The organism is Oceanospirillum beijerinckii DSM 7166, from assembly GCF_000422425.1.
In the GTDB taxonomy this organism is placed as follows: Bacteria; Pseudomonadota; Gammaproteobacteria; order Pseudomonadales; family Halomonadaceae; genus Oceanospirillum; species Oceanospirillum beijerinckii.
The window spans coordinates 1-56,628 of record NZ_AULT01000045.1; the positions used below are offsets into that span (position 1 = coordinate 1).

51 protein-coding genes are annotated in these 56,628 nt (G+C 47.8%); 42 read left to right on the forward strand and 9 right to left on the reverse strand.

Annotated features, from left to right (window positions below; translation table 11 throughout):
• From H579_RS25630 to H579_RS0113625, 3 genes are all read left to right on the forward strand, one after another.
• On the forward strand, positions 1-328 hold a 328-nt coding region (locus H579_RS25630; protein WP_036566310.1), incomplete at its 5' end, for an RNA-guided endonuclease InsQ/TnpB family protein.
• A 784-nt stretch (positions 329-1,112) separates the two neighbouring features.
• Positions 1,113-6,068 (forward strand): response regulator, encoded by a 4,956-nt coding sequence (locus H579_RS27945; protein ID WP_051227629.1) that lies wholly within the window; start codon positions 1,113-1,115, stop codon positions 6,066-6,068.
• Between the two features lie 227 nt (positions 6,069-6,295).
• A complete protein-coding gene (locus H579_RS0113625; protein ID WP_084624127.1) occupies positions 6,296-7,378 on the forward strand; it encodes an HD domain-containing phosphohydrolase in 1,083 nt (360 codons plus the stop codon).
• 140 nt (positions 7,379-7,518) lie between these two features.
• Here H579_RS0113625 and H579_RS0113630 read toward each other — a convergent pair whose 3' ends face one another.
• Together H579_RS0113630 and H579_RS0113635 are read right to left on the reverse strand one after the other, a co-directional pair.
• Complete coding sequence (locus H579_RS0113630; RefSeq protein ID WP_051227630.1) at positions 7,519-8,475, reverse strand: carbon-nitrogen hydrolase; 957 nt, start codon at positions 8,473-8,475, stop codon at positions 7,519-7,521.
• On the reverse strand, positions 8,472-9,557 hold the full coding sequence (locus H579_RS0113635) for an agmatine deiminase family protein (protein WP_036566311.1): 1,086 nt from the start codon (positions 9,555-9,557) through the stop codon (positions 8,472-8,474). The genes H579_RS0113630 and H579_RS0113635 overlap by 4 nt, the downstream gene beginning before the upstream one ends.
• A 454-nt stretch (positions 9,558-10,011) precedes the next feature.
• On the opposite strand from H579_RS0113635, the gene H579_RS0113645 reads away from it, so the two are divergent.
• The 3 genes from H579_RS0113645 (at position 10,012) to H579_RS0113655 (ending at position 13,098) form a co-directional block, all read left to right on the forward strand.
• Positions 10,012-11,253, forward strand: coding sequence for a lipoprotein-releasing ABC transporter permease subunit (locus H579_RS0113645; protein ID WP_028301150.1), 1,242 nt, complete (start codon positions 10,012-10,014; stop codon positions 11,251-11,253).
• Positions 11,246-12,028: a lipoprotein-releasing ABC transporter ATP-binding protein LolD gene (gene lolD / locus H579_RS0113650; RefSeq protein WP_281167055.1), complete on the forward strand. Its 783-nt coding sequence runs from the start codon at positions 11,246-11,248 to the stop codon at positions 12,026-12,028. The genes H579_RS0113645 and lolD overlap by 8 nt, the downstream gene beginning before the upstream one ends.
• A 65-nt stretch (positions 12,029-12,093) precedes the next feature.
• The gene (locus H579_RS0113655; RefSeq protein WP_084624129.1) at positions 12,094-13,098 is read left to right on the forward strand and encodes a phospholipase A; all 1,005 of its coding nucleotides are present in this window, start codon (positions 12,094-12,096) and stop codon (positions 13,096-13,098) included.
• Between the two features lie 100 nt (positions 13,099-13,198).
• Here the strand turns inward: H579_RS0113655 and H579_RS0113660 are convergent, their stop codons facing one another.
• Positions 13,199-13,744 carry a DUF2062 domain-containing protein gene (locus tag H579_RS0113660; RefSeq protein ID WP_028301153.1) on the reverse strand — a complete coding sequence of 182 codons (546 nt, stop codon included), beginning with the start codon at positions 13,742-13,744 and terminating at the stop codon, positions 13,199-13,201.
• A gap of 98 nt (positions 13,745-13,842) precedes the next feature.
• Between H579_RS0113660 and H579_RS0113665 the strand changes: the two genes are divergently transcribed.
• From H579_RS0113665 to H579_RS0113710, 10 genes are all read left to right on the forward strand, one after another.
• Positions 13,843-16,401 (forward strand): DNA internalization-related competence protein ComEC/Rec2, encoded by a 2,559-nt coding sequence (locus H579_RS0113665; RefSeq protein ID WP_028301154.1) that lies wholly within the window; start codon positions 13,843-13,845, stop codon positions 16,399-16,401.
• Positions 16,402-16,618: 217 nt separating this feature from the next.
• On the forward strand, positions 16,619-17,275 hold the full coding sequence (locus tag H579_RS25640) for a MotA/TolQ/ExbB proton channel family protein (RefSeq protein WP_425411351.1): 657 nt from the start codon (positions 16,619-16,621) through the stop codon (positions 17,273-17,275).
• Positions 17,272-17,673: an ExbD/TolR family protein gene (locus H579_RS0113675; RefSeq protein WP_028301155.1), complete on the forward strand. Its 402-nt coding sequence runs from the start codon at positions 17,272-17,274 to the stop codon at positions 17,671-17,673. Before H579_RS25640 ends, H579_RS0113675 begins: the two co-directional genes overlap by 4 nt.
• Positions 17,674-17,702: 29 nt before the next feature.
• On the forward strand, positions 17,703-19,469 hold the full coding sequence (msbA, locus tag H579_RS0113680) for a lipid A export permease/ATP-binding protein MsbA (protein WP_036566312.1): 1,767 nt from the start codon (positions 17,703-17,705) through the stop codon (positions 19,467-19,469).
• Positions 19,466-20,521: a tetraacyldisaccharide 4'-kinase gene (lpxK, locus tag H579_RS0113685; RefSeq protein WP_028301157.1), complete on the forward strand. Its 1,056-nt coding sequence runs from the start codon at positions 19,466-19,468 to the stop codon at positions 20,519-20,521. The genes msbA and lpxK overlap by 4 nt, the downstream gene beginning before the upstream one ends.
• Positions 20,521-20,706, forward strand: a complete 186-nt coding sequence (locus tag H579_RS0113690; protein WP_028301158.1) for a Trm112 family protein — start codon at positions 20,521-20,523, stop codon at positions 20,704-20,706. The genes lpxK and H579_RS0113690 overlap by 1 nt, the downstream gene beginning before the upstream one ends.
• A 24-nt stretch (positions 20,707-20,730) precedes the next feature.
• Positions 20,731-21,495: a 3-deoxy-manno-octulosonate cytidylyltransferase gene (gene kdsB / locus H579_RS0113695; RefSeq protein ID WP_028301159.1), complete on the forward strand. Its 765-nt coding sequence runs from the start codon at positions 20,731-20,733 to the stop codon at positions 21,493-21,495.
• Complete coding sequence (locus H579_RS0113700) at positions 21,488-21,964, forward strand: low molecular weight protein-tyrosine-phosphatase (protein WP_028301160.1); 477 nt, start codon at positions 21,488-21,490, stop codon at positions 21,962-21,964. Before kdsB ends, H579_RS0113700 begins: the two co-directional genes overlap by 8 nt.
• Positions 21,961-23,118: a UDP-N-acetylmuramate dehydrogenase gene (gene murB / locus H579_RS0113705; RefSeq protein WP_084624130.1), complete on the forward strand. Its 1,158-nt coding sequence runs from the start codon at positions 21,961-21,963 to the stop codon at positions 23,116-23,118. The genes H579_RS0113700 and murB overlap by 4 nt, the downstream gene beginning before the upstream one ends.
• Positions 23,119-23,368: 250 nt before the next feature.
• Complete coding sequence (locus H579_RS0113710) at positions 23,369-23,644, forward strand: hypothetical protein (protein WP_028301162.1); 276 nt, start codon at positions 23,369-23,371, stop codon at positions 23,642-23,644.
• Positions 23,645-23,775: 131 nt separating this feature from the next.
• On the opposite strand, the gene rne is transcribed toward H579_RS0113710, so the two are convergent.
• On the reverse strand, positions 23,776-27,072 hold the full coding sequence (gene rne / locus H579_RS25645; protein WP_084624131.1) for a ribonuclease E: 3,297 nt from the start codon (positions 27,070-27,072) through the stop codon (positions 23,776-23,778).
• A 593-nt stretch (positions 27,073-27,665) separates the two neighbouring features.
• On the opposite strand from rne, the gene rluC reads away from it, so the two are divergent.
• From rluC to sppA, 3 genes are all read left to right on the forward strand, one after another.
• The gene (gene rluC, locus H579_RS0113720; protein WP_028301163.1) at positions 27,666-28,619 is read left to right on the forward strand and encodes a 23S rRNA pseudouridine(955/2504/2580) synthase RluC; all 954 of its coding nucleotides are present in this window, start codon (positions 27,666-27,668) and stop codon (positions 28,617-28,619) included.
• Positions 28,620-28,622: 3 nt separating this feature from the next.
• Positions 28,623-29,276, forward strand: a complete 654-nt coding sequence (locus tag H579_RS0113725) for an HAD-IA family hydrolase (RefSeq protein ID WP_028301164.1) — start codon at positions 28,623-28,625, stop codon at positions 29,274-29,276.
• A gap of 84 nt (positions 29,277-29,360) precedes the next feature.
• Positions 29,361-30,404 carry a signal peptide peptidase SppA gene (sppA, locus tag H579_RS0113730; protein WP_084624132.1) on the forward strand — a complete coding sequence of 348 codons (1,044 nt, stop codon included), beginning with the start codon at positions 29,361-29,363 and terminating at the stop codon, positions 30,402-30,404.
• A 109-nt stretch (positions 30,405-30,513) separates the two neighbouring features.
• On the opposite strand, the gene H579_RS0113735 is transcribed toward sppA, so the two are convergent.
• Positions 30,514-31,095, reverse strand: coding sequence for a Maf family protein (locus H579_RS0113735; protein WP_028301166.1), 582 nt, complete (start codon positions 31,093-31,095; stop codon positions 30,514-30,516).
• A 101-nt stretch (positions 31,096-31,196) separates the two neighbouring features.
• Here H579_RS0113735 and H579_RS0113740 point away from each other — a divergent pair, with 101 nt between their 5' ends.
• From H579_RS0113740 to H579_RS0113800, 13 genes are all read left to right on the forward strand, one after another.
• Positions 31,197-31,727 carry a YceD family protein gene (locus H579_RS0113740; protein ID WP_028301167.1) on the forward strand — a complete coding sequence of 177 codons (531 nt, stop codon included), beginning with the start codon at positions 31,197-31,199 and terminating at the stop codon, positions 31,725-31,727.
• A 34-nt stretch (positions 31,728-31,761) separates the two neighbouring features.
• Positions 31,762-31,941 carry a 50S ribosomal protein L32 gene (gene rpmF, locus H579_RS0113745; protein ID WP_028301168.1) on the forward strand — a complete coding sequence of 60 codons (180 nt, stop codon included), beginning with the start codon at positions 31,762-31,764 and terminating at the stop codon, positions 31,939-31,941.
• A gap of 12 nt (positions 31,942-31,953) precedes the next feature.
• Positions 31,954-32,949, forward strand: a complete 996-nt coding sequence (gene plsX, locus H579_RS0113750) for a phosphate acyltransferase PlsX (RefSeq protein ID WP_028301169.1) — start codon at positions 31,954-31,956, stop codon at positions 32,947-32,949.
• 190 nt (positions 32,950-33,139) lie between these two features.
• Positions 33,140-34,084 carry an ACP S-malonyltransferase gene (gene fabD / locus H579_RS0113755; protein ID WP_028301170.1) on the forward strand — a complete coding sequence of 315 codons (945 nt, stop codon included), beginning with the start codon at positions 33,140-33,142 and terminating at the stop codon, positions 34,082-34,084.
• Positions 34,085-34,109: 25 nt separating this feature from the next.
• A complete protein-coding gene (gene fabG, locus H579_RS0113760) occupies positions 34,110-34,853 on the forward strand; it encodes a 3-oxoacyl-ACP reductase FabG (RefSeq protein WP_028301171.1) in 744 nt (247 codons plus the stop codon).
• A gap of 109 nt (positions 34,854-34,962) precedes the next feature.
• On the forward strand, positions 34,963-35,196 hold the full coding sequence (gene acpP / locus H579_RS0113765) for an acyl carrier protein (protein WP_028301172.1): 234 nt from the start codon (positions 34,963-34,965) through the stop codon (positions 35,194-35,196).
• Between the two features lie 200 nt (positions 35,197-35,396).
• Positions 35,397-36,638, forward strand: coding sequence for a beta-ketoacyl-ACP synthase II (gene fabF / locus H579_RS0113770; RefSeq protein ID WP_028301173.1), 1,242 nt, complete (start codon positions 35,397-35,399; stop codon positions 36,636-36,638).
• A 144-nt stretch (positions 36,639-36,782) separates the two neighbouring features.
• A complete protein-coding gene (pabC, locus tag H579_RS0113775; protein WP_028301174.1) occupies positions 36,783-37,634 on the forward strand; it encodes an aminodeoxychorismate lyase in 852 nt (283 codons plus the stop codon).
• 9 nt (positions 37,635-37,643) lie between these two features.
• The gene (mltG, locus tag H579_RS0113780; protein ID WP_036566313.1) at positions 37,644-38,714 is read left to right on the forward strand and encodes an endolytic transglycosylase MltG; all 1,071 of its coding nucleotides are present in this window, start codon (positions 37,644-37,646) and stop codon (positions 38,712-38,714) included.
• A gap of 70 nt (positions 38,715-38,784) precedes the next feature.
• The gene (tmk, locus tag H579_RS25650) at positions 38,785-39,480 is read left to right on the forward strand and encodes a dTMP kinase (RefSeq protein ID WP_245583276.1); all 696 of its coding nucleotides are present in this window, start codon (positions 38,785-38,787) and stop codon (positions 39,478-39,480) included.
• Positions 39,481-39,483: 3 nt separating this feature from the next.
• Entirely contained in the window at positions 39,484-40,482 is a 999-nt protein-coding gene (locus H579_RS0113790; protein ID WP_028301176.1) for a DNA polymerase III subunit delta', read from the forward strand.
• 62 nt (positions 40,483-40,544) lie between these two features.
• Positions 40,545-40,886: a PilZ domain-containing protein gene (locus H579_RS0113795; protein WP_028301177.1), complete on the forward strand. Its 342-nt coding sequence runs from the start codon at positions 40,545-40,547 to the stop codon at positions 40,884-40,886.
• 217 nt (positions 40,887-41,103) lie between these two features.
• The gene (locus H579_RS0113800; RefSeq protein WP_036566314.1) at positions 41,104-41,895 is read left to right on the forward strand and encodes a TatD family hydrolase; all 792 of its coding nucleotides are present in this window, start codon (positions 41,104-41,106) and stop codon (positions 41,893-41,895) included.
• Between the two features lie 189 nt (positions 41,896-42,084).
• On the opposite strand, the gene H579_RS25655 is transcribed toward H579_RS0113800, so the two are convergent.
• Positions 42,085-43,035: a YiiX/YebB-like N1pC/P60 family cysteine hydrolase gene (locus tag H579_RS25655; protein WP_084624133.1), complete on the reverse strand. Its 951-nt coding sequence runs from the start codon at positions 43,033-43,035 to the stop codon at positions 42,085-42,087.
• Between the two features lie 253 nt (positions 43,036-43,288).
• Here H579_RS25655 and H579_RS0113810 point away from each other — a divergent pair, with 253 nt between their 5' ends.
• The 8 genes from H579_RS0113810 to H579_RS0113845 all read left to right on the forward strand — a co-directional run bounded on the left by H579_RS0113810 (position 43,289) and on the right by H579_RS0113845 (position 51,810).
• Positions 43,289-43,567: a hypothetical protein gene (locus H579_RS0113810; RefSeq protein ID WP_028301179.1), complete on the forward strand. Its 279-nt coding sequence runs from the start codon at positions 43,289-43,291 to the stop codon at positions 43,565-43,567.
• 321 nt (positions 43,568-43,888) lie between these two features.
• A complete protein-coding gene (locus H579_RS0113815; RefSeq protein WP_028301180.1) occupies positions 43,889-44,539 on the forward strand; it encodes a TetR/AcrR family transcriptional regulator in 651 nt (216 codons plus the stop codon).
• A gap of 301 nt (positions 44,540-44,840) precedes the next feature.
• Positions 44,841-45,740, forward strand: coding sequence for a radical SAM protein (locus tag H579_RS0113820; protein ID WP_028301181.1), 900 nt, complete (start codon positions 44,841-44,843; stop codon positions 45,738-45,740).
• A 128-nt stretch (positions 45,741-45,868) separates the two neighbouring features.
• On the forward strand, positions 45,869-46,213 hold the full coding sequence (locus H579_RS0113825; RefSeq protein ID WP_036566315.1) for a histone-like nucleoid-structuring protein, MvaT/MvaU family: 345 nt from the start codon (positions 45,869-45,871) through the stop codon (positions 46,211-46,213).
• Positions 46,214-46,393: 180 nt separating this feature from the next.
• Positions 46,394-46,957, forward strand: coding sequence for a DUF1285 domain-containing protein (locus H579_RS0113830; protein WP_028301183.1), 564 nt, complete (start codon positions 46,394-46,396; stop codon positions 46,955-46,957).
• Positions 46,958-47,097: 140 nt separating this feature from the next.
• On the forward strand, positions 47,098-49,332 hold the full coding sequence (locus H579_RS0113835; protein ID WP_028301184.1) for an ATP-dependent helicase: 2,235 nt from the start codon (positions 47,098-47,100) through the stop codon (positions 49,330-49,332).
• A 120-nt stretch (positions 49,333-49,452) separates the two neighbouring features.
• The gene (locus H579_RS0113840; protein WP_028301185.1) at positions 49,453-50,076 is read left to right on the forward strand and encodes an acyl carrier protein phosphodiesterase; all 624 of its coding nucleotides are present in this window, start codon (positions 49,453-49,455) and stop codon (positions 50,074-50,076) included.
• A 51-nt stretch (positions 50,077-50,127) separates the two neighbouring features.
• The gene (locus H579_RS0113845) at positions 50,128-51,810 is read left to right on the forward strand and encodes a sensor histidine kinase (protein ID WP_028301186.1); all 1,683 of its coding nucleotides are present in this window, start codon (positions 50,128-50,130) and stop codon (positions 51,808-51,810) included.
• A 268-nt stretch (positions 51,811-52,078) separates the two neighbouring features.
• Here the strand turns inward: H579_RS0113845 and H579_RS0113850 are convergent, their stop codons facing one another.
• Positions 52,079-53,716 (reverse strand): electron transfer flavoprotein-ubiquinone oxidoreductase, encoded by a 1,638-nt coding sequence (locus H579_RS0113850; protein ID WP_211224720.1) that lies wholly within the window; start codon positions 53,714-53,716, stop codon positions 52,079-52,081.
• Positions 53,717-54,216: 500 nt separating this feature from the next.
• On the opposite strand from H579_RS0113850, the gene H579_RS0113855 reads away from it, so the two are divergent.
• Both H579_RS0113855 and H579_RS0113860 read left to right on the forward strand, forming a co-directional pair.
• Positions 54,217-54,966: an electron transfer flavoprotein subunit beta/FixA family protein gene (locus tag H579_RS0113855; protein WP_028301188.1), complete on the forward strand. Its 750-nt coding sequence runs from the start codon at positions 54,217-54,219 to the stop codon at positions 54,964-54,966.
• Between the two features lies 1 nt (position 54,967).
• The gene (locus H579_RS0113860; protein ID WP_028301189.1) at positions 54,968-55,897 is read left to right on the forward strand and encodes an electron transfer flavoprotein subunit alpha/FixB family protein; all 930 of its coding nucleotides are present in this window, start codon (positions 54,968-54,970) and stop codon (positions 55,895-55,897) included.
• A 98-nt stretch (positions 55,898-55,995) separates the two neighbouring features.
• Here H579_RS0113860 and H579_RS25660 read toward each other — a convergent pair whose 3' ends face one another.
• Both H579_RS25660 and H579_RS0113870 read right to left on the reverse strand, forming a co-directional pair.
• Complete coding sequence (locus H579_RS25660) at positions 55,996-56,310, reverse strand: ABC transporter permease (RefSeq protein ID WP_084624135.1); 315 nt, start codon at positions 56,308-56,310, stop codon at positions 55,996-55,998.
• 25 nt (positions 56,311-56,335) lie between these two features.
• Positions 56,336-56,628, reverse strand: a 293-nt coding sequence (locus H579_RS0113870) for a transposase (RefSeq protein ID WP_028301190.1), incomplete at its 5' end; no start/stop codon positions are given.

Genomic DNA, 56,628 nt, shown 5'->3' on the forward strand with positions numbered 1-56,628 from the left:
ATCCTCCTCATTAGCCAAAACCAAGATGGCGAAGTCTGTGCTGGATGCAGGTTGGGCCATGCTGAAAACGATGCTGGATTATAAATGCGCTCACGCAGGTATTGTTTTCAAAGAAGTTGATGAGTCGTACACCACCCAAACCTGTTCGAGTTGTGGCAGTTTGCCCGATTCGAGGCCGAAAGGTATCGCAGGACTTGGAACAAGAGAGTGGATCTGCAGTGCGTGTGGTGTCACGCACGACCGCGATGTGAATGCGGCCAGGAACATTCTTGCGGTCGGACATGGCCGTCTAGCTGTAGGAATCCCCCGCTATAATCAGCTTGCCTGATTTAGCGGAGGGAGGATGTCAAGCTTGATCATTACAGGTATCGAGTCAGATCCATTTGGTTTTGATTCAACGTCTGTCCAGGTGAGCTACCTGCTTGATTTTTGGAGTTCTAAGTAGGCATACGGCACTTTTCCCTGCATAAAACTCTTATTTTCCGGCCGCTTCGGCCGGAAAATATCGGAATATTTATGTTCGGGTACTTACATAGGCCATATCAAGGCATTTTCCACTGTGAGAGCTATTAAATCCAGTGATTACATTATTATAAATAAGAATTACATATTTAAGCTTATTTCTTCTTTGCCTGTTCTATACTGAATATTACCCCCACATAGAAAATAGAATAACTATCTGACCTATAAAGGTTTTTGATAAGGTCAATCTATTTCTGCTTTTAGATGTTATTCCAAACCATGATCAGGAGTGCTTGCTTACCAGTACAATGATGATCAGAGTTTGTCGATAAAGTCGTTACACAACGACTTTCTAGCATAAAACTATATGTTTTTGGTCGTTTTAGTCGGCAAATAAAGGAAAACTAAGCGCTCTCAAAAAATTGATCTTTATCAAATGGCTTCATGCTTTAGCCATCGCCCAGAAAATATCGAAGTACTTTTGTGTCGGTGGTCGGTGGTCGGTGGTCGGTGGTCGGTGTGTAGGTATGTAGGTGTGAATGTTTAAGTACCCGAACATAAATATTCCGATATTTTCCGGCCGAAGCGGCCGGAAAATAAGGGTTTTATGTAGGGAAAAGTACTGTATGCCTACTTAGTGTGGGGTGGTGATGTTACTCAGTAAAACCTTCTTTGAAAACAAGAGCCGAGTGCTCTTATTTTGTCTAGTTGCCACTATGATGAGTTCGCTGTGGCTTTACTGGCTGGAATCCCGTGCACAGCAGCAATGGCTGCAGAATCTTGATCGTGACCTGACCCATTTTAGTCAACAGCAAGAGAAGCGCTTTAACAAGGCCATACAAGACCTTAGGGCTGATGTTTTATCCCTATCTGAATCAGCGGTGATGGGCCCGATCAAAGCTATACAATATCAACTCGATAGATCCGGACAAGTATCTCCTCCTAATCTACAGCTGTTACAAGATCACTTTGTAAGTCTGGCAAAAGAGAACCCGGAATACTGGCAGGTTCGATTGATTTCAGCTTTTGGCAAAGGTAAAGAGCTGGTCAGGGTTGAGAACAGAGGTCAGAGGGTTGAGGTCATTGCCAATGATTACCTTCAGGCAAAGGGGCATAGAACATATGTTAAATCAACGCTTCAGTTTGCCCAGGGGGAGGTCTATCTTTCACCGATAAATCTGAATAAAGAGCATGGCTCTGTTGAATACCCTTTTCGCCCCACATTAAGAGCGGCGACACCGCTTTACTCTGATGAAGGCCGTGTTATTGCAGTAGTAGTAATCAATCTTGATCTTAAACCTTTACTTGATTCCGTTGATGAGAGTATTCAGTACTATAACCTGCGTTACAGGGGCCAGTTTTATCTGGCGAATGTCGATGGTGATTGGCTTATTCATCCCGATATCAACCAAACTTTTTCTTTTGATAGGGGGATGCCTTATTCTCAAAAGAGAGAGTTCGGTTATCTGGATCATTCATTTTTACCCACTGATAACGTTGGGGCTTTCCTTGCAAGAGAACGGGTTCATCATCAGGCATCTATCGTGTGGCGAAGTTCATTTCGACTCGCACAGGATATGCCGGGGAAAGAGTTAACTCTAACATATGTCTTGCCTGAGTGGCATTTGGAGCAGGAAACCAAACTATTATTGCCAAGCTCAGATCTGGTAATATTTTTAATAATACTCGCTTCAATAACCTTCGTCTTGTTATTGATTGTGCTGAGAGATAATATCTTTAATAAACTTAATGTTGAAATGGGCCTGTTGAAGCAGTGGGTGTCCTTTTTATCGATACGTAGTAAAGTTCTGCTGTCTATGCTTTTTGTTGTAACTTTGGTTGCTTCATCAATTAGTTTAATCGCATTGGAATCATTCAAAAAAAGTGTTGAAAGTGAGACGGCCGCTCAGTTAAGTTCTATTGCAAACTTTCAGCATAAGAGGGTTGAAGAGTTTATTAAGCATAATAAACAGAGTTTGCTCTTGATTGCCAGTAGAACTCAGCTTAGATTGTTGCTGAAAGAGTATAATAGGTCTCCTGATAAAGCACTGCTGAATACAATGAAAAAGATTCTGACTGATGCACTTCAGTCTGCCCCGTTTTTTAAAACATTATTATTGCTAAATAATAAAGGAGAGCCTTTAGTCACAACTCACTACGATATAAGTGCATCAAAAGATAAAAATATAGATGTACCCATAGAAAATTTTGATATTCGCTTCCTGTCCGCAGATAGTGGTAACCAGTTGATGTTGCTGACTATGCCTTTGACCCTGATGGGGGAGCGCATTGGCTATGTTTCTGTTGAAGCCAGTATCGATGAATTGCGCCTGATTACTCAGGATTATTCGGGATTAGGTAGCACGGGAGAAACACTGTTAGCTGAAAAGCTGGGCAACGGTGATGCTAAATTTCTGACAAAGCTAAGATTTGATGGCTATCTAAATAATACACGCACTATCGCATCGCATCGCTGGGATATACCTGTCATTAGAGCTTTAAATGGTGAGTTTGGGTTTCATCAGGATGTGGTTGATTACAGAGGTATTCCTGTCTTTGCGGTGACAACATATTTAAGTGATATCGGTTGGGCTGTGTTAACTAAAATGGATCAGGAAGAAGCGCTATTAAACTATGAAATCCTGAAAGAAACTCTGATTAAGACGTTTTTATTGTTGTTGCTTGTTATATTTTTATTGGTTTTGTTTCTTTCCAGATCAATAAGTTACCCTATAGAACACTTGACGCAGATAGCGAATAGTATCAAACAGGGTAAGCGACAGCTGAGAGCAGATGAATCAATAGCATTCGATAAAGAGACGACCATGCTGGCTTCTGCTTTCAATGACATGATTCACGAACTGGTTGAAACACTGGATGCAATACCACATGGTATTCTTTTGATGAATGCAAAAGGGGAGATCATACGTTGTAACAGCAAACTTGAGTTGATGTTTGGTTATAAAGTCGGAGAATTAACTGGACAGAGTATTGAATGCTTGTTACCAGAACATTTACGTGAGCGGCATCAAGCATATAGAGAAAAGTATCTGCAAGCACCTGAAACCCGTGCGATGGGGTCTAATCTTGAGTTAATGGCAACTAGTCAGAACGGGACGCAGTTTCCAGTTGAAATAGGTTTATCTCCAGTAGGGATGTCAGGCCAAACTTATGTATTGGCAACTGTGGTGGATATTTCTGAGCGGCATGGTCTGGAGCAGCAGGTTAAGGCGTATCAGAAAAACCTTGAATATACAGTAGAGGAGCGAACCCATCAGTTAGTTAAGGCCAAAGAGGAAGCAGAGGTCGCTACACGGGCTAAGAGTGACTTTTTGGCTAAGATGAGCCATGAGATACGCACACCAATGAATGCCATTATTGGATTGATTTATCTGCTGCAGCAAGAGGGTATGAGTTCAAGGCAGCGTTTGCAGCTGAATAAACTGGATACCGCTGCGCACTCTCTGCTGGGGATTATCAATGATATCCTCGATTATTCAAAAATCGAAGCTGGCAAGATGATGGTTGAGTCGATTCCTTTTAGCCTGGAGGCTGTGCTCGATAATATTGCCAGTGTGAGTGCTGCAGTATCGCGAAGTAAGGATATTGAGCTGATTGTTAATAAGAAGCAGGATGTCCCTGTTGATCTGGTTGGAGACCCTCTTCGACTTGGCCAGATCTTAATCAATCTAATGAATAATGCGATTAAATTTACGGAGACAGGTGTTGTTAAGCTTGAGATAGCAAGACTTGATAGTACCCCTCAGGAGGTCTCTTTAACCTTTACTGTTCAGGACACGGGTGTTGGTATGGGTAAGTCAACACTGGATAGTATCTTCAAACCCTTTGAGCAAGCCGATGGCTCGATTACCCGCCGCTATGGTGGTACGGGGCTGGGATTAGCAATTGTTCAGCAGTTGGTTAACTTAATGGGTGGGCATATACAAGTAGAAAGTGAACCTGACAAAGGCACTGTGTTCAATGTTTTTCTATCGTTCAGTAAAAGCCAGATGAGTATGAATTACAATAAATATAATCATACCTCATTTTCTCATTTAAAAGTGCTTATTGTAGACGATAGCTCGGAAAGTCGGGACGTACTGACGGCTATGGCGGAGGGGTTTGGTTGTACCGCTGATTCAGTGTATTCCGCAGAAGAAGGGGTAAAAGCCTTTCAAGCATCGTTATCCAAAGGGAGAAGTTATGACATTGTACTGATGGACTGGCGTTTACCCGGTATGGATGGTTTAACGGCGGCCAGAAAAATTAAAGAGATTGCACCTAAAGATAATTTGCCGATTATTATTCTTGAAACCGCTTATGGCCGGGAGTTATTAGAGCAACAGGAGCATCCAGTTAAAGTGGATAGTTTGCTGATCAAGCCTATTACCTCCTCATCACTTTTTGACACCATTATTCAGCATTTGGCACCTGAAAAATTATTAGATCAAAGCGGCCATAAACGCCACTCTGATTATCAGTTACAAGGTATGAAGGTGCTTATTGTTGAAGATCATGAGATTAATCAGGAAGTGGCGCAGTCGATGCTGGAAGGTGCTGGCGCCATAGTGACGGTAGCAAATAACGGTAGGGAAGCGTTGGGTCTGCTAACCAAGCATCAAGGTGACTTTCATGTGGTATTAATGGATATACAGATGCCAGTTATGGACGGTTTAGAGGCCACTCGCAGGATACGAGCCCATAAACAATGGCAATCCTTACCTGTGATTGCGATGACGGCAAATGCGTCCACGGATCACCGAAAGCTGGGATTGGAAACGGGTATGGATGCATATTTAACCAAGCCGGTTAATGTTGATGAGTTATTTAATACTCTTAATCGCTGGTACCAGCCTATGATTGCCGGAAAAGCCGTTATTAACGCAGTAAGTACGAGCAGTAATGGATCTGGTGATCAGGAAGACAACTTCTTGGCTATTTCAGTATCCGATAGTGAGAACTTAACAATTAAGGCGATTGAGAGTGAGTATATGGACAAGCCAGAGTTAAAAGGAATTGATGTTGACCAGGCTCTTGCTCGGGTTAATGGTGATCATCAATTACTGATTAAGTTATTAGAGAAGCTATTACATCAATCGGATGAAGTGCTTTTAAGTTTAAACAGTCGCTTTCATGGTCTGGATCAGGGTAGCATCCGGCATAAAGTGCACGCTTTGAAAGGCACGAGCGGTAATTTATGTGCTATGTCAATTTATCAGGCAGCTGAAGCGATTAATGATGAGATGAAGAGTGCTCAGCAGCCAGGTAAGGATCAAGTCGATTGCTTGTCTGAAGCAACAAAGGAATTGAAAAAGAGCTACCTCCTTATACGACATAATTTGGAATTAAGTTCAAATAGTTATATCGACTTAAGCGGATCAATAAATCCAAAGGATACAGAAGAACAGTTTCTGTCTATTAAATTAGAGCTAATTTCTGCACTGACTGAGCAGGAAATGATTAGTGACAGCCAGTTGAGCTATTTTTCAAAATTAGCCAGATCCTACAAGAATGAAGCTAAAATTGAAGGGGTTCTGACTGAGTTTATCGATGCGGTATACAGTCTGGATTATGAGGAAGCACTGACACTGTTGGAGCAGATTTAATGCTTTTATCCGCTAGAGTCGAAAGAGTTTGGCTCATCTCTATTTTGCTCTGAAACGATCAGAGTTGCGTAAAAGTCAGTTTAGACAGGGTATTCATAAGGCCAATGAGCCAGGGAAACAAGAGTGGGTTCGCAGATGTCGGATTGTATAAGGTTTAAGTAAAGCCGGCTCAGAGCAACCTGAATCAAATGTATTGTTGAATATTTTACACTTGAAGGTGCATGGCGATGGATTATCAAAAGCTGCAGTTAGAAGGAGCAAAGGGCAAGGCCTTGTTAAAATTAGGAAAACTGTCCGTATCTGAAAGTAGTGTGCCTAAGATTTTAATGGTCGATGATGAACCGGCTAATCTGCAGGTACTGGGAAATATTCTGGGAGAGCAGTATAAGGTCTATTGGACTAAAAACCCCCGTCAGGTCTGTACTTTGGCTGAAAGACATATGCCTGATCTTATTCTGCTGGATATCATGATGCCGGAAATGTCGGGTTATGATGTGATTAAATTGCTGAAAAGTAACCCGGCTACTTCTCATATTCCTGTGATTTTTGTCACAGCTTTGGCCGATGTACAGGATGAACAGATGGGGTTTGCCCATCAGGCGGTGGATTATATTACCAAGCCTGTTAATGCGGCTATTGTATTGGCAAGGGTGAAAACCCATCTGTCTTTGGTGCGCAGCGATGAGTTAAAAAACACCCGTATGGAGATTATCCGCTGCTTAGGACATGCCGCAGAGTTTAAAGATAACGAAACCGGTCGTCATGTGATCAGGATGAGTGAGTACTCCAGCATTTTAGCATCGGCGATCGGGCTTCATTATGATGATTGTGAGCTGATTCGTAATGCGGCTCCTATGCATGATATCGGTAAAATAGGTATTCCAGACCAGGTTTTACTGAAGCCTGGCAAGCTGGATCAGGATGAGTGGCTTATCATGAAGCGCCATCCGGAAATAGGTCGGGATATTCTGGGTAATCAGGATTCTCCGTTACTGCGTCTGGCGGCAAGTATTGCATATACCCACCATGAGAAGTGGAATGGTGAGGGTTATCCTCGAGGATTAAAAGGCGAGGAGATTCCTCTTGAGGGGCGTATTATAGCGATTGCTGATGTATTTGATGCCTTAACCACTTCACGCCCCTATAAACAGGCCTGGCCGATAGAAAAAGCGATTAAGCTGTTACAGGATGAAGCCGGGCATCATTTTGATCCTATGTTGGTGCCGTTGTTCTTGCGCAGGATAGAAGATGTGCTTGAGGTGCGGGAGCTGTGGCTTGACCATAATGAGCCTGAAACCATTCAGCCATGATAAGAATAAGACTATTCATGATAAGAATAAGACTATTATCGCTATAGCAGAATCGATATGGTCGATTAGAGGTAAAAGATGCAGGCCCGATGTAAAAACAATTAAGGGCCTGCTGTTAGATACGTTTTTGTGAGAAGGTTTTAAGGCGTCAAATGACGTTTAGTCAGATCCCCATAAGCGTCTATCCGGCGATCTCTGAAATACGGCCAGATACGTCGGGTATCTTCAGTGCGTTGCTTATCGATAGTCGCTACTAACAGACATGACTCTTCCCCCGCATGTTGCAGGAGCTCACCCTGAGGACCGGCAATAAAGCTTCCGCCCCAGAATTGAATACCTTCACTTTGTGCACTTGGGTCAGCTTCATGGCCGACACGGTTAGCCACCAGTACCGGTAAACCATTCGCTACCGCATGGGCACGCTGAATAATCGTCCAGGCGCCCAGCTGGCGGTTTTGTTCCGCCGCATCGTCACGCGGGTCCCAGCCAATCGCCGTTGGGTAGAGCAGCATCTCGGCACCGGCCATCGCCATCAGGCGCGCGGCTTCTGGGTACCATTGATCCCAGCATACCAGTACACCCAGTTTACCGACGCTGGTTTCAATCGGGCTAAAGCCCGGACGACCGTCATTAAAAGTGGCATCACCGGGTGTGAAGTAAAACTTCTCGTAGAAGCCTGGATCATCCGGGATATGCATCTTGCGATAGTAACCCGCCAGAGAGCCGTCTTTTTCAAACACCACAGCAGTATTGTGATATAGACCCGGTGCACGTTTTTCAAAGATCGAGCCGACAATCACCATTTGTAGCTCTTTTGCCAGGCCCGCTAATCTCTGGCTGGTTGGGCCGTCTAAAGGCTCAGCCAAATCAAACAGGTCGGTATCTTCGGTTTGGCAGAAATACTGGGTTGCATGGAGCTCTTGTAACAGAGCCAGCTCACAACCCTGAGCGGCCAGATCGCGCAGACCCTGTTCACTGATCGCCAGGCTTTTTTCTTTATCATTAAAAGCCTGCTGCTGTACCAGGCCGACTTTTAACTGAGTGTTTTTTTGGCTAGACCCCTTATTGGAAGTAGAGGTAGCGGTAGAGAGGCTCATGCTAAAACTCCTTCAGGCAGCTGCATGGTTAAGCAGTGCAGGCTACCGTATTGTTCGACGATAGGGCGGCAGTTGATGGCGATAATCTCATGCTCAGGAAAAGCGATCTGCATCTGGTTGATCGCTTGTTGATCCAGGGCTTCGTCACCATAGATTGGCAGCAGAACTGCGTCATTGATAATCAGGAAGTTCGCATAAGTGGCCGGTAAGCGATCACCCTCTTCGCTGAAACAGGCCTGAGCCATTGGCAGCGGCACTAGCTTATACGGATTGCCCTGATAATCGGTAAAGCTCTTGAGCTGAGCTTCCATCGCTTGCAGTGCCTGATAATGTTCGTCGTTTTCATCGGTGCACTGTACATAAGCGATAGTGTGGGCGTCACACAGGCGTGCCAGAGTATCCACATGGCTGTCAGTATCGTCACCGGCCAGATAGCCGTGATCCAGCCACAGGAAACGCTCTATACCAAACTTATCGGCTAGCAGGGTTTCAATCTGAGCTTTGCTTAGATCCGGGTTGCGGGTAGGTGCAAGTAAGCACTCACTGGTAGTCAACAGAGTACCAAAACCATCGGCCTCAATACTGCCGCCTTCCAGTACCAGATCAACAGTTTCAATGCTGCTGGCAAAAGCATGCTTCTGGGCCAGTTTATCGTTAATCTGGGTATCCAGCGCGGCATCAAACTTGTCGCCCCAACCGTTAAAGGTAAAGTTCAACAGATGAGGTGCTTGTTGCCCTTCAGCATCAGTCTTCAGTACCGTAATCGGGCCATGATCACGGGCCCAGGTGTCATTGGTCGGTACCACATAAACCGCTAGCTGATCGGCCAGGTTTTTCCCTGCCAATTGCTTATCTGCAAAATGAGCCAGAATCTGCTCACGTTTTGCTTCACTATCCACACTGATCAGCACCTTTTCACGCTGAGCAATGGCTTCGGTAATCTGGAAAAAAACAGGCTCAACCTGAGTCAAAAAAGGTGCCCAGTCGCTATTGGCGTGAGGCCAGGTCAACATCACACCGCTTTGCTTGGCCCATTCAGGTAGCAGGGTGTATGGTTTTGGATCGGCTGTTAATGCGCTCATTAATGGAATTACCTAAACCCGAAGGAATTTAAATAAGTACCTAAATCAAAGTTGCTCTCGCGGAGGTTGTCTGCAGAGATTGTCCTGTTCTCCGGCAAAAAGCTGAAGAATGGTGCTTGTTTAGGTGTCTAATGGGGGCAAAGAGATGCAACCTGTACCGACTTTTATGGTCTGATACCCTGCCTGATTCTCTTGCTGTACCAGTCGCTGTTTTCAGTGATTTTGACAGCACTGGTTAAAGATGCGAACTCTAGCAGAGAAATCGCCTTTGTCCAGATAAAGAGCAAGGGCGAGTCGTTAATCCGCATCTTTTATTCTGTTTTTACTATAACGGCTTTTATCACAATTAATGAGCACTTGTGTCGCCTTGATACGACGCTACAGAATGGCGCGGCTTTGCCGTATGATGTGCCCCTGATCCTGAAACGTATGTTTCTTTACTGAGTCGGACACGATGTTAGACAAAATTCCTTTTTTTATCGGGCTTCGATATACCCGGGCCAAGCGGCGTAACCACTTTATCTCCTTTATCTCTTTGACGTCCATGATAGGACTGACGCTGGGGGTAGCGGTACTGATTCTGGTGCTGTCGGTGATGAACGGTTTTGACCGTGAGCTGCGCCAGCGTATTCTGGGTATGGTGCCCCATGCCACTATTCACTCTCAAAGCAGTTTCCAGAACTGGCCAGAGGTCGCAGAGGCTTTGGAAACGGATGATCGAATTATTGCGGCTGTACCCTTTGTAAAAGCGCAGGGGATGTTTACCTCCCACGGCAATGTGCGTGGTGCCCTGGTCAATGGTGTGCTGCCGGAGCATGAAGCCCGTGTTTCCATTATGGGTCAACATATGAAGCGAGGTAGCCTGGATGACTTGAAAGCCGGTGAGTATGGCGTCATTCTGGGTGATCTGCTGGCGCGTTTTCTTGGGGTTACGGTAGGGGATAAAGTTACGCTGATGATTCCTGAAGCCTCGATTACCCCGGCCGGTGTTTTCCCGCGTATGAAACGCTTTACCGTGGTGGGCACCTTTAGCGTTGGCGCTGATCTGGACGGTAATCTGGCGGTCACTCACCTGAAAGATATGCAGACTCTGATGCGCTTAGGCACTGATATTCACGGCCTGCGTCTGCAGTTGACGGATCTGTTTGATGCACCTGTGGTGGTATGGGATCAGTTAAAAGAGATGCCAAGTCATATGCGTGGCAGTGACTGGACCCGTACCCACGGTAATCTGTTTCAGGCGATTCAGATGGAAAAGCGCATGATCGGTCTGCTGTTGATGATCGTAATTGCGGTGGCAGCCTTTAATATCGTGTCTACTCTGGTGATGGTGGTGACTGACAAGCAGGGAGATATAGCAATTCTGCGTACTCTGGGAGCCACGCCAGGCACCATTATGGCGATCTTTATGGTACAGGGTATTGTGATTGGCGTGACAGGTACGCTGATAGGTACGGGGCTGGGGATTCTGGCAGCATTGAATGTGAGTGATTTTGTTGCCTGGATTGAGCAGTTGTTTGGTATCCAGTTCCTGGACAGTAACGTTTACTTTATCAGCTACCTACCATCGCAGTTGCGTTGGGATGATGTCTGGGTGATTGCCGGTGCAGCGCTGGTGATGAGCTTCCTGTCCACTTTATACCCCGCATGGCGGGCCTCTAAGATTCAGCCTGCGGATGCACTGCGTTATGAATAATATGGAACATTCTCAGTCAAAGCCTCAGTCGACTATTCAGTCAACCACTCACTCTGGCACTCAGTCAGCTACTCTCTCCAGCTCTCAGTCCAGTGCAGTACTGGAGTGTCGTGAGCTGAGTATGGTGTATAGCAATGGCCCGGAACAGATTCAGGTCCTGGATAAGCTGAATTTCCAGGCTTATCGTGGTGAGCGTGTGGCGATTGTAGGAAGCTCTGGCTCTGGTAAAACGACGCTGTTGCACCTGCTGGGTGGCTTGGATCAGGCTTCATCCGGTCAGGTGATTATTGATGGTAATGATCTGTCGACAATGAATGATGCGCAGCTGGGTAGGCTGCGTAATCGATCCCTGGGTTTTGTTTATCAGTTGCATCATCTGTTGGCTGAATTTACTGCGTTGGAAAATGTGCTCATGCCGATGCTGATTCGTGGCGAAAAGCGTAAAAACATTCTGCCTAAAGCTGCGGCTTTGCTGGAGCGGGTGGGGCTGACAGAGCGCATTCATCATAAGCCTGCAGAGCTATCGGGTGGTGAACGCCAGCGTGTCGCCATTGCACGGGCTTTAGTCACTGAACCTGCCTGTGTATTACTGGATGAACCCACCGGCAACCTGGATCCGAATACCGCAGAATCGGTTAATGAGTTAATGCTGGAGATCGGTCGTGAGCAAAACACCTGTTTTATCACAGTGACTCACGACATGGTGTTGGCTAAGCGGATGGATCGGGTTTTCCGTTTACAGCAAGGACAGTTGATCGAACAGTCTGTTGTTTGATCGGTGTGACTGTTTTCAAGTGCTGTAGATGTGTATAGGGGATTAAAGAGAATGGACCAATCATTATGACTAAATCAAGAGACTCCAGATCAGCTGCAATGAAACAAGGTACCGCTTTATTATGTGCGGCTTTTTTGATGCCAGTCAGTGATAGCCGAGCGCAAGCTCTGGATCTGGCCTTTGCTCAACCTGTGGTTTTCTCTGAGCCGGAGCCAGATCAGGAGCCAGTGGAAGAGGCAGAAGCGAATGCCTTGGAAGCAGAAGCTTCGGAAGCCGGGCCGGTAGAACCCACTGCGCTGCGTCAGCGCTTTGATGAAGAGCGACGCTTAGCTGATAATCCTTTGGTTTTTCTACCTTACAGGGCTAATTTTTTTCTGCCTGCCAGTTACTATAGTGGTCATGAAGCGTCAGAAGCTGCCAGAGGTGTTGACTACAGTCCTACAGAAGCTCAGTTTCAGATAAGCCTTAAGTTTCCTATCGATGATCAACTGTTTTTTCCGAATGATGCTTTGTTTGCGACCTATACTCAGGAGTCGTACTGGCAGATTTACGAAAAATCTTCACCCTTCCGGGAAACCATCTATGAGCCTGAACTGGTCTACGGTGTCAGTACGGAATATGACCTGTTAAAAGAGCTAACGCTGGAAGCTGTTACCATCGGCGTAAACCACCAATCCAACGGTCAGGGTGGAGAATTTTCCCGCAGCTGGAACAGGCTCTTTGTGGCGGGACTGCTGGCCAGTGGAGACTGGGGGATTTCGGTAAAGCGCTGGTTCAGAATACCAGAGTCCGCAGAAGACGATGATAATCCCGATCTGGAAGATTATGTCGGGCTGACGGAGTTAAGTATGGCTTACAGGAAGAATAATCATGTTGTGACTTTCCGCTCGAGAAATCATCTGGAAAGTGACTTTAAGCGTGGTAACTTACAAGTGAGTTGGAGTTTTCCAATTGGCGAACGCTACAAGGGCTACGTTTTGCTCAGAACAGGCTATGGTGATACCTTGGCAGATTATGATGAAAAGATTCATCGGATTGGCTTAGGTATCTCAATAAATGATGTGCTATAGCTGAAAGCCCTACATTAACACCAGGCTAAAACCCCAAGAACCAGACTAAAACCCCGGTCAATCAATCTGTATCGGGGTCTTAGTGTTCTAAGCGGGAAAGCTATTTTTTGGCATCTGATTCCGAGGAGGGGTTGCTGCTCTTACCTTTGCGGGTACGCCAACTTTTGTTCACATGCCAGCGCCACAGTAGATGAATGCCAAAATAGCTCAGCACTGCCATAACGACTCCCACAACCGCAGAACCAAAATAGAGTGGCAGCCAGGCATCGTTAATCAATTGTCCTAACCAGTCCAGTGTCAGCTCATCGGGCATGGGTTTGGCTTCAACGCCTAATAGCCAGGCTCCTACCAGATAGGTCCCATAGAACATCACTGGCATAGTGATTGGATTGGTGATCCACACCAGGCCGACAGATATGGGCAGGTTACAGTGCAGTAATACTGCCCCGGCTGCTGCCAGCACCATCTGGAAGGGCACTGGAATAAAGGCGAAGAAGATACCGACCAGAAAGGCTTTTGCCACAGAGCGTCGGGTTAAATGCAATAAGCCAGGATCTTCAAGCAACTTGCCTAAAAAGCGGAGTGATTTTTGCTCCTGAAGTTTTTTTGGATCAGGCATGTATTTCTTGATGATTCGTCTTGGCATGTCTATTGTCACCTGTAAAGAGCGGATTATTATCCACATATTTGACCCAGCCACCAGAGGGCGGGGGTCTAAACATCAACCTGACAGGGAGTCTGGTGATGTGGTTTGTTGTTATTATCACCGGAATTGTTGCCAGCGTATTTGATGCGGATTGGCCGCCTGCAGAAGCCCTGTTGTTGTTATTCTGGCTCGCGTTGTGTTTATGGTATCAGCATTGGCGGCTATTGCCGCTGCTTATCTTATCCTATCTGCTTACCAGCTTACATCTTGCCAGCCTTTTTCATCAGCAACTACCCGGACATTTGACAGGGAAAGAGCTGTTGCTGACCGGGCATATTGTCGAGGTTCTGAAAGAGACCGCAAAGAATACGCGGTTTTTGTTTCAGGTTGAGCATTGCCAGAATTTATCTGTTTCCCGTGAGCGCCAAAATAATAAACGAAACAACGTCTTAGTTTTGGACGATATATTGAACGTGGAAAAGACTAAGACTGAAGCAGGTGATGGGGTTGAGCAATATCACTGTGATTTTCATGGTCGGGTAGCGCTAAACCTGTATCACTATTCTCGCGGGATAAGTAAGAAGGAGTATAAACAGGGTAAGGAGTATAAACAGGGTGATGAAAAACGGTACAAGAAGAGAGATCGTCCCCTTGAGCCTAAGGTTGGTGAAAGCTGGCAGTTTCAGGCACGTCTGTTTCCTATAAAAGGCTTCTTAAATCCTGAGCAGAGTTTGTACGCCATGCGCCAGATGGCTAAGGGGATAGCTGCGCGGGGCTATATTCGCTCCGGTGACAATCGGTTGCTGGATGAGGGGGGGTGGTGGCCGCAGTGGCTCAGCCAATGGCAGGAGAGTGCTCGGGGCTATGTTCAGAGTTTGACCGATCTCCGCACCAATAGTGTGAGTGATCATTCGCATTCACAACAGCTATCGGTACAGGCTTTTCTCTCAGCGCTTTTGCTGGCCGATACGCAATTACTTTCTTCTGAACAATGGCAAATCTTGCAGCAAACCGGCACGGTACATTTGGTGGTTGTCTCGGGTCTGCATCTTGGTGTGTTGCTGCTGATCGGCTACAGCATAGCCCGTTTCTGTAACGGCTATTGGCCTATGCAGCGTTGGAGTCAAGTGCTGTTCTGGCAGCTGTTCCCTGTATTACTAATACTGCCTTTGCTGCTGATCTGGCCGCTAGGTGTGGCGGTTCAGCGCGCACTATGGATGTCTTTCTTGCTGATTCTTGTGCAAGTAATGGCCTGTTCCCCTTCGCCCTGGCGTATTCTCTGGCTGGCTTTGACCGGATTATTGTTGGTTGATCCCCTGCTCCTGCTATCACCTGGCTTGTATTACAGTGTGCTGGCTGTCTTTCTATTGTTGTTCTTTGTTGGACAAAAGGCTTCATTCTGGCGAGTGTTACAGCTGCAGTTTGTGTTATTTGTGGGTCTGTTGCTGGTACAGAGCTTCTGGTCCAATCTACCTGGCAGCAGTGCCTGGTTGGCAAATCTTGTCGCAATCCCCTTGGTTACTTTAATTATACTGCCGTTGTCACTGTTATCTCTTGTATTGCCAGTTGAGTGGTTGCAGTTGCTGCTGGAGCAGAGCATTCTACTGTTTTGGCAGTGGTTGGTATGGTGTCAGAATGGGATGCCTTGGTCGCTGATGTTTGATTGGTCGGTCGCAATTATCTTATTTTGTTCGGCTATCTTGCTGGCGTTGCCTTATCTGCCAGCCCGGCAGATATTGCTCGGTACCGTGCTGTTATTGTTGCTATTTTCACTGTCAACAAGTGATGTGCCTTCCGTTGTTTCTTCACTGATAAACTCGTCTTCTACCTTATCGGATCATAAGCGACGGGTATTCTCAGGGCTAAAGCCGGGACAGTTTACTGTTGAGGTCCTGGATGTCGGGCAGGGGTTAGCCGTTTATATTCAAACCCGCCATCATCACCTGCTTTATGATACAGGCCCTCGTTTTGCCAGTGGTTTTGCTCCCTTGCAATTGGCTTTATTGTCCCGGTTAGAGCAAGCTCCAGGCCTGTTGGATAAAGTGGTGATCAGCCATGATGATAATGATCATGCCGGTGCCTTACCCCTACTGCAGGGTTACTTTATCGGTGAGGTGCTGACAGGGCAGCCGCAAAGGATAAAGCAGGGTGTGCTGTGCGGTCCTGAGCAGAGTTGGCAGTGGGATGGAGTGCGTTTTGATTTTCTGTATCCCACAGCAGAAACCGTATCTGGCCTCAGTGATAATAACCGCTCCTGTGTGCTGAAAGTTTACTCGCTACGCTATCCTGATATGAGTGTGCTACTGACAGGAGATATCGAACAGCCTGTTGAGCAGCAGTTGGTAGAAACGCAGTCGGAGCGATTAAAGGTCCGTTGGCTATTGGCCAGTCATCATGGCAGCGGGACAGGCAGTAGCTTGCCGTTTTTACGGGCGATACAGCCTCAGGGTATTATCTATTCGGCAGGTCTGAATAATCGCTTTCGCCATCCTGCAGAAGAGGTTCAGGCAAGGAGTCGGCAATTGGGTATCGGGCAATACCTGACCGCAGAAGTGGGTATGATACGGCTGGCACCGGATAATAATCGTCCGGATGGCGAGTGGTTACTGACAACTCAGCAGTCCCAATTGCCGGGACGTTGGTTATGGCAGCATTGATATCCTGGCTTTCCCGGTCAGGAGTCAATCTTTTGGCGCTAAAATCACTTCTCATCACCGAGGATAGATTTAGCCTGCTAATACAATGGTGTACACTAAGCCCCTTTTGGTAGATGCCGTTGTAATCTGTAAATTTTTACTAGGATTTTTGATATTTTCGGTGTCGATACTTATTCTGGCTGACTTGTTAGAAGTCCTTTAAACAAGGGAATTTAGCGTGGAGCTGTTTTTTTCCGCTGGTGGCTGGTTAATGCTACCGATTTTGATCTGTTCGGTTGTTGCCGTGGCGATTATTCTGGAGCGTTTTTGGTCCCTGCGTCGTAAACGTATCGCCCCTGTGGGGTTACGTCAGGATGTGGCTCGACAGGTGATGGTCGCGCCATTAACGGCAAGCCAGCTGGCTGAGCTGGAGCAGGGGTCGCCTCTGGGGTGTCTGTTTGCCAGCGGTTTGAGAAATCTGTCTTTTAGCCGTGAAGTGATGAAAGAATCCATCGAAGAAGCGGCCTCTGCGGTAGTGCATGATTTGGAGCGTTTTCTGAACCTGCTGGGCACTATTGCTGCGATTACCCCTCTGTTGGGCCTCCTGGGCACTGTGCTGGGTATGATCGAAGTGTTTGCTGTCATTATGGAAGAGGGCGCGGGTCAGGCGCCTATGTTGGCCGGTGGTATCTCGAAAGCACTGGTGACCACGGCTGCGGGTCTGTCCATTGCGATTCCGGCACTGCTTTTCCACCGTTTCTTTGAGCGTCGTGTTTCTGAACTGGTGGTTCACCTGGAGCAGGAGTCGATCAAACTGGTTGAGCAACTTCATGGTCAGCGTGCCCGTGACGATATGCTTTCCGGTGCCACTATGAAGGCAGGAGCGATCCGGTGAAATTCCGACGTAGCCAGCAGGAACCTCTTAGTTTGAATCTGACACCTCTGATTGATGTGGTGTTTTTGCTGTTGATCTTCTTCATGGTATCAACCACTTTTGATCGGCCAACGGAGCTGAAAATGCAGCTGCCAGAGGCGCAGCATGGTTCTGTACAGTCTGAAGGTCATGTTTTAAGCATTGAAGTGTTGCCCAATGGCTTGATTCACTTGAATGGTGAGCAGGCCGATGATCTGGCAGCAGAGCTGGATCGCTATCTGGATGATAACCCAGAGCCGGACTATATCCGTGTTCTGGCTGATGAACAGGCGCTGCATCGGGATGTCAGTCATGTACTGGATACGTTAGCCGGTGCTGATCTGACGGATATTCGTTTTCAAACCTTAGCTAAGCCTTAGCGGGCTTAGCTAATATCAGGAACAAATCATTGACTACATCCAAGGCCCAGCCAGAGAATATCAAGCAGGTGTATTGGCGTTTGCTGAGCTATATCCGTCCTTTCTGGTTCTCTTTTGCAATCAGTATTGTCGGCTATCTGATCTATGCTGCTGCCAGCACTGCGTTCGCCGAGCTGATGCGCTATCTGGTGGATACCATTGAAAGCGGCGGTGAAGATTTCCGTTTGCTGTTTCCCTCCTTGTTAGTGGCTGCTTTTGCCATGCGTGGCCTGGGTTCCTTCCTTGGGATCTATTTTATGGCCATTGTGGCCCGTGGTGTGGTGCATAACCTACGCTGTGAGCTGTTTGATAAATACCTGGTATTACCCGTCAGCTACTATGATAAAAACTCTTCGGGCCATCTGGTATCGCGTATTACTTTTGTTGTTGATCAGGTGATGCAGGCAGCGTCGGATGCTCTGACTATTGTAATCCGGGAAGGCCTGTTTGTTATGGGCGTATTAATCTACCTGTTTTATAACAATTGGCGTTTAACTCTGATCTTTATCGCCCTGACGCCACTGATCGGTATTATTGTCAGCTTTACCAGTAAGCGCTTTCGTAAAGTGAGTAAACGCATTCAGAAATCCATGGGTGATGTCACTCATGTGGCAACGGAAAGTATTTCTGGCTTTAAAGTGGTGCGCAGCTTTGGCGGTGAAGAGTACGAGCGTGAGCGTTTTGTCAGCTCCAGTAACCGTAATCGCGAGCAGTTTCTGAAGATGGAAGCGACTAAGGCGTTAAGTACTCCTCTGGTTCAGCTGATTGTGGCGATCTCTATGGGGATGTTGGTGTGGTTGGCACTGTCTCCAGATGTCATGAAAGATATGACGCCCGGTGAGTTTATTGCTTTTATTACGGCTGCGTCCCTGTTGGCTAAGCCGATACGTCAGCTGACTAATGTAAACAGTGTGATTCAGAAAGGCGTTGCGGCAGCAGCAGATCTGTTTGAGCAGTTTGATTCTTCTTCTGAGCTGGATAAAGGTCAGAAAACACTGGATCGTGCTCAGGGCGATGTGGTCTTTAAGGATATCGAATTTACCTACCCGGAAAGCGAAAAACAGATTCTTAAAGGGATCAATTTTGAGATCAAAGCGGGTCAGGTGATTGCTCTGGTGGGACGTTCTGGTAGTGGTAAATCCACGCTGGTGAATCTGATCCCACGCTTTTATGACGCCAATCGGGGTGAAATCTATCTGGACGGTATCAACAGTCGGGATTTGACCCTGAAAAGCCTGCGTCAGCAGATCTCTATGGTCACCCAGCAGGTGACGCTGTTTAACGACACTGTTGCCAATAATATCGCTTACGGCCAGCCTAATGCGACCCGGGAGCAGATTGAGGCCGCAGCGAAAGCTGCTTATGCTCTGCCATTCATTGAAGAGTTATCCAATGGCCTGGATACTGAGGTTGGTGACAATGGTGTCTTGTTATCCGGCGGCCAGCGTCAGCGTTTGGCTATTGCTCGGGCAATCCTAAAAGATGCCCCTATCCTGATTATGGATGAGGCCACTTCGGCACTGGACACTGAGTCGGAGCGTTATATTCAGAAAGCCTTGGATGAGGTGATGAAAAACCGCACCACCTTCGTGATTGCCCACCGTTTGTCCACTATTGAGCAGGCGGATGTGATTATGGTGATGGATAAAGGTGAAATTATCGAAGCGGGTTCTCATCAGGAGTTATTAGATAGGCAAGGTGCATACGCTCAGCTGCATGCCATGCAGTTCTCTGATGTGGAGCCAGAGAGTAAATGAGTCTGCAACAGGCTTGGTACGCTGATGCCCGTTGGCCGCTGCTGCTAACACCGCTGGAGTGGCTCTATCGTCGCCTGGCCAGTAGCGATCAGGCAAAAAAACGTGCCCAACAGTGGCAAGCGCCTGTGCCGCTGATGGTTGTTGGTAATATCACCGTTGGCGGTACCGGAAAATCCCCTTTGGTATGTACACTGGTACATGAGCTTAAGCAGCGTGGCTGGCAGCCCGGTATTGTCAGCCGTGGTTATGGCGGACAAAGTAAGCACTATCCGTTATTGGTCGATGAAAACTCTGATCCTGTTCAGGCCGGTGATGAGCCGGTAATGCTGGCAGGGCAGACCGGTTGCCCGGTGGTGGTTGATCCCAATCGTACTGCGGCCGCTCAATATCTATTGCAGCAAACTGAAGTTAATCTGATCATCAGTGATGATGGCTTACAGCACCTAAGCTTAGGGCGAGACCTGGAGCTGGTGGTCATCGATGCTCAGCGGGGCTTGGGTAATGGCCACTGTCTACCGGTGGGGCCATTGCGGGAACCTGCGGACCGTTTACACACTGTGGATTATATTTTTGCCAATGGTGCGGTGGATGGCTCTGCTATTAGCACTATTTGTGATGCCGTACCAGGCACTGCCACTGCAAAAGCTTTGGGTCCGGTAAAAAACTTAAAAGGCAATGTCCAAGCGATGACTTTACAGCCAGTGCAATGGCGACAACCAGCCACCGGGCAGTGTTTTGATATTTCCGAGCGACCTTTTGATGTGAGTGTGAAAGCCGTTGCGGGTATCGGTCATCCCGAGCGGTTTTTTTCCAGTCTGCGTGAGCTGGGCTTAACTGTAGAGGGAGAGGGTTTTGCCGATCATCATCGTTTCAAAGCCGGTGATATCACTGATGATGGGCGACCTGTGCTGATGACCGCCAAAGATGCGGTAAAATGTCGGCACTGGATGACACCGAATCATTGGGTGCTGGATGTCAGTGCCCGCATAGCGCCTGAACTGATTGAGGCGATCAATGAGCAATTACTCAAGATACAGAAAGAGAAAAAGTAATGGATAAACAACTGCTTGCATTACTGGTATGCCCAGTTACCCAAAGTAAGCTGATCTACAAGAAAGAGCAGCAGGAACTGATCTCCAAGGCTGCAGGTCTGGCGTTCCCGATTCGTGATGGTATTCCTGTCATGTTGGAAAATGAGGCGCGTACCCTGACCGCCGAAGAACGCTTGGAAAAATAAGTTCAGTTAAATTGGAGTCCAGTGATGTCTTTTACCGTGGTTATTCCTGCCCGTTATGCTTCTACCCGTCTGCCGGGTAAACCTCTGTTGGATATTGCTGGTAAGCCGATGATTCAACGGGTTTATGAGCAGGCGCAGAAGAGTGAGGCGAACCGTATTATTATCGCTACCGATGATCAGCGTATTGCCGATACTGCAAAGGATTTTGGTGCGGAAGTCTGTATGACCTCAGCGGATCACCCTTCCGGCACAGATCGTCTGCAGGAAGTGGCCAGCCAACTGGGCTTTTATGCCGATGATATTATCGTCAATGTGCAGGGTGATGAGCCGCTGATTCCGCCGCGTTTGATCAATCAGGTCGCCCATAATCTGGCGGCAGACCCTACTGCAGGCATCTCTACTTTATGTGAGCAGATTACCGAACTGGGTGCGGTACATAATCCTAATGTGGTGAAAGTGGTCATGGATACCAATGGCTATGCACTCTATTTCTCACGTGCCACCATTGCCTGGGCCCGCGATAGTTTTGCCGAAAATCTGCAACAGTTACCGCCATCTCCTCTATATCGTCACATTGGTTTATATGGTTATCGCGTGAAGATGCTGAATGATTTTGTCCGTTGGGCTCCGGCACCGATTGAGCAGGCCGAGCAGTTGGAACAGCTTCGAGCATTGTGGAACGGTGTCCGTATTCATGTGGCGATCGCGGATGAAGCTCACCCGGCGGGTGTGGACACGCCGGAAGACCTGCAGCGTGTCAGCAAGTTACTGGAGGCGCAAAATGGTTAAGGTGCTGTTTGTTTGCTTAGGGAATATCTGTCGTTCGCCTACCGCTGACGGTATTTTCCGTGGTCTGGTGGCCAGAGCGGGTCTGGACAAACGTATTGAAGTGGATTCAGCGGGCACTGGTGCTTGGCACGTGGGCAATCCACCTGACCCTCGTACACAGAAAGCGGCGGAAGTCCGGGGCTATGATCTGAGTATGCTGCGTGCCCGTCAGGCCATTGAAGCAGACTTTCATGAATTTGATCTGATTCTGGCCATGGATCATGCTAACTACAATGAGTTGATGTCATTGCAGCCAGCCAACAGCAAAGCCAGTCTGCGTCTGTTTCTATCCTATGCCCCAGAATTGGGAGTACAGGAAGTGCCTGACCCCTATTATGGTGGTGACGATGGCTTTGAGCAGGTGCTGGATCTGGTGGAAGCGGCCGGTGAAAACCTGCTGGCAGAGTTAATTAAGCAATACAAGCTATGAGTTCAGATCAAGTCACCAATAATGCTGCTCCTATCCGTGTCGATGACAGTGGTGCATCTGATGCTGTTTCTTCTGATGCTATTTTTTCTGATAGTCCCATTTCTGGCTGCATTTCTGATAAGAGCCTGCCTGAAAATATCCGGGCAGGCGTCAATCTACAGGATAAAAACACCCTGGGCTTTGCGGCTCGGGCGCGCTTTTTTGCACAGCCGGACAACCTGGAGCAGCTTCAGCAGGCGCTAGCCTTTGCTCATCAGCAGCAACTGCCGGTCTTTCCCTTAGGCGGTGGCAGTAATCTGATTCTTGATCGTGATCTGGATGCTGTAGTGATCCAGATGAATAACTGTGAGCGGGATTATCAGCTGTTGGATCAAGGCCGGGTGCAACTAACCGTTGGTGCAGGTGTTAACTGGCATCAGTTGGTAATGGATAGCGTAGAGCGTGGTTATTTTGGTCTGGAAAACCTAGCATTGATCCCCGGAAGTGTCGGTGCCGCTCCGGTACAGAATGTCGGCGCTTATGGTGTTGAACTGGCGGATCGCTTGGTAAGCCTGCAGATTGTGTATATTGCTACTGGTGAGGTACAAACCCTCTCTAAAGCTGAGTGTGACTTTGCTTATCGAGATAGTATTTTTAAGCAGGCGCTAAAAGGTCAGGTGATTATCACCCAGTTAACCTTGTGTCTCAGTACGCAAGTAGATGATCTGCGTTTGGGTTATGGTGATCTGGCGGCTTGTTTGGAAGGTCAGGAACTCAGTGCCAAAAATATTGCACAGGCGGTGTGTCATATTCGCCAAAGTAAGCTGCCAGATCCTGAAGTGTTGGGTAATGCCGGTAGTTTCTTTAAGAATCCGGTTATAGCCAAAGCTCAGGCCGACGCATTAAAGGCTCAATACCCCAATATGCCGCTTTACCCTGTGGATGATCAGCATAACAAGTTAGCAGCAGGTTGGCTGATAGAACAGTGCGGCCTTAAAGGTTATCGTAAAGGTCCTGTGGGTGTTTATGAAAAGCAGGCGTTGGTGTTGGTACACTTTGGTCAGGGCCGTGTACAGAATCTATTGGAGCTGGCTGAAGAGGTGAAAGCTCAGGTGCTGGAAAAGTTTGCTGTTACATTAGAGATTGAGCCGCCTATGGTGAGCTCTTTGATCTAGTGTTTGAAATGCACTTGTTGTTTTAACCTGCACAAGCCTCACTTTGAATCTGGTTTTTAGTATTTGCTTCCCCTTATTCTTTAAAAAGACATCGGGCTGAAACCCTGGTGTCTTTTCTGCTTCATTATTCTGACCCTGTTCTGTCCTCATTTTGTCTGGATTCTGTCTTGAGGGGTTCACTGAGCTGCAACGGGATTTTCATCTGGTAAAGGCATGCTATGTCCAGGCTGAACAACATCAAAGGTGATGTATGAATGCACGGACAAAACCGGATTTTCTGACTTCTCAACCTGCTTCGCTGGATATGAAATTTGGCCAGCAGGAAAAGAACCCAGTGCTGAAACATATGGATCATTTACAAGGGCAGTTACAAGAGCAGCTGGACAGTTTAAATGCTGTGGTTGAGTCCATGCAGCGTATTAGCGATATCATGGATCGTATGGCTAAGAAGAAACGTAAGTTGAATAGTACAGGGGGAGTCCCTGAAAGAGGTAAACAAGGCGATCCTGCGGGACATTCACCCTGATAGAATTCTTCTGTATACCTGTTTATGCGATATGAAGAATGAAATACAAAGAAGGCCAGCAAAATGCTGGCCTTCTTTGCTTTAACCTAAGAGCTAATGGTCATTAGGCTATACCTGAATAGCACGGATATTTATTCTGATTGCTCAGAGCTATCAGCCGTGGCATTCGCCTCGGTGCGCGCCAGGCGTGGATCGTTAGCAACACGACCATTGCGCGGATTACGCGTACGAGGTTTCTTCGCTACTGGTTTTTTCTTCTCCATCGCAGGAGCGGCTGGCTGGGCACCACCTTCGCTAGGCTTGATGGTTGGGATCTTCAGTTGAATATCACCCGCCTCAGCCGCTTGTTTGGCACGTTGCTTACGGCTCATACGCTTAGGCTTAGCGGGAGCTTCTGCTGGAGCGCTTGCCGTAGCTTCAGCTGATGTTTCCGCTGGAGTCGGTGCAGCAGCTTCTTGGGCAGAGCTTTGCTCTGCTGGAGCAACAGCTTCAGTGCTAATTGTTTCGGCTGCAGGAGTCTCTACCGCCTCAGTCGGAGCTGCCACAGGTGCTTCTGGCGTAGGCTCAGCTTCAACTACAGGAGCTTGTGCTGTCTCTACTGCTGACTCAGCGGCTACAGATGCAGGTATTTCAGCAGCCTCGGCCGCAGTCTCTTCTGTTGGAACTGCTGCGTCTGCTGCTTCTGCAGTTTCGGCTTGTGTACTGATTTCTGCCGTTGCAACAGGCTCAGCAGGTGCTTCTGTAGTAACGGTTTGCTCTGCAGGTGCAGCTTCGGCTGTTTCAGCCATTGGGGCTGCTTCTACTACAGGAGTAGCTTCTGGCTGTGTTGCTTCTGCTACTGGTTCAGCGACAGCTTCAGTAGCAGGACTTTCTGTTGTCACCGGCGTTTCAATCGCTGCTGGTGCTTCAACAGTTGTCGGAGCTTCAGCTACAAATGGTGCTTGAGCTTCTGTTTCTGCCTGAGCTGTTGCAGCAGTGTGTTCTGTCTCAGCAGTACTTTCGGTTTCAACTGCTTTCTCTGCAATTGTTGCTTCCGCTTTTGCCCAGATCGCTTTTGTATCGACACTTGGCTTTTGCTCATTGCTTTCCTGGGTTGCAGGCTTGCTGGCTTCAGCCTGTGCGCTTACAGGTGCGGCAGATTTAGCGGATTCAGGTTTTGGTGACTGAGGGCCTGCTTTGGCTGGCTTCTCAGTGCGCTGCTCCTGTTTTGCTTTGTCTTCGACAAGCTTCTCTACAGGTTTTTCCTGAACAGCAGTTTGCTCTGAGGTTTCTGGCTTAGCTACGGCGTTGCCCTGAACCGCATGATCCTGTTGAGCCTTATCTTCATTGCTGCGGTTACGACGACGACGACGAGGATTATTACGGGTGCGCTTGTTCTTAGGGCGTGGCTTCTCTGCCGCTTCCTGAGCGTTATCACCGCTTTCCTCTTCTGTCTGTTTGACCTGGGTCTTCTCTTTCTCTTCTCTAACCTTCTTGCGTTCACGGCCTTTATTTGGCTTGTCAGCGTTACGGTTTTCTTTAGTGTCGTCGTCAGGCTTTTTGTTGTCACGCTTGTCATCGCGCTTGTCGTCACGTCGATCATCACGTCTGTTGTCGCGATCACGACGTGGTTTTCTTTCATTGCGACGGCGGGAGCGCTGTGCGCGATCCTGGCGTTGCTCTTTTTCTTTATCGTTGCTGCTGTCTTCTTTGTCAGCTTCTTTGCTTGGTTGCTCCGTTCCGGAACCACTAAACAGTTTAGCCAGCCCTTTAAACAGCTTGCTTAAGAAGCTTTCGCTCTGTTCGGTCTGAACAGGCGTTTCTTCAATTACGGGAGCAGGGGCTGCCGGGGCTACACTGCGAACGGCTGCTTTAGGGCGTTCAATTGGTTTAGGTGCCGATGTGATCTCTTCCTCTTTTTCAGAAGAAGACACATCAATCTCGAAACTGGACTCTTCTCCACCGGTTTCCAGGTGATCATCACGCAGGCGTACCACTTCATAGTGTGGGGTTTCCATACCTGGGTTTGGAATCATCACTACTTCAACGGACTGTCGAGCTTCGATATCACTGATGGTGTTACGCTTTTCGTTTAGCAGGAAGGTCGCTACGCTAACCGGCAGAATAGCGCGGATTTGAGCGGTACGATCCTTCATCGCTTCTTCTTCGATCAAGCGCATGATCGAAAGCGCCATGGACTGAACGTCACGGATAGTGCCCTGACCTTCACAGCGAGGACATACCACACCACTGGTTTCACCCAGAGATGGACGCAAACGCTGACGGGACATCTCCATCAGACCAAAGCGGGAGATGCGTCCAATCTGTACTCGGGCGCGATCCACTTTCAGGGCGTCACGCATACGGTTTTCGACTTCACGCTGGTTTTTCACCGGCGTCATATCGATAAAGTCGATCACGATCAGGCCGCCGATATCACGCAGGCGCAGCTGGCGTGCAATCTCGTCGGCAGCTTCCAGGTTGGTGTTTAGTGCGGTTTCTTCAATATCGCTGCCGCGGGTGGCGCGTGCAGAGTTAATATCGATCGAGACCAGTGCTTCGGTGTGGTCAATCACAATAGAACCGCCGGATGGCAGTTTCACTTCACGCTGGAATGCGGTTTCGATCTGACTTTCGATCTGGAAACGGCTGAACAGCGGCACAGGATCTTCGTACAGCTTGATCTTACTCTGATAAGTCGGCATCACCTGCTGGATAAAGTTCATGGCTTCGACATGAACTTCCGGGTTGTCGATCAGAACTTCACCCACATCTTGACGCAGGTAGTCACGCATCGCACGAATGATAACGTTGCTTTCCTGATACACCAGGAAAGGAGCTGGACGCTCATCGGCTGCACTTTTAATGGCATCCCACAGCTGGATCAGGTAGTCCAGATCCCACTGAAGTTCTTCAGCGCTACGGCCCACACCGGCAGTACGAACGATGACGCCCATATCCGATGGCATGGTCAGCTGATTCATCGCATCGCGCAGTTGAGTACGGTCATCACCCTCGATACGACGGGAGATGCCGCCAGCACGGGCATTATTCGGCATCAACACCAGGTAGCGCCCCGCCAGGCTGACGAATGTGGTCAGGGCTGCACCCTTGTTACCGCGCTCTTCTTTATCAACCTGAACGATAACTTCGGTGCCTTCCTTTACCACATCTTTGATATTGATGCGGCCACTGATTTCGGAAGGTTTCTTGAAGAAATACTCTTTGGAGATCTCTTTCAGCGGCAGAAAGCCATGACGTTCTGCGCCAAAATCGACAAACGCCGCTTCCAGGCTTGGTTCAATACGAGTGATACGGCCACGATAGATGTTGGCTTTTTTCTGTTCACGGGAGCCGGATTCAATATCCAGATCGTACAGTCTCTGGCCGTCTACCAGGGCTACACGCAACTCTTCAGGTTGAGTTGCGTTGATTAGCATTCTTTTCATTGGAAGTTTACTGGGTCCTTTGGACACCCAATGTCGGATCGTCCGACTCAACCTCTAACGGCTCGGAATCAAGATTTTTATGCGTGCATTACGCTTTTTCATTAGGGACACTCTACCATAGGGGGCAGAAAGCGGCCGGGGTCTTCTGACTGTGCTGTTACGGTTGTTACTCCGTTGGTGTCATTGGCAGCAAAAGATGAAAAACATATTGGTGGCAAGGTACAGGACTGGATGACAACACATGATAATACCCAGCACTGACAATCGGTCAATGCTGCAATAATCCAGTCGTTCCGCGAGTCTCACCGGACACGAAACATAAGTTGATCCGTTCGCACGTAAAGGTTGTTTGGGTGTGCTGTTAACGGAAAAGCAAGCTGAATTTTCAGCTCACATTCAATTTGTAATCTGTTACCATCACGCGTTTTCGCTGTGGTAGTCGCCTGAATACCCCGCCATTGAGTCCTGTTTTGTGGACGCGGGGGCTAGACGTTTATGATACTTTTTCAGGCGGTCTGCAATATAGCAGTTATCATACAAACCATCAATTTGATTTGAGGGTTCACCACCTGTTTTCTGCCTCAGGAGGCACTGTGTCTGAAGCGGCCAATTCTGTTCAATTTGTCACCATCGATGCGAACCACGAAGGTCAGAGAGTTGATAATTTTCTGATCACTTTTTTAAAGGGCGTACCGAAAAGTCTGGTCTACCGCATTATCCGTAAAGGTGAGGTTCGGGTGAATAAAAAGCGTGTGAAAGCGGTTTATCGCCTGAAATCAGGTGATCAGGTGCGGGTGCCACCGGTGCGAGTGGCAGAGAAGACAGAAGATATTCCGGTCAGCGATGGCCTGAAACAGGTGCTGGAAAGCAGTATTCTGCGGGAAACCGATGACTGGCTGGTGCTGAACAAACCCCATGGCTTGTCGGTACATGCGGGTTCCGGTATCAAACAGGGCTTGATTGAAGCGCTGCGCCAGATCCGTCCTGATGATCGCTTTTTGGAGCTGGTTCATCGTCTGGATAAAGAAACCTCTGGCTGTATCCTGATCGCGAAAAATCGTATCAGCCTGAACTTTCTGCAGGAGCAGCTGAAACAGAAACAGTTCAGCAAGAAGTATCATGCGTTGGCTGTGGGGCGTTGGTCTGAGAAGACGGTTCAGGTGAATAAGCCACTGTTAAAGCAAGCGATCGGTGATCGTGAACGTGTGGTCAAAATCAACGAACAGGAAGGTAAGGCGTCGTTAACCCGCTTTAAAATCCTGCGACGCTTTAAAGGTTGTACCCTGGTTGAAGCAGAGCCTGTTACAGGTCGTACCCACCAGATTCGTGTACACAGCCAGTTTGCCGGGCATCCTCTGGTCGGTGATGTGAAGTACGGTGATGAGCGTGTGAACGAGAGTTTTAAAGCCCAGGGCTTTCGCCGTATGTTTCTGCATGCCGCGAGCCTGGAGTTTCCTGACCCGGCAACAGAGCAGCGAGTTAAGGTGCTGGCTCCCTATGAGGATAGTATGGATAAGATGATTAAGCAGCTGAGGCAAGGGGGGTAAGCGGTGAAATATCCATTGGTGATTTTTGATTGGGACGGTACGTTGATCGATTCAGAGGCCCGTATTATCTCCAGTATGCAAGCCGCTGCCGTGGATGCCGGTTGGGCCGAACCTCTGACAGATGCGGCGGTCAGAAACATTATCGGCTTGGGACTGCCGGAAGCGATTCAAGCCTTGTGTCCGGGTGTTGATGGTCAACAGCTGGAGCAGATACGTATCGGCTATTCCAAACACTTTCTGGAAAGTTCAGATCTGGAAATGCCCTTGTTTTCCGGGGTGCGAGAAGGTTTGGAAAAACTACGTCAGGCTGGTTGCGTGTTAACCGTAGCGACAGGAAAAAGCCGTCGTGGCCTGAATCAGGTCTTTGAGGAAACAGGGCTGGGCGAGTTGTTTGTGAATTCACGCTGTGCCGATGAGACCCGTTCCAAACCTGATCCCCTGATGCTGCATGAGTTGCTAGAGGAAACCGGTTATTCGGTGCATCAGGCGGTCATGGTCGGTGATACTGAGTTTGATCTGGGCATGGCCAAAAACGCCGGGATGGATTCGGTGGCGGTGAATTATGGCGCTCATCATCCGGATCGTTTGCAGATCTACAACCCAGTATTATCTATCGACAGCTTTGTTGAGTTGGTTGATTGGTTGTTAGAAAAATAGTGATAGGTAGAAGCTCTAATAAGATTATTGCTTAAAAGATGATTAATTAGTGCTTAAAAAGATGATTAATAGGTAAGAGCGGCTATGAGTGATTCTGAGTGGAAGGAACCGACGTTAAAGGTTGAGTCCGGCCAAAGGTCGGAGGGGCAAAAAACAGCGGAGGGGCATAGAGTGCAATCGGGTTCACAGCAAAGGCGCAATGGGAAGCCCGGTGCGGCTCAAACGGGTCATCTGATGGAAAAATGGTTGATGGAAACGTTGAAAGAGCAGCGTCGCGCCCGTCGTTGGCAGCTGTTCTTTCGCTTTGTCCGTCTGGCTATTGTGATTGCCGTTGTAGGTTTGTTCTGGCACTCCTCGGAAAGTGGCATAGAGATGCCAAACGGTGATCACGTCGCAGTAGTGGATGTGAAAGGTCAGATTGGTGAGCAGCAGCTGGCCAATGCAGATTTTCTTATACAGGGTATTCGGGCTGCGTTTAATGATTCCAGTACCAAAGCGGTTATTCTGAATATTAATAGCCCAGGTGGTAGTCCGGTTCATTCCGGTGAGGTTTATGATGAGCTGGTACGCTTGCGTCAGCTACACCAGGATATTCCTGTCTATGCCGTCATTCGGGATCTGGGGGCATCGGGTGCTTACTATATCGCGGCAGGTGCCGGTGAGATCTACGCCAATCGTGCCAGTTTGGTGGGTTCCATTGGTGTGGTTTCATCTGGTTTTGGTTTTAGCAAACTGATCGACAAGATGGGTGTTGAGCGCCGTGTCTTTACTTCCGGTGATAATAAGGCCTTTCTCGATCCGTTTGTGGATATGAGTAAGGAGCAGGCGAAGTTCTGGCGTTCAGTGTTGGGGCAGACTCATCAGCAGTTTATTGATGCGGTCAAGCAGGGACGTGGAAATCGCTTGGCAGACGATCCTGAGATCTTTAGTGGTTTGGTGTGGAATGGTGAGCAAGCGTTTAAGTTGGGCTTAATTGATGGTTTAGCCAGTGTGCGTCAAGTAGCAGAGCAGAAAGTGGGCGTGAGTAAGCTGGTGAACTTTACACCTGAGCCCTCTCCGCTGAAACAGCTGGGGCGTGAGATCGGTGTGCAGGTTAAAGCCGCTCTGAGTGGTCAGGACTTGTACTAGTACTTTTTATGATTAGAGCCTCATACCCTTCTGCGGAGTGAGGCTCTTGTATCTACATAAAATTCACTCTGAATGAGTTGTGGATAAAACTTAATGTTTCAAATCCCGCTTAAGCCAGCGGGTCCATCCCCTCATTAATCAGCATCTCGGTCAGGGCGATTAAAGGTAAGCCGATTAAGCTGTTAGGGTCTCGGCCCTCCAGTTGACTAAATAGAGTGATTCCCAATCCCTCTGATTTAAAGCTACCGGCACAATCCAATGGCTGTTCCTGTTCGATATAGCGTTCGACCTGACGCTCCGTTAATTCCTTAAAATGCACATTAAACGGCTCAACCAGACTTTGATGGCCCCCTGTTTGGCTGTTGTAAAGGCATAGACCGGTCAGAAAAGTCACGGATTGTCCGCTAAACTGCATTAATTGAGATTTGGCATTGTCTTTAGTGTGCGGTTTACCGATAATTCGCCCGCTAAAAGTGGCCACCTGATCGCTACCGATAATCAGACTGTTCGGATGCTTGTCCGCCAGGGCTTTTGCCTTGTCGATCGCCAGGCGTTCAACCAGTGCCGCAGCGTTTTCATCGGCCTGTGGGGTTTCGTCGATATCCGGGCTGTCCTGAATAAACGGGATACCTAATTTATCTAACAGTTGCTTGCGGTAGCGTGATGACGAGCCTAAAACCAGTGAGAGCATCGAGTGTGTCCTTATCGATTACGCAAATTCGATGAAAATTTGATGTTCTTTGTATTCTATCCTTTGACAGTTGCGGGTCATATCCCTATTATTGCGCGCTTATGTTTGGTGACCGACTTCCAATTACTATCGAGCCGTACAAATTAGCACGGGATGCTGGTGTTATTGAAGGGGATATCCCCCTGGAAAAATGCCAACGGGTGCTGGATGCCTTAGCCAGTGAGCAAGGGCATTGTCATGTACGTCTTGAGTTCGATATTGATCCTCAGCGCATCCGCTTTGTGCGGGGTACGCTTAAAGGCCAACTGCAGGTCCATTGTCAGCGCTGCATGCAGCCGATGCCGTTTGAGATCGATGGCGAATTTTTGTTAGCGATTGCTTCCTCTGATGAAGCAGCGGCTAACTTACCTAAACAGTATGAACCGCTGATCGTCGAAGATGAGAAGCTTGAGCTCTTACCTGTGATTGAGGATGAGATTCTTCTTACCCTGCCAATCACGTCGTATCACGACGAAGGTGAGTGTTCAGTTACAAGTGAAATGCTGGTTTCAGGTGATGTGGAAGAAGCGCAACCTGAAACTAAACCGGAAAACCCTTTCAGTGTGCTTCAGCAGCTGAAGGAAAAACGTTAACTGCAACCTCTAGTTGTATTAGGAGTGAGTTGTCATGGCTGTTCAACAGAACCGTAAAACCCGTTCAAAGCGCGGTATGCGTCGTTCTCACGATGCGTTGACTGCGTCTACGCTGTCTGAGGATAAAACCACTGGTGAAACCCACCTGCGTCACCATGTGACTGCTGATGGTTTCTATCGTGGCAAGAAAGTTGTTGACAAAGGCGACGAATAATCTGGTCTCCTTGTGTTAATCGCTATTGATGCGATGGGCGGGGACTCAGGTCCCCGTGTCACGCTTCCCGCCTGTATTAAAGCATTAAAACACTCTCCCCAGCTGTCGATTCTTCTGGTGGGTGATCAGCAACAGATCACGCCATTTCTACCTAAAAAGCCCGATCTACTCAAGCGTATCGAGATTCTTCATTCTGACGTCAGTGTGGCTATGGATGATAGTCCTAAGCATGCGTTAAGAAATCTGAAAGGCTCTTCCATTCATCTTGCGGTGCAAGCTGTGGCTGAAAAGCGTGCAGATGCTTGTGTCAGCGCAGGCAATACCGGTGCTTTGACCGTAATCAGTCGTTATCTGCTCAAAACCTATCCGGGGGTCAGTCGTCCTGCGATCTGTACTCTGCTGCCGGCAAAAGATGGTGAATGTCTGATGTTGGATCTGGGGGCTAATCTGGGCTGTGATGCTGATGATCTCTATCAGTTTGCCCTGATGGGAAGTGCTATGGCTGAGGTGATGCAGGGTAAGTCTTCGCCTTCTGTTGGTCTGCTCAATGTCGGTGAAGAAGAGTTAAAAGGTACCGAGCTGGTGCGTCAGGCTGCTGGGATTATGACTATGAGCGATAAGATCCGTTATCGGGGCTTTGTTGAAGGCAGTGATATTTTTTCCGGTCAGGTGGATGTGATTGTCTGCGATGGCGTATCCGGTAATACAGCTTTAAAAACCAGTGAAGGCGTGGTGCGTTTTTTGTTTGATCAACTACGCCAGGGCTTTCAGCAGAGTTTATACAGTCGTTTTATCAGTTTGCTTGCCCGGCCTGTATTAAAGACGATGCGGCGCTCTTTAAACCCGGAACGTTATAATGGTGCGGTTTTGTTAGGCTTGCAGGGTGTCGTGGTCAAGAGCCACGGTGCTGCAGAAGTGGAAGGCTTTTACCGGGCAATTGTGCATGCGCAGCGTGCGATAAGTGCCGATCTGTGTCAAAAAGTAGGTGCAAGAATTGAGGCCCCTTAGTTTTAAAAATATCATTAGTGGCAGATGATATTTTTAAAATTTGACCTCGATTTTTTTTTCAGTGTGCTATAATCGCGCGCTGTTCTGGTCTGGGTGCCAGTGATCAAGGATTTATAAAAGGTTTCAGCGAACCGATGTTTGTATTTTATCCGTTGAAACCAACAAATAATAACAGTGTAAAGGGTTTGCTATGACACAGTCCCTGGCTTTCGTTTTCCCTGGGCAGGGTTCTCAGGCAGTTGGCATGTTAAGTGAGCTGGCTGATCGTTACGCGGTGGTTCGCACTACGTTTGAAGAAGCCTCTCAGATTTTAGGATACGACCTGTGGCAACTGGTTCAGGAAGGTCCTGCAGAAACGTTAAATCAAACCGATAAAACTCAGCCGGCTATCTTGACTGCCAGTGTGGCTTTGTGGCGTGTCTGGCAAGAGCTGGAAGGTCCGCGCCCTTCTGTTGTAGCGGGTCACAGCCTGGGTGAGTACAGTGCTTTGGTTTGTGCTGGTGCCATTGGTTTTGCTGATGCTGTGCGTCTGGTGAAACTGCGTGGCGAGTTTATGCAGGAAGCCGTGCCTGAAGGTGTGGGTGCGATGTCTGCAATTCTGGCACTGGCGGATGACAAGATTGAAGAAGCTTGTCAGCTGACTGCAGAAGGCGATGTGGTATCACCAGTGAACTACAACTGTCCTGGTCAGGTGGTAATTGCTGGCAATAAAGCGGCCGTTGAACGCGCCGGTGCCAAATGTCAGGAGTTTGGTGCCAAGAAAGTGGTGCCTCTGCCAGTGAGCGTACCATCGCACTGTGCCCTGATGAAGCCTGCTGCAGAGCGTTTGGCAGCAGAGCTGGATAACATTGTCATTGAAGAGCCACGCATTCCGGTGGTACAGAATGTCGATGGCCAGCCACAGACCAATGTAGATACCATTCGTGAAAATCTGTTGGCGCAGCTGTATAGTCCGGTTCGCTGGGTATCCTGTATGCAGTATATGATTGACCAAGGTGTGGATACCACCGTCGAGTGCGGTCCTGGCAAGGTATTATCCGGTCTGAATAAAAAAATTCAGCGTAGTCTCAAGGTTCTGGCGGTTAATGACCCGGAAGCTCTGACGTCTACTATCGAGCTGGTTAAAGGCGCTTAAGCCTTAACCAATTCTGGAGAAGAGAATGAGTATTGAAGGAAAAGCAGCTCTGGTAACAGGTGCCAGTCGTGGTATTGGCCGTGCAACTGCCTATGCGTTAGGCAAGATGGGTGCGATTGTCATTGGTACGGCAACTTCTGACGCTGGTGCTCAGAGCATCTCTGACGGTCTGGCAGAGCAAGGTATTCAGGGTAAAGGCATGGTGCTGAATGTGACCTCTCAGGAATCCGTTGATGCCGTTATCAAAGAGATCACCGCTGAATTCGGTGCACCTTTAGTTGTTGTAAACAACGCAGGTATCACCAAAGACAATATCCTGATGCGCATGAAAGAAGATGAGTGGGATGATGTTCAGGACACTAACCTGAAGTCCGTTTTCCGCGTATCTAAGGCTGTACTGCGTGGTATGACTAAAGCGCGTTGGGGCCGTATCGTCAATATCAGCTCTGTTGTTGCGACCATGGGTAATGCGGGACAAACCAACTACGCAGCGGCTAAAGCCGGTATGGAAGGTTTTACCCGTGCGATGGCCCGTGAAGTCGCTTCCCGTAATATCACCGTGAATGCTGTGGCGCCTGGTTTTATTGCAACCGATATGACAGATGCTCTGCCGGAAGAGCAGCACGACATGCTGAAGAAACAGATTCCACTGGCCCGTCTGGGTCAGCCAGAAGAGATTGCCAACGCAGTCGCCTTCCTGGCAAGTGAAGGTGCGGGTTACATCTCAGGTGAAACCCTACATGTTAATGGCGGCATGAACATGCGCTAAATCAGGTTTTGAGTAATGGCTATTGCGCCACTCAACAACCCTCTATAAAATACCGACCAGTTTTTTTAAAGACTGTTCGGATTTGTACCCACAGGAGAATTTTGTAGTTATGAGCACTATCGAAGAGCGTGTAAAAAAGATCGTAAGCGAGCAGCTGGGTGTTAAAGAAGAAGAAATCACCAATGCATCTTCTTTCGTAGACGATCTGGGTGCAGACTCTCTGGACACTGTAGAGCTGGTTATGGCTCTGGAAGAAGAGTTTGAAACTGAAATTCCAGACGAAGAAGCCGAGAAGATTACTACCGTTCAGGAAGCAATCGACTACGTGGTTGCCAACCAGTAATCTGGTTGTGTATTCAGTCCCTTAGACTGACTACAAAGAAGCCGCTTTCTGCGTAGCAGGGCGGCTTTTTTTTTGACGCTTTATTGTTTTACCGTATAAATTTTTTGCAGTGCTCTTGCTTTAATTAAGGGTATACTGCGTTGGTCTGGGTATTTTCCCCTGACATACTTATTCCTTAAGCCGTATTTGGAGGAAGCACAATGCCTCGCAGAAGGGTCGTTGTTACTGGCCTGGGTTTGGTTACGCCCCTCGGTAATAATGTAAAAGACAGCTGGGAGGGTATCCTGGCTGGTAAAAGTGGTATCGCACCGATTGAGCATTTTGATACAGCGGGTTTCAGCACCCAGTTTGGTGGCTCAATTAAAGATTTCGATATCTCCGAATACATGTCAGCAAAAGATGCCCGAAAAATGGATACCTTTATCCAGTACGGCATGGCGGCTGCTATTCAGGCGGTAGCCGATTCCGGTATTGAATGTACGGAAGAGAACGCAAGTCGTATCGGAATTGCGATCGGCTCCGGTATTGGTGGCTTGCCAATGATCGAAGCGAACCATAACTTGCTGAATGAGAAAGGCCCACGCCGAATTTCTCCATTCTTTGTACCGGGCAGTATTATTAATATGATTTCCGGTAACCTGGCCATCCGCTTTGGTTTCCAGGGGCCGAATATTGCAATCACAACTGCATGTACTACAGGTACTCACAACATCGGCTATTCCGCCCGTACCATCGCTTATGGTGATGCGGATGTGATGCTGGCCGGTGGTGCTGAGATGGCGACTACGCCTCTGGGCCTGGGTGGCTTCGCGGCGGCGCGTGCGCTGTCAACCCGCAATGATGATCCTCAGGCGGCAAGCCGTCCATGGGATGCCGATCGTGATGGTTTTGTACTGTCCGACGGTGCCGGTGTTCTGGTGCTGGAAGAGTATGAACACGCCAAAGCCCGTGGTGCGACTATCTATGCCGAGCTGACCGGTTTCGGTATGAGCGATGACGCTTACCATATGACATCACCACCAGAAGACGGTCGTGGTGCTGCAGCATCTATGGCCAATGCCATTAAAGATGCGGGTATGAATCCAGAAGAGCTGGATTACATCAATGCTCACGGTACCTCTACTCCGGCGGGTGATGTGGCTGAAAGCCGTGCCGTTGAGAAGGTGATGGGTGATGCGGCTAAGTCTGTAGCGGTAAGTTCGACTAAATCTATGATCGGTCACCTGCTAGGTGCCGCAGGTGCAGTAGAAGCAGTCTTCTCTGTGCTGGCGATTCGCGATCAGGTTGCACCACCAACCATCAACCTGGATAACCCGGCTGAAGGCTGTGTGCTGGACTACGTACCCCATACCGCGCGCGATATGAAGATCGATAACGCGCTGTCCAATTCTTTTGGTTTTGGTGGCACTAACGGCAGTCTACTGTTCTCGCGCATTAAATAAGTGTGTTTAGGACAGGGTGTAATCAGATTTGATTATACCGTTGGATTGGAAAGGGAGCCTGCTTGCAGGCTCCTTTGCTTTCTGTCCCAGCTCTTTGCTGTTATTACCTTTTAGCCTCTCAAAAATACTGACCTCTTATTTGTAATGACGTTTCTGACACTGATTGATGGTTTACCTGAACAGAGCTGGCCGACCACTGACCGGGGGTTAGCCTACGGTGATGGCGTGTTTGAAACCTGTCGTATGCTTCAGGGGCAAGCACCGTTATTTGACCTACACTGGCAGCGTTTAAGTCAAAGCATTCAGCGTTTGGGCTTTGAACTGCCGTTTACCGCAGACGAACTCAAACAGTATCTATCCCGGGCAGTGTCTGGCGATGGTCTGGCCAAGTTGATTGTTACCCGGGGGAGTGGTGGTCGCGGCTATTGCCCACCTGAAGAGGCCCATGCTCGTTGGAGCTTGCAGGGCATGGCGGTACCGGAAACGCCGCTGGAGTATTATCAACAGGGTGTGCAGGTACGCAGTTGTCAGCTGAAACTCTCCAGTCAGCCAGCATTGGCGGGTATGAAACACCTAAGCCGCTTAGAGCAGGTACTGGCCAGAGCGGAGTGGCAAGATAACACGATCTTTGATGGCCTGCTGTTTGATCAACAGGATCATCTGATTGAAGCTACGGTATGTAATGTCTTTCTGCTGCAGGATCATCAGCTGATCACTCCGAAGCTGGATCAGTCCGGTGTCTCCGGTGTCATGCGGGCAGCGATTGAACGGACTTGCTCTGCTGTGGGACTAAGTTTTGTAGAGCGTCATATTCATCGTAGTGAGATTGCTCAGGCTGAAGCACTGTTTTTATCCAATAGTGTCCGTGGCATTATTCCCGTAAGCTGTTGGCTTGAGGATGGTCAGATGGTCGCGCGATGGCCGGTATTGCAGCCAGAGCTGAAGCCACTGATCGCTGTGTTACATTCCCGGTTGGCATTACCGGTTATTGCTTAAGGTTTTTACATGCTGGTTGCTTATAAACGTTGGCTGATTGCTGTTGTCGTACTGATGTTAATTTTGGCTGTTGCGGCGTTGGTTGGCGTGCAATACTGGAAACGTTTACTGTTAGCTCCGTTATTGCATCAGGACGATGTGGTATATGAGCTGAAATCGGGTTTGGGTGCCAATCAGGTATTGGGTCAACTGCATGAACAGCAGATCTTGCAAGACAGTTGGCCGTTAAAAGTCTGGCTGAAGTTGTATCCGCAAAATGCCTTGTTAAAAGCCGGTGAGTATAATTTACCTGCCGGCATTAACTCCTATGAGCTGATAGAGATTCTGGCTTCCGGTCAATCTATTCAGTACCAGATTACCTTGCCAGAAGGCTGGACCTTTCAGCAGGCGCTGGATCAGATCCAGCAGCACCCTAAGCTCAGCATAAAAACGGCTGATCTGACTGATCAGCAGATTATGCAGAAGGTGACTGGTGTGGCAGAAACCAACTTGCACCCGGAAGGAATGTTTTTCCCGGATACCTATCAGTTCCATAAAGGTGTCACTGATCTGCAGTTACTAAAGCGTGCTTATCAGAAGCTGCAAAGTGTGATGGCGGAAGAGTGGGGCAAGGCAGATAAAAGCAAACTGCCTTATCAGTCTGCGTATGAAGCTCTGATTATGGCCTCGATTGTTGAGAAAGAGACGGGTGCACCGGAAGAGCGTGGTCGTATCGCTGGGGTATTTGTCACGCGGCTACAGAAGCAGATGCGTCTGCAGACCGACCCTACGGTAATTTATGGGCTGGGTGATGCCTATCAGGGCAATATTACCCGCAAACATCTGAAGCAGATGACACCGTATAATACCTATCGAATTCCTGCCTTACCGCCGACACCGATTGCGTTACCGGGGCGTGAGGCTATTCATGCTGCATTAAACCCGGAACAAGATGGTTCCCTCTATTTTGTGGCTCGTGGTGATGGTAGCCATGAATTTAACCGCACGCTAGCCGCTCATAACAGAGCCGTGCGTGAATTCCAGATTTACAAACGTAAAAAAAATTATCAATCTGCGCCGCAAACAACTCAGGCTCAGTAGGCGACTACTGATACTTGAGGATGCTATTCCCGGCCCGGAAATTATTTTCGCTATAAGTTAAGGCTGTACCGTGTCCGAGCAACAACAAATCGCATCTCAAGGGGTTTTTATCACACTGGAAGGCTCAGAGGGTGTAGGTAAAAGTACTAATCTGGCCTTTATCGAGCAGTGGTTGACCGAGCAGGGCCATCAACCCATTGTTACCCGTGAGCCTGGCGGTACACCGATGGCGGAAGAGGTGCGTGAGCTGCTACTGGCACCCCGTGAAGAAAACGTCAGTGAGAAAGCGGAACTGTTGCTGATGTTTGCCGCCCGCGCTCAGCATCTGGACAGCAAGATTAAACCTGCCCTTGCTCAGGGCCGTTGTGTGGTTTCAGATCGTTTTACCGATGCCACCTATGCCTATCAAGGCTATGCCCGCGGTGTAAATCTGGACTGGATTGGTCAGCTGGAAACACTGGTGCAGGAGGATTTACGTCCTGACCTGACAATTCTATTGGATGTTTCTATTGAGGTAGCGATGCAGCGGGTCTCGATGCGTGGTGAGATGGACCGCTTTGAGCGGGAAAAAGCTGAGTTTTTTGAAAAAGTTCGCCAGGGATACCTGGCTCGTGCAGCAGCAGAGCCAGAGCGTTTTGCTGTAATTGATGCAGGTCAGCCATTGGAATCGGTAAAAGCAGATATTGCCGCGGCACTAGATGCTTTTTTTTCATCTGCCTCGACTAATACGAGTCGCAGCGCTAAAAACGCCAGACTTAACGGATAATCTATGCAGGATTCAATTTTTGCGCCTTTTTTATGGCAACAAGATATCTGGCAGCAATTGATCGATTGGCACATCTCTGGTCGTTTGCCACATGCGCTTATATTGTCTGGTGGAAGTGGTATGGGGAAGCACCACCTTTCCAAAGCTCTGGCTGCCTATCTGTTGTGCCGTAAACCTGGAAAAATCGCTTGTGGTTCGTGTAGCTCCTGTCAGCTTTTATCCGCGGGAACCCATCCTGACCTGTTAGAGATCTTGCCTGAATCAGAAGGTAAGCAGATCAAAATTGAGCAGGTGCGAGCGTTACAGGGTTATGCTGCTAAAACGGCTCAGCAAGGTGGTTTTCGGGTCATTATTCTGCGCCCAGCCGATGCGATGAACCAAAATTCGGCTAATGCTTTGCTGAAAAATCTGGAAGAGCCAGGGCAGAACGTGCTCTTCATTTTATTAACTCACCGCAGCAGTGCCGTGCTGCCTACGATTAAGAGTCGTTGTCAGCAGATTGCTTTGCCGGTGCCGGATACTGAATTGGCGTTGGAGTGGCTAAGAGAGCACCTGGAAAGCCATGCTGCTTTACATGCTGAAAAGCTTCTGAGAATGGCTAATGGCAACCCTTTAACCGCTCAGATGTTGGCGTCTGATGAAATGCATCAGCAGAGGGATAGGTTGTTTCTGAATATGGAAAGCCTGACCCGCGGAGCGGAGCCGGTTGAATTGGCGCCCTCTTTTTTAGAAGGGGATGTTAACTGGACATTGTTATGGATGCAGCAATGGTTATCGGATTGGTCTAACTGGTGTTTATTACAGCACGATGATCAGGTGCGTTTCCCTGAGATGTTACCCCTCTATAAACACTGGCATAAGACAGCCTCTTTGGTAGGTGCACAAAGCTTATTTCAAAGTATTGGCCAGCTGAGAACTCAGTTAGCTTCGGGAGCTAATCCTAATATTCAATTAGCCATGGAGTCTCTGCTTATCCGTTGGGTGGATAAGATGCTAGTATGATCTTATCGTTTATATGAGTGTTATTGCGTCTATAATGATTGGCAATCAAGAGGCAAATAGCGATGAGTTCCCCTCAAAAGCAAAAAGTAACCCTAAGTTTTAAGAGCAAAAATGAGCTTTACGAGGCTTATATGCCATTTATTCATAATGGCGGTCTTTTTATTAAGGCGAGTGGGGAGTTTAAGTTGGGTCAGAAGATGTCTCTGCAGCTTAAGCTTTTAGATGAGCCTGATTTGTTTCCATTTACAGGGCGAGTGGTTTGGATTACACCGCAAGGGGCTCAGGGGGCGCGGTTTGTAGGTATTGGCTTGCAGTTTTGTGATGAACACGTGCTGTTGAGAGATAAGATCGAGACTTGTCTGGCCGAGCATTTAAATGCTCACTCCTTAACTCATACGTTATAAGCCAGTACCTAAATAGGAGCCCCTCTTCAAAAAGTACTGTATATTCCAGTGACAAATCGAAGAATATCGAAGTACTTTTTTAGAGTCTACTGATTCATATCGTTAAATGACGTACCGAAAGACCTTTATTTCTATATTTCGTTTGCGGTTGGAGCAGAATGCCGCAGTGATTTGAAATATTGGCTTGGGTGCCTGGTTATCAGCTAACAGGATATTTATGTATTTAATTGACTCTCACTGCCATCTTGATCGTTTAGATCTGACGGCTTATCAAGGCGATCTGGCTGGAGCGTTGGATGCTGCTCATGATAGAGGTATCAGTCACTTTTTAGCCGTAAGTGTAACTCTGGATGATGTTGCCGAGTTAAAAGATCTGGCCAGACAATATACATCAGTTTTTGCCTCAGCCGGTGTTCATCCATTGCAGGACTTACCTCATGAGCCGACTGTGGATGAGATTATCAAAGAAGCGGAAGATGATCTGATTGTGGCGGTTGGTGAAACAGGGCTGGATTATCACTATGCACCTGAAACTCATGAGCTTCAGCGTGAGCGCTTCCGCCGCCACCTGATAGCAGCGCAAGCTGTAGAGAAGCCGGTGATTATTCACACCCGGGAAGCCAAAGACGATACTCTGGCTATTTTGCGGAAATATGGCCCGGACGCTAAAGGTGTACTGCACTGTTTTACCGAAGATCTGGCCATGGCTCGTGAAGCGATAAGAATGGGCTATTACGTGTCTATCTCAGGCATTGTGACTTTCCGTAATGCAGATCAGGTCAGGGAGGTCGCCAAGGCTATTCCACTGGATTCTTTGTTGGTGGAAACCGATGCACCTTATTTGGCGCCGGTGCCGCATCGAGGGAAAAAGTGTGAGCCTCATCATGTACGCGATGTCGCTGAATTTATCGCAGATCTGCGTGGTATCTCTTACGATGAATTAGCGATGCAGACAACGGCTAACTTCTTCCGTTTATTTAAAGGTGCGGCGAAAACCAAGCAAGAGTAAATCACTCAAGTGCTGAATGGGCAACGGATCGCATTTCAAAGAGATAAATAAACAGGATCAGCAATAGATAAAGACGTTATGCCCTATCTGTAAAATGCCCAATGCTGGGTGCTCGGCGATTAGCGGTTGTAATTGTCCGCTTCTTCATATTGGGCATTTTTGTTTGTAGGTAGTGCTTTGTCTTGGTTGTTAACTTTCCCCTCTGCTGGGAGATTCATAGAAATCCGCATCGGTCTGGGCAGAAGGAATATAACCACTGGGCTCCTTATGCTCAGGTTGGTCATTGCTATTGTTTGGACCCCGAGCCGGAGTCGGTATATCTTCATCGGGATAGATATACAGGGCTTCCTCTTCGGTATTCAGAATACCCTTACCGTGCCAGGGGAGCAGACGATAATTGGAGTGGTCGGAGAAATCCATAAATGGGTATTTGATAATTTCAAAGTAGGGTGAGCAATCAAAATCCCGGGGCGTACACAGCTTGGGGTTGCGACGGAACAGCTGTACATCCTGATCATCGCCTTTTTTTACCAGGGGTAAAATGGGAAACTGAATAAAGCCAAAGGCTTCTGCAATCATAGTGGAGCATACCGTGCGAGTGGCATTGCCCGGATTATGTTCAAACAAGGTAGAGCGCCAGCGACGGGGCATTATCCACCAAGGGAATAGAAAGCGGGCCAGATCCAGGATCTGGCGTACATCATACTCCTTGCCCAGCTGGCTAACGGCATAATGGACCATCTGTTGGCTGTCTTTATGGGTCAGACCACGGGGGCGGCAGATACGAATATGGTCAAGTTGGTAACTGGCCAGATCCCGTATTACAGTACCCATCCCCAGTTCTGATTCCACAATCAGCTGGGTATCCGGTGGAAACGGAAAGAGTTCGGCAATAGTCTCCCGTAGTTCAGGGTCTTCAATATCATGTAAACGCCCCAAATAAAGCGCTGCATGAGACCAGGAACTTTGGGTGATCATCTTGATTACATCACTGACACGGGTTCTACCCTCAACCAGTAAGACGTCACAGGGGCGTATCTCATATTTAATACGCTCATAGTCACATAAAGGAAACTCAGGCGCAGATCTTTGCCCGGTTAACCAGTTAACGAGAGGGCGGGTAATTCGAGTGACTTTCATCTTATCCTCCTCGCGCTTGGCGTTGTACAGCGAAAATGAAGATTACATTTCCAGCCCTTTTATTCCTTCTGACTTTAAGCATAAGTTATTTTGTCAAAACTGGACAGTTGGCAGGGAAAATTGATTTTTATCAAGTTTCTCTACGTACCGTTTCCAAATTCACACTAGTGTCATACTTTTGGGGGGTTAGGAGAGTACACTGAGTTTGTGACATGAGAATTACTAAAATATTTAAGTGTTGGAGGGATTCGCCATGAAAACTTACCATGTCGAACAATTTGAAGTGATCGCACGCCCTGACTTCAACCGTGTTCTGTTACCTAAATTAGCTCCCGATTTTGACCTGAAAAATGCCCGTGTTTACGTGATGCCAAACGGTACTCTGAGCATCCAGAATCAGGATTGTGAGTTACGTTTTGATAATATCAGCGAAAGAAGCATTCAGTTTATTCGAGACGCGGGTGGGGTATCTGTTATGAACCCTAAGTGCACTGAACATCCTAAATTGGCCCATATCCCTCTTCAGCACTAAGGACGCAGGTAGATCTGAGAAGTTTGGCAGGTCTACCTGATCAGGTGTTATCCGCTCCAGCCTAATATCATCTTTCCAGAATATTCCTATTATCCGAAGCCACGGGCTAAGCTTTTCTATTGGTTTGCTTTAATAGACCGCATGTAAAGTTTCGTGTGACTCAATTTACCATCTTCGATCATAAAGTGTGACCAAAGAAAAGAATCTGGTCAAATAGTAGCTAGGTGTGTTATTATGTGCGCTGCAGCAAATGGGGTTGCGTCAACTGTAAATCTCTCTTTTACAGATCGAAAGCTCAGGCTCTCAACAGGTAGAAAAGTTATGGCGTTATCAGCAGTAGAAAAGCAAGCGAGAAAGGTTCAGGAGTTTCGCCAACGTGAAGCGAATATTCTTGATGCTGCTTTAGAGCTTTTTTTAGAGCACGGTGAAGATCGTGTAACCGTCGAGATGATTGCTGATCATGTAGGTATAGGTAAGGGCACGATTTATAAACACTTTAGAAGCAAGTCTGAAATCTATTTACGCCTTATGCTGGATTACGAGCGTGATTTAGCTGATTTGTTTCAGTCGCCTAAAATCTCTGAAGATAAAGAAGCATTATCCCGGGCTTACTTTGAATTCCGTATGCAGGATCCGGGAAAGTATCTGCTATTCTCCCGCCTGGAAGATAAGTTAACCAAATCATCCGGTGAACCTGAAATGCTCGAAGAGCTACACCGTTTCCGTGCGCGTAATCTTGAGAGTCTGACTGACTTGATTAAAGCGCGCATTGATGAGAATAAGCTGGAAGATGTACCGTCTTATTTTCATTACTGTGCTCATTGGGCATTAGTACATGGCGCTGCTGCTTTATATCAGTCGCGCTTTTTCCAGGAAGTGATTCAGGATAAAGAGGAATTTTTTACGTTCCTGATGGAAATTGGTGTTCGTATGGGGAACCGTGGCCAGCGTGGCCGTAACAGGGAAGAATAGAAGATACGTATTAAAAGCTAGCCCGCTTTTTCTGTGCCAGTGAAAAGGGTGTTCAATCTGGCTTCTTTCTATAGTGGTTTCTTTCACTGATTATTGCTATGCCCTGCTGTTCCGAGCGGGGCATAATTTTTTAGGCAACTCTCTGGCTTTTTGTCTGTCAAATATTCAGCTTTGCGTCAGAAGCGGGATGCGTACGTTACCCTATGACTGTTTTTAATGGCTGTCTTCTTTTATCTCGGTAGCTTTTTTATGGCAGGATCGACCCTCAGAGTCTAACAAGCGTTGTTAAGGTTTCCTTGTTATGTATATTGATGATCAATTTCCTATTCAGTATATCGATCCGGTATATCGTCCCCCCAGTGAAGCACGTTCTTTGATTTTACCTGTGACTAACGGCTGTAGTTGGAATAAGTGCTCCTTTTGTGAGATGTATACCGATACTCAGAAGAAGTTTGCTGCGCGCCCGGAGGAGCTGGTGTTAAGGGAGATACAGCAGGCTGGTGAGCAGTTAGCAGGAGTGCGCAGAGTATTTTTGGCAGATGGTGATGCAATGGTGTTATCGTTGAGAAGATTAACAACGATTCTGGAAGCTATTAATATTGCTTTTCCCGCTTTAAACAGAGTGTCTGCATACTGCTTACCCCGTAATATTGCCAAGAAAAGTGTTGAAGAACTAAAAATATTGAAAAATCTAGGTTTATCAATGCTTTATGTTGGTATTGAGTCAGGTGATGATGAAGTTCTTAAGCGAATTAATAAAGGTGAAACGGCTCAATCAACATATGACGCCGTGAACAAAATTCATCTTGCTGGTATTAAAACATCAGTCATGGTTTTAAATGGCTTGGGTGGTAAGCTTCTAAGTAAGCAGCATGCGCTGAACTCCGCTAAATTAATTAATCGCTTGCAGCCTGATTATTTGTCTACACTGGTTCTGACCTTTCACAAAGGACCCGAGCGTTTTAGCATGGCGTTTGGTGAGGGTTTTCAATCGCTTAATACCAATGAACTGTTTAATGAAATGTATACATTCGTTAGCGCTTTACAGTTAGAAAATACGATTTACCGCTCTGACCACATTTCGAATCGTTTGGCTCTCAAAGGCGTATTAGGTAAAGATAAGGAAAAGTTACTGGAGCAAATTCAATCAGCAATGAAACATCGACAAGGTTTCTCTGATATTAGGCTGCAGCAGATTTGATATGAAATGCTTATTTCGTTAAAACATTAATGTACTAATTCTTGTATTTTGTACGACTTAATATTAGTATCTAAAAATAGTTCGTGATGAATTATTTTCCCCACACAAAGTAAATACGAGTAATCAAAATGCTTATTAATGAATATCGTCAGAAAGAAAAGCTATTACGTCAACTGCAAGATGAGCTGACGGCCCTGGCAGAACGTGAAGACCTGAAAAAAGAGCTGGCCTTCAAGGAAGCTATTGAAGAAGTAATGGCAACTTACGATAAGACTGAAGCTGATGTAATGGAATTGTTCGGCAAGCCAGAAATTGAAGAACCAGTACAAAAGACTCGTCGTAAGCGTACTCCTACTAAATACAAAAACCCTGAGACAGGTGAGGTTATTGAAGTACGTGGTGGTCGTCAAAAGAATTATCAGGACTGGATCCAGCAGTACGGCAAAGAAACTGTTCAGGGTTGGAGGCTATAAGTGCAGGCAAGATCCAATTCAGTCGGCAGGTTTTAATTTTAAAAGACTCCTTCAATATCGACTGAAATCAAAAAAGCAGCTTCCAGCTGCTTTTTTTATGCCTGCAGAGACAGCTTAATTCGGATAAAATTCGGTTAAACTCTGATTTCTGAATTAGCACAGCGCTATGGGCAGTCCACTATGAGTAATTCCTTTTCCCCTTTGAATCTGGCTAAACAGATACAAGCTAATGCCGGCGAGCATGGTTTACCACCTATTCATCAATGGAGTCCTGAGTTCTGTGGCGACATAGATATGTCTATTGGTCGGGATGGCCAGTGGTACTATATGGGGTCGCCCATTGGTCGAGCATCGTTAGTGCGTATGTTTTCCACCATTCTTTTAAAGGAAGGTGAAAAATACTTTTTGGTGACTCCGGTAGAAAAGGTGGGTATCCAGGTAGAAGATACGCCCTTTATTATTACTCAGTTGGTTGAAGAACAAAGTGATACATTGGTTTTTCTCACGAATGTAGGCGATAAGGTGGTATTGGATAAAGAGCATCCGTTGAGAGTCGAAGTGAGCGAATCCGGTGAGCCACAGCCTTATCTGCTAGTGCGGGATAATCTGGAAGGGCGGTTGCATCGTAATCTTTTTTATCAGTTAGTTGAGCAGGCTGTTGAACAAGAAATTGATGGTATTAATCATTTAGGGATTTATAGTTCTGGCCAGTTTTGGTCCTTAGGTGAGATGCCGGAAGTTTAATGCAGCAGGTTGATCCAATATCGACACAGAATCCGTCTTATCAGGCCTTGCAGCCAATGTCAGATCAGGTTTCTAAACCAATAGCTGAAGTAGTACAGCAATCTGTGCTCCAGACCATACCGGAGTCGACATCAAGACGAATGCCTCAATTAACATCCCAACAACAACAGGTGATTAATCATCAGCAGGGTCATGCCCGCGTTATGGCTGTGGCGGGTTCAGGTAAAACCACGACTCTGGTTCACCGTGTGATGCAGTTATTGGCACAAGGCTTTCATCCCCGTCGTGTGCTGGTGCTGATGTATAATCGCTCTGCGAAGGACGACTTTACCAACAAGCTGATCCGTCGTGTGCAGGAGCAACCTAATTTTGTCAGTTTGCCTGATATTCGTACCTTTCATTCTATAGGGCATCGTCTATGCGAAAGCTTTTATCAGTGGGGAGTGCTGGGTAAGCGTAAGCTGGTAAAAGAAGGCTGGCCCTATGAGCGCCTGGTGCGTCAGGCCATCGTACAGGCGTTAGGTCATGTGGATGAGCAGGCTCGCCGTAAGGCGTTGGATAAGGACCATCTGGAAGCCTTTCTGCAGTTTGTCGAGCGCGTTAAAGCGGACCTGATCCCCCCGGCAGAACAATTCAAACAGCTGAAATTACCCTCCGACCAAAAATACTTTATTGAAGCCTTTGATCAGCTTGAGCAATTGATGGCCAATGAGGGAGTGATGACTTTCTCGGATCTGATCTATCGTCCGGCCATGGCGATGCTGAGTCAACCTGAACTGGAACAACGGGTCAGCAATCACTTAGACCATGTCATTGTGGATGAGTATCAGGATATCAACAGTATCCAGCAGTATCTGCTGAATATTCTGGCCGGTGATCGAGCTCAGGTAATGGTTGTTGGCGATGTGGATCAGTGTATCTACGAGTGGCGTGGAGCTAGACCTGAGTTTATGCTGGGGCAGTTTGAGCAAAGCTATCCCGGTTGCACGACCTATTCGCTCAGTTACTCTTTCCGCTACGGTCATACCCTGGCATTAGCGGCTAACCATGTGATCAGCGAGAACCGCCTGCGTGAGCCTCAGCTGTGTCTGGCGACACCACAGCACCCGGATACAGGTATCGCGACTTTTTCTCAGCTGTCGGAGCTGCTGGAGCCGTTACAGCAGGCATTAAGTCAAAGCGGCTCCGACCAATGTGCCGTACTGGTGCGCAGCTGGGCTCTAAGCATGCCGCTGCAGCTGATCTTCCTGCAGCAGCAGATCCCTTTTCGTTTGATGCAGCAGGGGCACTTTGTTTTTAATCAACCCCTGGTGACTCAGTATCTGGCTTATCTGGAGCTGGTTACTCTACCGGCTAATCAAGCGATTCCTGCTGAAACATTAAACGCCTGTTTGTCCTTCCCACTGCTGTTTTTATCGCAACAGGAACAGCAAAACATTATTCGTTTGGTCGAAGCGGAGGGCTTAGACCCTGAACAGGTAACCAAGCGGATCGCGCTAAAGCCCTACGCCCTGAAACGACTGAAAAAGCGTTTACAGTTGTTGTTGCAGTTACAACGCCAGTCCGATGAGCAACCTGTAGGCCCTGTCGCGCTCAAGATCCTATTGGAAACTGATGCCTACGAGCTGATAGAGAAAGCTGCTGCGACCCGTGATCAGGCAGAAGAGCGTAAGCGCACCTTGCAGGCGTTGGTTAATTATATTCGTCAACAAAGGGTGAGCGTCGGCCAGTGTCTGGAGCAGATTCAGGTGCAGAAGCTATCCGGAGCCAGCCTGACCTCCGATCAGGGTATTATGATCACTACGGTGCATGGGGCGAAAGGCCTGGAGTGGGATACGGTCATTCTTGCAGGTTTAACCGAGGGTAGCTTCCCCTGCTATCAGAATCTGGCGGACTTTCAGGACAAAGAGGAAGAGAGCGAGCGCCGACTATTCTATGTCGCTCTGACCCGGGCGAAAAAACAGCTGTTCCTGATTTCAGATAATGGCCTCAATGAAGAAGGCAAAAAGAAAAGCAGTCGCTTTCTTGCTGAGATGGCACTGGAAGATTGCTTAAAGACTCTACAGTGCATTAAACAGCCCGAAAGTGCCAATGCGATCAGTGTCAGTAAACCCAATATAGTGCTGCCTTACTTGAGTGCTCAGGGGATCCAATTGGATGTTCAACAGGATGAAGGAGCAGATCGGCCAACGGCTAAAGAAACGATGGCTGATCACCTGAAGATTGGAGACCATATCGAACATAAGATTTTTGGCAGAGGGATGATTACACGGATAGAACGTGGTCAGGGCACACGTATCGATGTTGATTTTGGTAAGGAAGGGCAAAGGCTATTATTAGCAGAGCGAGCACCGATTCGCCTGTTACGTGACTGAGTTAACATTAATGTTGTGATCAATCAGTTAAAAAGTGCTTCGTCAGAGTGGTGCAGGTAAAAATAATACGGGTTAAAGAGTGATGGGGCTTAAGAGTACTGCCAGGCATATTTTTCCATTATGAACTATTTAGCCCATGCCTTTTTGGCTCAACAGCAAAGTGAAGCCTATAAGTTGGGCAACTTAATGGCAGACCATATCAAAGGCCCGCCAGAAAACTGTCTGCTTTATATTGATGGTTTAAGCCCTGATCAGCAGCAAGAGGTATTGGACGGTATTCGTTACCACCGCCATATCGATCGTACTGTGGATCATCTGCCCGAGGTGGTTGCTCTTAGAACTCAGTTTCTGCCTGAATATCGTCGTTATGCGGGTATTGTGTTGGATATGGCCTGGGATTATTTACTGGCGAAAAATTGGTCGCAATATTCTGATCAGCCCCTGGCCGCATTTGCTCAGCAAGAGTATCAGTGGTTACAGCAAAGTAAAGGGCTGCAGCCGCCTTCTATGCGTCATATGATGGGTTATATGGTGCGCAATAATTGGTTTGTCTCATATCAGCAGTTATCGGGCATCGAACGTGCTTTAAAAGGCTTATCAATCCGGATCAAACGACAGAACAGTTTGGATCAAGCGGCCAGTGAAATCCCACGTTTAGAGACAAAGTTGGTGGCGGTTTTCCCCGAGCTGATCAATCATTTAATTAAGCAGCCCTTTGTGTTGAATGTCTCAGAGAGAGGCTGAATAAAGCAGCGCAGAGTAAAACAATAACAAATTGAATATGAAACGATAACGATGCGTACAAACACCAGTCAGCGTTTTTTAAAAATGGCTTATCCTGTTGTGGTCATCATGATGATCAGCATTGGTCTGTTGGCCTGGAGTTTATACCATAGCCGTATTAAGCAAACTGAAATAGTGGCCCAGTTATCAGAACGGGCTATGGCCTCATCGTTACTTGAAGCGGATAAAGCGCTTAATCTGATTGCTCTGGATTATGCGTATTGGGATGAAACCATTAAGTTTTATCATAACCCTGATCCAGATTGGGCTAAAAAACAGATCGGCCTTTATCTCAATGAGACGTTTAATCTGAGTGCCACTTTGTTGCTGAACCAAAATAATAAAGTCGTCTGGCAATATCAACATGACTTAGGTTTGCCGTTAGCTGCGGTAGAGAAGACGCTATTGGACTCTGGGTTAATGTCGCAACTATCCCAACATTGGGAGTCGGTGCCACCCAAAGTACTGTCCAGTTATATGATTTTGGGACAGGAGGTTTACTCGTTTCATGCCGCGTTGTTAACTTCCGATGAGGAGGGTGCTCAGGCTAAACCCCATGATCGGGTCGCCTTGATACTATTGCGGCGCATTGATCAGGCTTACCTGGATACCCTGGCGGAAAAACGTCAGCTTGAAGGCTTACGTTTAGAACAGGTTACGTCATTATCCGGCCATGATCATAGGGCACCGATGGCGCAGACCGTGATTGAAGGGCATCTGCCCTTGAGGGATCTGCAGGGGAATATGGTTGCGTTGTTATCCTGGTATCCTGAATATCGCCTGGCTGATGTCTACCGAGAGATGAGACCGTGGTTGCTGGCTTTTATTATTATCTCGGGTAGCTGCTTCCTCTGGTATGTCCGTCGTGTGCGTCAGGTTGCCAGAATACTGGATAATGAGATTTTGCGTCGCCAGCAGGCCGAAGTGGAGTTGGAACAGCATCAGCGTCATCTGGAGCAGTTGGTTGAGGAGCGTACCGACGCTTTATACGAGGCTTTGCAGAAAGCCCAGGCGGCCAATGAGGCGAAATCCCGTTTCACAGCAGGGATGAGCCATGAGATGCGTACGCCACTGAATGCGATTATTGGCTTTGCTCAGATTCTGGAGCTGGATCTTGAAGATAAGGGGCAGTTGGAGAGCCTGCAGGAAATCCTGAAAGCTGGAACTCATTTGCGTGGTATGGTAGATCAGATTCTGAATTTGACTGAGCTGGATTCGGTTGACGCAGGAAATAAAGAGATTCAGCGTGAGCCGTCTGCCATTCTGCTTTCTGTATTGAATACTTTCGAACAGGCCTGCGGGAAAAAGGGACTAAAGTTCTCAGTTGATGAACCAGAGCAAGTCAAGCTTATTGCTGTGTCTGATAGCCTGTTAGAAAATGCTCTATCCGCTCTATTGGATAATGCCTTGAATTACACCCTGGAAGGTCAGGTCGATATATCGGTCTCGATGGATGAGCGGTACTTAATAATTGAGATTTGTGATACCGGTTTAGGTATAAAACCGACTCAGCGTGAGAAACTCTTCCAACCGTTTACCCGATTACATTTTGATCGTTTACCCAATGTGGAAGGAGTGGGGTTGAGCCTGTTTATGATTCAAAAACAGCTGGAGCAATATAGAGCAAGTATTGAATATCAGAGCCGGGAACCAGTAGAGGGTAGTTGTTTCCGCCTAAGGCTGCCTCTGGTGTAATACCAATCCAGATAAGTTGTTGTTGGTCGGAAAAGCTGCAAGGCGCCTTCCGACAATCATCGGATATCAGAGTCAATGTCGGATGGCGCTTCGCTTATCCAACCTACCCTGATATCAAGAAACTTATCGGGAATGGTATAAGTGCTAATCTGGTTCAGAATGAGACAAGAACAATAAAAAAGGGAAGCGGCATTGGCTTCCCTTTTTATATTGCACCGCAGATATCTTTGGTCGATTACATATTTGGCGCTTTTACATATTTGGGCTGTTACATATTTGGATAGTTAGGACCACCGGCACCCTCTGGCGTTACCCAGGTGATGTTCTGTGATGGGTCTTTAATATCACAGGTCTTACAGTGTACACAGTTCTGTGAGTTGATCTGGAACCGGTCGTTACCGGTTTCCTCATCTTTCACCACTTCATATACGCCTGCAGGACAGAAACGTTGTGCTGGCTCAGCCCATTTCGGCAGATTCACCTGCAGAGGAATGCTGTCATCGGTCAGCTTCAGGTGACATGGCTGGTCTTCTTCATGGTTGGTGTTCGACAGGAACACAGAAGACAGCTTGTCGAAGCTGATCACACCATCCGGCTTAGGATAGTTGATCTCACTGAAGTCTGAAGCCGGTTTCAGCTGAGCGTAATCTTCTTCAGTATCGTGCAGCGTCACAGGGATGCTGAAGATATTCTGATCGATAAAGTTAAACGCACCGCCCAGCATAGGACCAAACTTGTGCATCGCCGGACCAAAGTTACGGCTGTCGTACAGCTCTTTAAACGCCCAGGACTGTTCCCAGGTGCTGGTGAATGCTGTCAGATCCTGACCACCTTCATCGCCAGCTTTCACTGCCTCAAAGATGGTTTCCGCAGCGATCATACCGGACTTCATCGCGGTATGGGTGCCCTTGATCTTGGAGAAGTTCAGGGTGCCTGCGTCGCAACCGACCATGATACCGCCAGGGAAGGTCATCTTAGGCAGACAGTTATAACCGCCTTTCGTGATCGCACGGGCACCATAAGAGACACGCTTACCACCTTCCAGATACTGTTTCAGTTCTGGGTGGTGCTTCATACGCTGGAACTCATCAAATGGGCTTAGGTATGGGTTGTCGTAGTTCAGATCGGTGATCAGACCCACAACCACCTGGTTGTTTTCGGCGTGATACAGGAAGAAACCACCACTGGCGCCATTTTCAGTCAGTGGCCAGCCGGAACCGTGTACTACCAGACCAGGCTTGTGTTTCGCCGGATCGATATCCCACAGCTCTTTAATACCGATACCGTAGTGCTGGGCATCTTTACCTTCGTCCAGGCTGAACTGCTTGATCAGCTGCTTACCCAGATGACCACGGCTACCTTCAGAGAAGATGGTGTACTTAGCACGCAGCTCCATACCCGGCATAAACATACCCGGTTTTTCACTACCGTCTTCGGCCACACCCATATCACCGGTAATCACACCTTTGACGACGCCATCTTCGATCAGTGGCTCAGCCGCAGCAAAACCCGGGAAGATCTCTACGCCCAGTTCTTCTGCCTGTTGGCCCAGCCAACGACAGACATTACCCAGAGAGACAATATAGTTGCCTTCATTGTGCATGGATTTAGGCACAATGGAGTTCGGGAAAGTTTTGCTGCCGGTTTCGCTTTTCAGCATCACAATCTGATCTTCAGTCACTTCCGTGATCAGCGGTGCTTCTTTTTCTTTCCAGTCAGGAATCAGTTCATTCAGGGCTGACGGCTCAATTACCGCACCGGACAGAATATGGGCACCCACTTCTGAACCTTTTTCAACAACACAAACCGTCAGCTCCTGGCTGGCTTCGTTTGCTTGCTGCATCAGTCGAATGGCAGCTGAAAGGCCGGAAGGGCCGGCGCCGACGATGACTACGTCGAACTCCATCGCTTCTCTTTCCACGATAATCTCCTCAAACAGCTCTAGGCGTTTAATAGTTCTTTTATTTGCTTATCATTTAAAACGGTCGTTTGCTTTTGGTCAACCCTTAATTTTCCCAAGCCGGAAGTCTTCTACACTTCAGGAAGTGTTAATAAGGGAAGGGCAGGGGAGTCAGGTTGTACCGTATTCGTTTTAGGCGGCATTTTATAACGCCCTATAACGCAGTGCAGCAAGTATATAGTCAAAACTGTGACCAGTCAGTTTAGAATAGAATTTGACCTAAACTGAAAAAATAGTCATTATGTTTTTACGAACACAGCAAACGCTTGTTTGAAACGAATTCTGATATGTCAGATCTGTTGAGCAACCCCAAAACCGATCAGATCTGATATGTCTCATTATTATGCAGTTGGTGTTTATTGATTGAGTCGTGGCTGACCGGGTCAGCACATTTAATTTAGCTCACTGCAAACAACTCGTCACAGATAGTAAAGAACGAGGAATCTATGAAGGTATTAGTTGCTGTCAAACGAGTCATTGACTACAACGTTAAGATTCGTGTTAAAGCGGACAACTCTGACGTTGATCTGACCAATGTTAAAATGGCGATGAACCCATTCTGCGAAATCGCAGTGGAAGAAGCGGTTCGTCTGAAAGAGAAGGGTGTTGCCAGCGAAATCGTAGTGGTTTCCATTGGTCCTAAAGAAGCTCAGGAGCAGCTGCGTACTGCACTGGCTCTGGGTGCTGATCGCGCCATTCTGGTTGAAACTGCCGATAAAGTAGATTCTCTGGGCGTGGCTAAGATTCTGGCTAAGGTTGTTGAAGAAGAGCAGCCAGGCATGGTCATCATGGGTAAACAGTCCATCGATTCCGATAACAACCAAACTGGTCAGATGCTGGGTGCGCTGACTGGCATGCCTCAGGGTACTTTCGCTTCTGAAGTGGTTGTAGACGGCGAGTCTGTTAATGTTACTCGTGAAATCGACGGCGGTCTGCAAACTGTTGCACTGAACCTGCCTGCGATCGTAACCACTGACCTGCGTCTGAACGAGCCACGTTATGCTTCTCTGCCTAACATCATGAAAGCAAAACGTAAGCCTCTGGATACTAAGACTCCAGCGGATCTGGGTGTTGATGTGGCGTCTAAAGTGAAAACCCTGAAAGTTGAGCCACCTGCCGAGCGCAGCGCGGGTATCAAAGTGGGCAGCGTAGACGAGCTGGTAGAAAAACTGAAAAACGAAGCGAAGGTGATCTAACATGAGTATCTTAGTCGTAGCTGATCACAGTAATGCCGCTCTGGTTGGCGCAACTGCAAACACTGTAACCGCTGCTCAGCAGATTGGTGGTGATATCACTGTTCTGGTTGCGGGTAGCAACTGTGGCGCAGCTGCTGAAGAAGCAGCCAAGCTGAGTGGTGTAAGCAAAGTTATTGTTGCAGACAATGCTGCATATGAGCACCTGCTGGCTGAGAACGTTTCTCTGCTGGTAGCTGACCTGGGTAAAGATTTTACTCACATCCTGGCACCTGCCACTTCTAACGGTAAGAACATCCTGCCTCGCGTAGCGGCTCTGCTGGATGTGGCTCAGATCTCTGACATCATCGCAGTAGAATCTGCAGACACGTTTAAGCGTCCTATCTACGCAGGTAACGCGATTGCCACCGTTCAGTCTGAAGATGCGATCAAAGTGATCACTGTACGTGGTACTGGTTTTGACGCAGCAGCAGCAGCGGATGGTTCTGCAGCGGTTGAAGCTCTGGACAACGCTCAGAATGCTGAGAAATCTGCATTTGTGGGTGAAGAGCTGGCGAAATCTGATCGTCCAGAACTGACTGCGGCTAAAGTTGTGATCTCTGGTGGTCGCGGCATGGGCAACGGTGAGAACTTCGAACTGCTGAACAAGGTGGCTGACAAGCTGGGTGCTGCTGTAGGTGCATCCCGTGCAGCGGTTGACGCAGGCTTCGTACCGAACGATATGCAGGTGGGTCAGACCGGTAAGATCGTTGCTCCTGAGCTGTACATCGCAGTGGGTATCTCCGGTGCGATCCAGCACCTGGCGGGTATGAAAGACTCTAAAGTGATCGTAGCGATCAACAAAGACGAAGAAGCACCTATCTTCCAGGTGGCTGATTACGGTCTGGTGGGAGATCTGTTCGCGGCATTGCCTGAGCTGGAAGGCAAGCTGTAAGCTATTCTTTACAGCTAAGGCGATTTCAATCGCGTTGATCAGTAGAGCGAGTTATCTCTACTGATCAGATCTAGAAACGCCTTATGGGATTTTTAATCTTATAAGGCGTTTTTTGTATCCTGGATGGATGGCTTAGCACTCAGTTGGCGTAACATTAAAAACACCCCCAGCCCGCTCGCACCAAGTACCATGGTCATAATCATAATCTGATAGCGTACAGCGATGAGAGGAGATACGCCGGATAAAATCTGTCCCGTCATCATACCTGGCAAAGAAACGATACCTAAAGCAAGCATGCTATTGATCTGAGGAATCATCGCCGTATGGAAAGCCGTTATTCGTGCTTCAGCAATGGATTTCTGTTTATGGCGTTCGGCAAGAAAACGCTCTGCAGCTAAACTAATCGCATTCATTGTATTTGCTAGTAGTCCATCAGTCTTATAAATTAGGATAAAGGCGTTTTAACTTAATTCGGGCATCTTCCGTTGTAAAACGCCAGTCCACTCTTTGTTTTCCCCGGTTTCTCTCTTCAACCCAGCTACTTACCTCACGCTCGACTGTTTCAATATCTGGCAATCGTCTGTCCAGACATTGCCGTGCTAATACACTGAACTCACACTCTGCCATATTCAGCCAGCTACCATGCTTTGGTGTATAAACAAACTCCAGTTTATCCAACAAAGCCCTTGCCACTTCGGGTTTGAATGCTTTGTAAAGTGATGCGCCTGTAT

What these genes read in the sequence shown, in the direction of transcription:
- H579_RS0113810 (WP_028301179.1), top strand. Translation starts at nt 43,289, where the DNA reads ATGAAAACTTACCATGTCGAACAATTTGAAGTGATCGCACGCCCTGAC.
- pabC (WP_028301174.1), top strand. Translation starts at nt 36,783, where the DNA reads ATGACGTTTCTGACACTGATTGATGGTTTACCTGAACAGAGCTGGCCG.
- H579_RS0113850 (WP_211224720.1), bottom strand. Translation starts at nt 53,716, where the DNA reads ATGGAGTTCGACGTAGTCATCGTCGGCGCCGGCCCTTCCGGCCTTTCA.
- H579_RS0113700 (WP_028301160.1), top strand. Translation starts at nt 21,488, where the DNA reads ATGGTTAAGGTGCTGTTTGTTTGCTTAGGGAATATCTGTCGTTCGCCT.
- H579_RS0113655 (WP_084624129.1), top strand. Translation starts at nt 12,094, where the DNA reads ATGACTAAATCAAGAGACTCCAGATCAGCTGCAATGAAACAAGGTACC.
- H579_RS0113735 (WP_028301166.1), bottom strand. Translation starts at nt 31,095, where the DNA reads ATGCTCTCACTGGTTTTAGGCTCGTCATCACGCTACCGCAAGCAACTG.
- H579_RS0113625 (WP_084624127.1), top strand. Translation starts at nt 6,296, where the DNA reads ATGGATTATCAAAAGCTGCAGTTAGAAGGAGCAAAGGGCAAGGCCTTG.
- H579_RS27945 (WP_051227629.1), top strand. Translation starts at nt 1,113, where the DNA reads ATGTTACTCAGTAAAACCTTCTTTGAAAACAAGAGCCGAGTGCTCTTA.
- acpP (WP_028301172.1), top strand. Translation starts at nt 34,963, where the DNA reads ATGAGCACTATCGAAGAGCGTGTAAAAAAGATCGTAAGCGAGCAGCTG.
- rpmF (WP_028301168.1), top strand. Translation starts at nt 31,762, where the DNA reads ATGGCTGTTCAACAGAACCGTAAAACCCGTTCAAAGCGCGGTATGCGT.
- H579_RS0113860 (WP_028301189.1), top strand. Translation starts at nt 54,968, where the DNA reads ATGAGTATCTTAGTCGTAGCTGATCACAGTAATGCCGCTCTGGTTGGC.
- H579_RS0113635 (WP_036566311.1), bottom strand. Translation starts at nt 9,557, where the DNA reads ATGAGCGCATTAACAGCCGATCCAAAACCATACACCCTGCTACCTGAA.
- lpxK (WP_028301157.1), top strand. Translation starts at nt 19,466, where the DNA reads ATGAGTCTGCAACAGGCTTGGTACGCTGATGCCCGTTGGCCGCTGCTG.
- fabG (WP_028301171.1), top strand. Translation starts at nt 34,110, where the DNA reads ATGAGTATTGAAGGAAAAGCAGCTCTGGTAACAGGTGCCAGTCGTGGT.
- H579_RS0113835 (WP_028301184.1), top strand. Translation starts at nt 47,098, where the DNA reads ATGCCTCAATTAACATCCCAACAACAACAGGTGATTAATCATCAGCAG.
- H579_RS25660 (WP_084624135.1), bottom strand. Translation starts at nt 56,310, where the DNA reads ATGAATGCGATTAGTTTAGCTGCAGAGCGTTTTCTTGCCGAACGCCAT.
- rne (WP_084624131.1), bottom strand. Translation starts at nt 27,072, where the DNA reads ATGAAAAGAATGCTAATCAACGCAACTCAACCTGAAGAGTTGCGTGTA.
- kdsB (WP_028301159.1), top strand. Translation starts at nt 20,731, where the DNA reads ATGTCTTTTACCGTGGTTATTCCTGCCCGTTATGCTTCTACCCGTCTG.
- mltG (WP_036566313.1), top strand. Translation starts at nt 37,644, where the DNA reads ATGCTGGTTGCTTATAAACGTTGGCTGATTGCTGTTGTCGTACTGATG.
- H579_RS25655 (WP_084624133.1), bottom strand. Translation starts at nt 43,035, where the DNA reads ATGAAAGTCACTCGAATTACCCGCCCTCTCGTTAACTGGTTAACCGGG.
- H579_RS0113855 (WP_028301188.1), top strand. Translation starts at nt 54,217, where the DNA reads ATGAAGGTATTAGTTGCTGTCAAACGAGTCATTGACTACAACGTTAAG.
- H579_RS0113820 (WP_028301181.1), top strand. Translation starts at nt 44,841, where the DNA reads ATGTATATTGATGATCAATTTCCTATTCAGTATATCGATCCGGTATAT.
- H579_RS0113630 (WP_051227630.1), bottom strand. Translation starts at nt 8,475, where the DNA reads ATGAGCCTCTCTACCGCTACCTCTACTTCCAATAAGGGGTCTAGCCAA.
- H579_RS0113690 (WP_028301158.1), top strand. Translation starts at nt 20,521, where the DNA reads ATGGATAAACAACTGCTTGCATTACTGGTATGCCCAGTTACCCAAAGT.
- fabF (WP_028301173.1), top strand. Translation starts at nt 35,397, where the DNA reads ATGCCTCGCAGAAGGGTCGTTGTTACTGGCCTGGGTTTGGTTACGCCC.
- H579_RS0113845 (WP_028301186.1), top strand. Translation starts at nt 50,128, where the DNA reads ATGCGTACAAACACCAGTCAGCGTTTTTTAAAAATGGCTTATCCTGTT.
- H579_RS0113710 (WP_028301162.1), top strand. Translation starts at nt 23,369, where the DNA reads ATGAATGCACGGACAAAACCGGATTTTCTGACTTCTCAACCTGCTTCG.
- H579_RS0113825 (WP_036566315.1), top strand. Translation starts at nt 45,869, where the DNA reads ATGCTTATTAATGAATATCGTCAGAAAGAAAAGCTATTACGTCAACTG.
- lolD (WP_281167055.1), top strand. Translation starts at nt 11,246, where the DNA reads ATGAATAATATGGAACATTCTCAGTCAAAGCCTCAGTCGACTATTCAG.
- H579_RS0113645 (WP_028301150.1), top strand. Translation starts at nt 10,012, where the DNA reads ATGTTAGACAAAATTCCTTTTTTTATCGGGCTTCGATATACCCGGGCC.
- murB (WP_084624130.1), top strand. Translation starts at nt 21,961, where the DNA reads ATGAGTTCAGATCAAGTCACCAATAATGCTGCTCCTATCCGTGTCGAT.
- sppA (WP_084624132.1), top strand. Translation starts at nt 29,361, where the DNA reads ATGAGTGATTCTGAGTGGAAGGAACCGACGTTAAAGGTTGAGTCCGGC.
- H579_RS0113740 (WP_028301167.1), top strand. Translation starts at nt 31,197, where the DNA reads ATGTTTGGTGACCGACTTCCAATTACTATCGAGCCGTACAAATTAGCA.
- H579_RS0113795 (WP_028301177.1), top strand. Translation starts at nt 40,545, where the DNA reads ATGAGTTCCCCTCAAAAGCAAAAAGTAACCCTAAGTTTTAAGAGCAAA.
- H579_RS0113665 (WP_028301154.1), top strand. Translation starts at nt 13,843, where the DNA reads ATGTGGTTTGTTGTTATTATCACCGGAATTGTTGCCAGCGTATTTGAT.
- H579_RS0113660 (WP_028301153.1), bottom strand. Translation starts at nt 13,744, where the DNA reads ATGCCAAGACGAATCATCAAGAAATACATGCCTGATCCAAAAAAACTT.
- fabD (WP_028301170.1), top strand. Translation starts at nt 33,140, where the DNA reads ATGACACAGTCCCTGGCTTTCGTTTTCCCTGGGCAGGGTTCTCAGGCA.
- H579_RS0113790 (WP_028301176.1), top strand. Translation starts at nt 39,484, where the DNA reads ATGCAGGATTCAATTTTTGCGCCTTTTTTATGGCAACAAGATATCTGG.
- H579_RS0113800 (WP_036566314.1), top strand. Translation starts at nt 41,104, where the DNA reads ATGTATTTAATTGACTCTCACTGCCATCTTGATCGTTTAGATCTGACG.
- H579_RS0113840 (WP_028301185.1), top strand. Translation starts at nt 49,453, where the DNA reads ATGAACTATTTAGCCCATGCCTTTTTGGCTCAACAGCAAAGTGAAGCC.
- H579_RS0113815 (WP_028301180.1), top strand. Translation starts at nt 43,889, where the DNA reads ATGGCGTTATCAGCAGTAGAAAAGCAAGCGAGAAAGGTTCAGGAGTTT.
- H579_RS0113830 (WP_028301183.1), top strand. Translation starts at nt 46,394, where the DNA reads ATGAGTAATTCCTTTTCCCCTTTGAATCTGGCTAAACAGATACAAGCT.